The sequence below is a fragment of the Mesorhizobium sp. M1142 genome (assembly GCF_040318565.1).
In the GTDB taxonomy this organism is placed as follows: domain Bacteria; phylum Pseudomonadota; class Alphaproteobacteria; order Rhizobiales; family Rhizobiaceae; genus Mesorhizobium.
In genome coordinates, this window is sequence record NZ_JAMYMK010000014.1 from 55,885 (window position 1) to 113,555 (window position 57,671).

The following is a 57,671-nucleotide window of genomic DNA, read 5'->3' on the forward strand; positions in this document are numbered from 1 at the left end:
TCCTCGCCGTCGGCATGTCACTTGACCTGCATGTGGTCGTCGTCAACTGGCAGCTCATTGCCATCTATGTCGTCGCCTACATGATGATGAAGGCGATCGGCATCTATATCGTTGCCCGCGTCCTCAAAACCGGCCACCGGGAAGCGCTCGAGCGCGCGGTCTTCATGGCGCAAGGCGGCGAATTCGCCTTCGTCCTCTATTCCGCAGCAGCGGCAGTCGGGATCATCGATAGCCAGGCCAATGCGATGCTGACCGCTATCGTCATCATTTCCATGGTGCTGACGCCGTTGGCAATCGTAGCCCTGCGGTATCTGACGCCGCGCGACGAGCAGTCGCTTGAAGGCGTTGATGTCGCCAACGGCCTGACCGGCAGCGTGCTGATCATCGGCTTTGGCCGGTTCGGCCAGATCGCCAGCCAGCCGCTTTTGTTGCGCGGCATCGACGTATCGATCATCGACAATGAGGTCGAAATGATCCAGGCGGCAGCCGATTTCGGCTTCAAGGTCTATTATGGCGACGGCACGCGGCTGGACATCCTGCGTGCCGCGGGAGCCGGGCGGGCACGCGCAGTGCTGATCTGCGTCGACAAGCCCGATGCCGCCGTGCGCATCGCCGAACTGATCAAGGCGGAATTTCCCTTGCTGACGGTGCTGGCACGGGCTTTCGACCGCGGTACGGCGTTGCAGCTCATTCGTGCCGGCGTCGACTATCAGCTCCGCGAGACCTTCGAATCGGCGCTTGTCTTCGGCGGCTCGACACTGGAAGCCCTTGGCGTCGACCCGGAAGAGGTCGCCGAGGTCATCGAGGATGTCCGTCGCCGCGACGTTGCCCGTTTCGAACTTCAGCTGGCCGAAGGCATCCGCGCCGGGCGACGCTTTCTCAAAGGCAATATCGGCACCCCCATTCCGACGCCGCTCAGCACGCCACGACGCGCGGGCCAGGCGCTCAACGAAGAGACCGCCGGCGTGCTGCAGAAATCCGAACCGGCCGATTAAACCTTGGAATGACGCGAATGATGAACGAACTGGACGAGCGCGCTCTCTCCGTCACCAGATTCTGGCGCGACGCCGGGGAGGAGGCATGGTTCGAGAAGAACGACGCCTTTGATGCCGACTTCCGCACCCGGTTTTTCGATCTGCACTTCGCCGCCGCCGGCCGCGAATGCGACGGCTGGTCTGAACACGCCGAAGGGTCGCTGGCACTGATGATCCTCCTCGACCAGTTTCCGCGAAACTGCTTTCGCGGCACCGGCCACATGTACGCCACGGACCCGCTGGCGCGGCATTTCGCCGGGAAGGCGATCGCTGACGGCCATGACCTGGCGCTCGACGAAGAGCTCCGCGTTTTTCTCTATCTGCCCTATGAGCATTCGGAGGACCTCGCCGATCAGCTCAAATCGGTGGAGCTTACAGCCGCCAAGGCGCCATCCTACCTGAAATATGCGAGCGAGCATCGCGACATCATCCAGCGCTTCGGCCGTTTTCCGCACCGAAACAGGATGCTTGGCCGCGAGACGACACCGGACGAACAAATGTTCCTCGACGGAGGTGGGTTTTCCGGCTGATTTCGGGCTCCGATGGCGGCAGCGTCAGGCCTTCCACCAATCCCGGCCTGACGGCAGCCGTTCAATGCCCGATGTGTCGACTGCGGCCAGCCGCTCCGACACGCTCTTGCTGTCGACCACGAGCTCCGGCGCAATTTCTGCCAGCGGTGCCAGCACGAAGGCGCGCTCCAGCATGCGCGGATGCGGCACCTCCAGCCCGGTCTCGTGGATAACGCGGTCGCCGAACACCAGAATGTCGATATCGATCAGGCGCGGCCCCCAGCGCTCCTCGCGCACCCGCTTCAGTTTTCGCTCGGCATCAAGGCAGAGGTCCAGCAACTCTCGCGGTGCGAGCGCGGTCCAGATTTCGGCCGCCGCATTGAGGAAATCCGGCTGATCGAGCTTGCCCCAAGGCGGCGTGCGGTAGAGCGACGAAACGGCAACGACGCGCGTGCTCTCGTCGGCATCCAGAATGCCCAGTGCCGCAGCCATCGACCTCGCCGGATCACCGAGATTGCCGCCGAGACTGAGATAGACGGTATTATTCTGGCCAGACAACGGTCACCTCGACATGATCGAGCACACCCGGCACCGGGGCATTCGGCTTGCGCACGGTGATCTCGGCCTTTTTTATCTGCGGAAACCGCGCCGTCAGCGCCCTCGCCACTTCGAGCGCCAGCGCTTCGATCAGAAAGCGCCGCTCGCCTGTAATGATCTTCTCGATGACCGCAAAAGCGATGCCGTAATTGACGGTGTCCTCGATGGAATCCTCGACCAGCGCCCGCCCGGGATCCACCGTGAGTGCCGCATCGACATAAAAGCGCTGGCCGAGCGTCTCTTCTTCGTCCAGCACACCGTGCCGAGCGAAGAAAGCGCAGTTTTTCATGCGGATGACATACATGGCTCAGCTTTCCCCGATCTCACGCGCCAGCATAGCATCGGCAATGGCCAACGCATCCACGTTGATTGCGACATCGTGGACGCGAAAGAGATGCGCGCCTCTGAGCCTCAGGATGACGCTGGTGGCCGCGGTTCCGGCGCCCCTTGCGGCTGCATCGCGGCCGGTGACGGTGCCGATAAAGCGCTTTCGCGATGTGCCGGCCATCAGTGGAAAACCCAGCGCACGAAGCTCGGAAAACCGTGCCATCAGGTCAAGATTTTCAGCGGCCGTCTCCTTGGCGAAGCCGAAGCCCGGGTCGAGCACGATATGGTCGTCGGCAACACCGCTCCGTCGCGCAATTTCCAGCGACTTCCTGAGGAAGAAGAGCTGATCGGCAATCACGTCGGGTAGTTTCTGTCGATCCCGTCCCGTGTGCATGATGACAAGCCCGGCGCCGGTTTCGGCCGCGACGCGGGCAATGCCCGGTTCGCGCTGCAGGCCCCAGACATCATTGACGATATGTGCGCCGGCTTGAACGGCGAGCCGGGCCGTTTCCTCGCGATAGGTATCGACCGAGATCAGCGTTCCGCCAGACGTCGCGAGCGCCTCGATGACCGGCAATATGCGAGCCTGCTCTTCCTTTGCGGAGATCGCAGACGCCCCGGGACGTGTCGATTCTCCGCCGATGTCGATGACGGAGGCCCCCTCCCCGACCATGCGGCGCGCCTGGTCAACTGCTCTTTCAGGCGCATCGAACAGGCCGCCGTCGGAAAAACTGTCCGGCGTGATGTTGAGGATGCCGACGACCACGGCCTTGCCACCAATGTCGAGATGGCGTCCGTGGGCTAACTGCCATCGCCCTGTCATCATTGCCCATCAACCATGCCCGATCCCGCGGCGTGGCCGGGGATCAATTCCGTTGCGCCGGAGACGGCGGTAAAGCAAGGTGGGCAAAGAGGCAACACAATGAAACGATCCTTCCTTTGCGCCCTGATGCTCGCCCTGACCGCATTCCCGGCCAGCGCTGCAACTCTCGTCAAGACATATAGTTATTTCCCGATCGGCGGCAGGACGCTCGACGACATCGAGACCCAGCTGTCGAAACTCGGGCCTCGGGTGAAAAGCACCGGGTCGCGGCATCCAGGCGCTACCCAGATGGCGTTCACCACCCGCGTCAGCTATGCGCAAAAGCCGGGCTCGTGCTGGATTGCCGACGCTGTCGTCACCGTCAAGGTCAAGGTGATCCTTCCGCAGTGGCGCCGCCCGCGGAAAGCCGATGCAGGCGTCAGGCTGTTCTGGGATACGTTGTCCGCCGACATCAAGCGCCATGAGGAACGCCACGTCGAGATTGCCAAGAACCATGGCCGCGAACTCGAAGACGCCTTGAAGGCGAGCTACCCGGAAAAGACCTGCGAACTGGCCAAGGCCAAGGCCGCAAAAATAACGGCGGCCATGCTCGCCAAGCACGACCAGGAGCAGATGCGCTTCGATCGTGTGGAAAGCGTCAATTTCCAAAGCCGCATCCTGCGGCTCTTGAATTACCGCATCGAGCGCATTGAGAACGGCCGACTCGCTCCCGGCTGAACTTCGCGTCGTCGGAAAAGCCAATTTGGACCAAAGCCAATTTTGCCGAAACATGGTGCCAGCTTCGAAAAACTTTCGAGCCGCTGTCGAAATCGGCCTATAGCGAACGACATATATCGAGTTCGCAGGGCTCATCTCAAAGGCACGAGAACACGGCCAATCTGTACACTCGACGCACTCCAGCGCCTCGCGGACGTGCACCCAAGCGTAATGGGATGAATGGATATGGACCAGGCTATCGACAAGCAAGCGATGGTGGAAACCAGCACGCCGCTGACCGAAACCGAGAAAAACGCCATCATCGGCGGCGTGCTCTTGTCGATGCTGCTGGCAGCGCTCGACCAGACCATCGTCGCGCCGGCGATGCCGACGATGGCACGTCTGCTCGGGCATGCCGAGTATCTGCCGTGGATCGTGACCGGCTATCTTCTGACCGCGACCGCCGTGGCGCCGCTCTACGGCAAGATCTCCGACATTTATGGTCGCCGGCCGACCGTCTATGCTGCAATCCTGATCTTTCTCGCCGGCTCGCTGGTCAGCGCCACCGCCCCCAACATGCTGGTCCTGGTTGTCGGCCGGGCGATCCAGGGCGCAGGCGGCGGCGGGCTGTTCGCCCTGACGCAGACCGTGATCGGCGACCTCGTGCCGCCGCGTGAGCGGGCTCGCTACGCCGCCTGGATCTCGGGCACCTGGGCCGTCGCCAGCATCGCCGGGCCGCTGCTCGGCGGCACCTTCGCCGAACATCTGCATTGGTCGCTGATCTTCTGGATCAACATTCCGCTCGGCCTGCTGGCGATGGCGATCATCAACAACCCGCTCAAGAAGCTGCCGATCGCCGCAAAACATCACCGCATCGACGGCCTCGGCGCGCTGCTTCTGGTCGCGGCCACCTCGCTGCTGCTGCTTGCCTTGAACTGGGGCGGCAGCGAGTATCCCTGGCTGTCGCCTGAAATCCTTGGACTGCTCGCCGGCTCAGCGGTGTTCTGGAGCGCGTTCGCGCTGAGGCTGCTGCGTGCGGCCGAACCGCTGATCTCGCTCGAAGTGCTCGGCAATCCGATCGTTCTCGCCGGGACGCTGTCGATGTTCCTGCTGCAGGCCGCCAATGTCGGCTTGTCGGTCTATCTGCCGGTCTACCTGCAATCGGTCGTCGGCCTGTCGGTCAGCGAATCGGGCACCGCGTTGCTTGGGCTGATGCTCGGCACGGTGGCCGGTGCGACCTTCAGCGCGCGAATGATCCCGCGCTTTTTCCACTATAAACGCATTGCCATGATCGGAACGGTTTTCTCGATCCTGTGCCTCGGCGTGCTCAGCCTGGTCGCCGGGCATGCCTCACTGTTGCTCGTCGAGGTGTTGACGACCTGCGTAGGCCTGGGCACAGGCACGACCTTTCCGGTTGCCACTGTCTCGGTCCAGAACGCTGTCGATCGTATGCACCTTGGCGTGGCGACCGGCGTTCTCACCTTCCTCCGCTCGCTGGGCAGCGCGCTTGGCGTCGCCATGCTTGGTGCCGTCGCCCTTGGCTACGGCCTGCCGCTGGCCAGCGAAGGCACGCAGCCGGCCGGCCATGTTGCCTCGGCCATGCCGTTCGTGATGATCTTTCTTGCCGCGGCCGCAACCTTGCTGTTGTCGTTCATCACGCTCTGGCTGATGCCGGAAAAAACGCTTCGCGGCCATGCCGAGGCTGTGGCCCCAGCGTTGGCGGAGTAGACCGGCCCGACAAAAATACAGCGAGGGTCAGTCGACCACGCCGAGCTTCTTCTGCAAGCTGGTCGACGAGGTCGTATACTGGAACACAATGCGCTCGCCGGGGCTGACGATGCGCTTGGCTGCTTGCGCCATCAAAGCGACCTCATGGAAGCCTGACAGGATCAGCTTCAACTTGCCGGGATACCAGTTGATGTCGCCGACGGCGAAGATGCCGGGTACCGACGTCTGGAATTTTTCGGTGTCGACCGGGATCAGGTTCTCGTGGAGATTGAGGTCCCATTCGGCGATTGGGCCGAGCTTCATCGTCAGGCCGAAGAATGGCAGCATCCGCGTACACGGTACTTCGATATCGCCCTCCGGTCCCTTGATGATGGCGGAGGCGAGCTGGCCGTCGGCGCCGGTCAGGCCAGTCACTTGTCCGACCTGGAATTCCAGCTGCTTCATCTCCTGCATGGCATACATCTTGTTGACGCTGTCGGGCGCTGCACGGAATTCGGGCCGCCGGTGCACCAGTGTCACGCTCTTGGCCACTGGCTGCAGATTCAGCGTCCAGTCGAGCGCCGAATCGCCGCCGCCGACGATGACGAGGTCATGGCCGCGAAAGTCCTCCATCCGGCGCACCGAGTAGAACACGCTCTTGCCTTCATAGGGTTCGATGCCCGGGATCGGCGGCCGCTTCGGCTGGAAAGAGCCGCCGCCAGCGGCGATCACGACGATTTTGGCTTCGAACACCTCGTTTTCGTCGGTAGTGACGCGGAAGCTGCCGTCCTCCAGTCTTTCCAGGCCCGAAACCATGCGGTTATAGGTGAACTCGGGCTTGAACGGCGCGATCTGCTCAAGCAGCTTGTCGACCAGACCTTGCGCCGAGATCGAGGGCCAGCCCGGAATGTCGTAAATCGGCTTTTCCGGGTAGAGTTCGGCGCACTGCCCCCCGGGCCGGTCGAGTATGTCGATCAGATGGCACTTCATGTCGAAGAGGCCGAGCTCGAATACCGCAAACAGGCCGACAGGCCCTGCCCCGACAATGAGTACGTCTGTCTTGATGATAGCGGTCATGAAGCATGCGCCTTTATGGGAAAACGGCGCGACACTGCATGACCATTGGTCCGCTGCCAAGCGGCAGCGGCAAAAATCGGCTTCAGCCCTGGCGGGCCGGCACGCGCACGACCAGCCCGTCGAGGGCGTCGCGCACCTTGATCTGGCATGACAGCCGCGAATTCGGCTGGACGTCGTAGGCGAAGTCCAGCATGTCCTCTTCCATGGCTTCCGGCTCGCCGACCTCCGCCGTCCAGGCTTCGTCGACATAAACATGGCAGGTCGCGCAGGCGCAGGCGCCGCCGCATTCCGCTTCTATTCCCGGCACCGCATTGCGGATCGCATTTTCCATGACGGTCGAGCCGTTTTCGGCATCCACGTCAAAATGCGTGCCGTCATGGGCGATGAAGGTCAGCTTGGTCATTTGTCACCTGAAGGGAGTCTGAGCCGACATAATCACTCTGCCGGACAAGTCAACTGCGGCGCCAAAGCGCCGCTGTGTGGCGTTTCGGGAATAAGTGCTATCGGCTGATGGCGGCGACGAAGTCGCGCACTTCTTCGATCAGCGAGCCAAGCCGCTTCAGCGTGCCGGCGTCTTCGGGCCGGCATTCGATCGCACTGGCGCAATCGGCGATGGCGAAGGCGCCGACCCCGCGCGCCGAGCCTTTGAGCCCGTGTGCCAATAGCAGCCGCTGCCCGACATCCGCATCGACGATCTTGTCGCGCACCGACAGCGCCTGCTGCACGAACAGAGCCAGCACCTCCTGCTCGAGGCTCCGATCGCCCATCGTCTGGCGCGCAAGATGCGCCAGGTCGATCGGCCGCGCCCCGGCTGTCCCCGACACATCGCCGCCGGGCATCGAGAAGGCAATGCCGTTTTCGCCACGTATCACTTTGAGACTCCGTTCTTCGACCGCCGCAAAAACTAGGCGTATCCGGTGGACAACGGGTTAATGATTGGCCCGGAAAAATGTCGCGATAACGGCGCCGGAATCACGGCTGTGTTAACCTTATATTTAAAGTTTTACGTATCGGGCGGAATGCATGTTTTCTTTACCCGGCTGTGTCATTACGATACGACAGGGTCCATTTTCAGCCTCCTGCGCGGGACACGCTAGGCAGAATCAATAAGCAGAACCATAAGTCCCGCCGCAGCTTGTACAGGGTAGCGAAGGCATGGCGAAGAAACCAACGACGACAAGAACGCTCGACAGCGACGTAGCCAGAGAACTCGAAAAGGCACTCGATATCGACCTGAGCGGCGATGCCGGCGGCGACTTCGACATGGCGGCATCCATGGAAGATCTGGAAGCGCAAATATCGCAAGCCGCCGACGAGCTGGCGCGCGAAGGTCGCAGCCAGAACGAACCGCCTGCCCCGGACCAGACCCAGAGCGCGGCACAAGCCGCCAATCAACGCCAGAACGCAAATTCCGCGCCAAAGGCCAAGCCGGCTGAGTTGCGTCCTGTCGCAACGCGCAATGGCTCGCAGCCGGCAGCTTTCTCGCCGGCCAACGACGATCGTCAAAAAGACTATAAAACGCTCCTGCACACCCTCAATCGGCGCGCCTCGAACACGATCTATTGGGTCGTGGCTTTCGTTTCGCTGGCCTGGATCGCCGGCGCTGGCGGCCTTGCGAACCTGTTGTTCGGACCTGGCATCTGGAACATCCGCACCTTCGATCAGTTTTTCGCCCGTCCCGAGCTGATCGGCCTGGCGGTCGCGGCAATCGTGCCTGTCATCCTGTTCTGGGCATTCGCAGTGATGATTCGCCGCGCTCAGGAGATGCGCCTTGCCGCGCAGTCGATGACCGAGGTGGCCTTCCGTCTGGCCGAGCCGGAAAATCTTGCCCAGGATCGCGTCATGATGATCGGCCAAGCGGTTCGCCGCGAGGTGGCAGCCATGGGCGAAGGCATCGAACGCACGCTTGCGCGTGCCGTCGAGCTCGAAACGCTGGTTCACAGCGAGGTGAACCAGATCGAGCGCTCCTATTCAGAGAACGAGTCCCGCATCCGCTCGCTGGTCGATGGGCTGGGCAGCGAGCGCGAAGCAGTCGTCACCCATGCCGAGCGCGTGCGCGCTTCGATCACCGGCGCCCACGAGACACTGAAAGACGAGATCAACGCCGCCAGCGATATCATTCGCGACAGCATTCTCAATGCCTCGACCAAGCTGTCGATGACGATCAACGAATCCGGCGACACGCTGATCGACAGGATCAACGGAAGCTCGATGTCGATCTTCGATTCGGTGGAAGGCCGGCTCGAATCGATCACCGATCGGCTGTCGACGTCGGGCGAGGCCTTCGCCAGCCTGCTCGACACCCGCATCGCCAAGCTGACGGACACCACCGATGGCCTGACGCGGTCGCTGACCGACCTGCTCGACGACCGCACAAGCGGCATGGTGTCGCTGCTCGGCGGCGCCGCCCGCACACTCAATTCGGAATTCGAAGCCAGCCTCAACGGCATTGAGCGGACGCTTGCCGAACGTGGCCAGGCGCTGATCAGCGAGTTCCAGACCCGCGCCGAGGCGCTCGACACCGGCACGCAGAAGCTCAACGCCGCGCTGGAGGCTCGCGCACGCCAGATCAACGAGACGCTGGTCGAGCGCGCGCGCGAAATCGCCCACACCTTCCAGGATAGCAAGGAGACGCTGTCGGCAATGATCGATCAGGGCAAGACCCAGATCGGTGCCGACATGGCCGACATCATTTCATCGACCTCGACCATGCTTGAAGCCCGCGCCGGCGATTTCGCCGGGCGCATGGAAGCGGCACGCCATGTCGTATCGCGTTCGTTCGACACGGACATCCAGCGGCTTGCCGATGCTCGCGCCGGCATAGAGGAAGCCGTTGAAAACCATAGCCGCAAGCTTTCCGAAAGCCGCGACCGGATGGCGGCGGCAATGCAGGCCGATCTGGCGAAATTCGCCGAGGGTCGCGCCGAAATCGACGCAGCGGTGGCCAACCAGGTGCAGAAGCTTGCCGAAGGCCGCAGCCTTATCTCGCGCGCCCTTGAGGAGGATCTGCGCAAGGTCAACGAATCGCGCGCAGCGATCGACGCTTCACTGGGCAGCCATCTCGAAAGCCTTGAAGAGGGTCGCAACAGGCTGGCCCAGGCCCTGAACGAAGACTCCGGAAAACTCGTGCAAGCTCGTACGATAATTGATGAAATGGTTGCCGGGCACGTCGGCAAGCTCGCCGAAGGCCGCAGCATCCTTTCGCGCGCGCTCGAGGCCGACCTCGGCAAGTTGGCAGAGAATCGCGCCGCCATCGACGGCCTCGTCGCCGGTCAGGTCGAAAAGATCGCCGAGGGTCGCGCCATACTCGCCAGTGCGCTGGAAGCCGACATCGCCGGCATCAATGGCCTCATCGAGGCGCATTCGGCGAAATTGGCGCAAGACCGCAGCGGCCTTTCCCAGTCACTCGATAACGACCTCTCCGACATCAGGAGTCTGATCGCTGATCATTCTGGCAGGCTCGCCGATGACCGCAGCCTGCTTTCGAAGACGCTTGAGGACGATCTTGCCAAGCTGGCCGAAAGCCGGTCGAGCATCGATGGGCTGGTTGCCGGCCAGGTCGAGAAGCTGGCGGAAGGCCGCGACATCCTCAAGCGCGCGCTCGAATCGGACCTGAACGCGATCAAGGGCGTCATCGCCAGCCAGTCTGAAAAGCTGGCGGAAGACCGTGGCCAGTTGTCACGGGCGCTGGAGAGCGACCTGGAGGCTGTGCGGGGCGTTGTCTCCGATCACATGAACAAGCTTGCCGAAGACCGTTCGACCCTTTCGAAGGCGCTCGAAGACGATCTCGCCAAGTTGGCCGAAAGCCGCTCGAGCATCGATGTGATGGTTGCCGGCCAGGTCGAAAAGCTGGCAGAGGGCCGCGACATCCTCAAGCGTGCGCTCGAAGCCGATCTGAGCACTGTCAAGGGCGTCATCGCCAGCCAGTCCGAAAAGCTGGCGGAAGACCGTGGTCAGCTGTCGCGGGCACTGGAGACCGATCTCGAGACCGTGCGGGGCGTCGTCTCCGAACATATGAACAAGCTTACCGAAGAGCGTTCGGCCCTCTCGAAAGCGCTCGAGGACGATCTTGCCAGGCTGGCAGAGAGCCGTTCGAGCATCGACGGGTTGGTCGCCGGCCAGGTCGAGAAGCTGGCCGAGGGTCGCGACATCCTCAAGCGCGCCTTGGAAGACGATCTTGCCAAGCTGGCCGAAAGCCGCTCGAGCATCGACGGACTGGTTTCCGGCCAGGTCGAGAAACTGGCCGAAGGCCGCGATATCCTCAAGCGCGCCTTGGAGGCCGATCTCAACACGATCAGGGGCGCCATCGCCGATCAGTCGCAGCTATTGACCGATAATCGCGCGCAGTTTTCGCGTGCGTTGGAAGCCGATCTCGGCAACGTCAACAGCCTTGTCGCAACCCACGCAGAGAAGCTCGTCCAGGACCGCTCGACCCTGTCGAAGGCGCTCGAGGACGATCTCGCCAAGCTGGCCGAAAGCCGTTCGAGCATCGATGGGCTGGTTGCCGGCCAGGTGGAGAAACTGGCGGAAGGCCGCGACATCCTCAGGCGCGCGTTGGAAGCCGACCTGGAGAGGCTTGCAATGAGCCGCAGCGAGGTCGACGAGATCGTCGCCGGTCATGTCGGCAAGCTGAGCGAGGGCCGCGACATGCTGACCCGCGCATTGCAGGACGATCTCTCCAGGCTCGCCGAAACGCGCAAGGATGTCGACCGTTCGCTGTCCGGCCATATCGACCAGATCGCCGCCAGGAGCACCGACATCTCCGATGCAATCGCTGCCGACGTAGAAAAGATCGAGCAGGCGTTCAGCCGGCAGACAGGCATCATCGAGGAGCGCGCCAGCACCATGGAGCGGGCGCTGTCGACGGGTGTCGACAACGTTCGCAGTGTGCTCGAAAAAAGCGCGGTCTTCGTCGCCGGGGCGCTGCGCGAAAAGGTCCTGGAAGTCACCAGCGCGCTGCATGAGCAGGCGGGCGCGGCATTCAGCGATGCCGACCGCAAGATCGCCGAGCGTGCCGAGCAGACCTCGGCTGCCCTGCTCGCCAGGGCGGAGGACATCGCCCGCACCTTTGAAGAGGCGGACCGTCGTCTTGCCGCGCGCGCCGAGGATGCGTCGAGCGCCTTGATTGCCCGCGTCGACGACACGTCGAACACCTTGCTCGCGCGCGCGCAGGAAACGGCCGATCAGCTGGCAGCCAGAGCAAGCGAGATTGCCGGCACCTTCGACGCGGCGGACCACAGGCTGGTCTCTCGCGCCATCGAAACGGCCCAGTCGCTGGCGGCACGTGCCGGCGACATCCTGCGCAATTTCGAAACGGCCGACGAGCGGCTGGGCGTGCGCATCGGCGAATCCGCCGAAGCGCTCGCGGCACGCGCGTCGGATCTGGGTCGCATTTTCGATGCCGCCGACCAGCAACTTATTTCGCGCATTGCCGAAGGCTCCGAAGCACTTTCGGCCCGTGCGTCCGAGATCGGCCGCATCTTCGAGGAGGCGGATCATCGCCTGGTATCCCGTATCGCCGACAGCAGCACTGCCATCGGCGAACATGCCGACACCATTGTCGGCGCCTTCACCAGCACCGAGCAGCGGGTTGCCGAGCGCGCCAGACAGACTGGCCAGGAACTCGCCGTCCATGCCCGTGAAATCGAGCAGGTGCTCGCCGGTGCCGACGAACGCCTGGCATCGAGTGCGGCTGCCACAGCGGCCCGCGTCGAGGAGCAGGTCGCCGGCGTCGAGAACCGCCTCGCCTACTCCGCCGAGACAATGGGCCAAAAGCTCAACGAGCAGGTCGCGAACGCCGAGGCGCAGTTGGTCTCGCGTGCCAACACGATCGCCGAAACCTTCACCGCGGTCGGCCAGCATATCGGCCAGAGCACCAATGACGCTGCAAAGACCATCGGTGCCAATACTCGCGAGCTCAATACGATGCTTGCGGCACGTTCGGCTGAAATATCGAAAATCTTGGACGAGACGGCACGGCCTCTGGTCGAGCGCTTTGCCCAGGGCGGCTCCGAGCTGCAAAAGAGCATGGAAGAGGTCACAGAACGTGCGACCGAGAAGCTGCGCACTCAAAACGCCGCCCTCGTCGACGCCCTCGCCAGCCGCACGGCAGAAACCCTGTCGGCCGTCGAAGGCGCGCGCTCGACGCTTGCCGACAGCGTTGCCGACCTCATCGGCCGCATGACCACTTCCAGCTCGCAGCTCGGTCAATTGATCGAGCAGGCGGCAGGCAATCTCGGCCAGGTTGAAGAACGCCTGACCGGGAGCACGCAAAGCTTCGCAGCGACCACGGAAAAGACCGCGCAGACCTTCGCCAGTTCGGCGCGCCTGGTCGATTCGAACACGACGCGGCTCACCGAGCTGTCGTCCTCGACCTTGCGAGAGGTTGCTTCCATCGCCACCAAGTTCGACGAGCACAGCCGGTTGCTTTCCAGTGCCTCGGACCTGTTGAGCTCGGCCCAGAGCAATCTCGAGCACACGCTCGAAAGGCAATCGTCGCTGGAGGACCTCGCCGTCGGCCTTGTCAAGAAATCGGAAGATCTCGAAAGGGTCATGCGCTCGTTCGAGAATCTGGTCGGCCAAACGCTGCAGAACGCCGAAGGCAAGACGCTGGAATCCGCCGACAAGATCCGTATCGCGATTTCCGAAGTGGTCGATTCGGCCACCAAGCGCTTTGCCGATGCGACCGAGGAGATGCGGCGTACCGCCGGCTCGATCAAGAGCGAGCTCGACCTCACCCGCGCCGAGCTCAAGAAAGGCGTCATCGAGATGCCGGAAGAGGCAAAGGAATCGACCACGGCTATCCGCCGTGCCGTTTCAGAGCAGATCAACGCGCTGAAGGAACTTTCTGAAATCGTTGCGAAATCTGGCCGTAGCGCCGACAGTTCGGAACAGCGCAACCTGCGTCCGGCGCCGCAAGCGCCTGCCGCACGCGCCGCTGAGCCGCCACGTCGCCCGGCTCCGGCTCCAGAACAACGCCGTCCCCCGCAGGCGCCTTCGGGCGAGACGGCGCTGCGCGGCACGCTCGACCTCGAACGCTCCGCAGACCAAGCGCCGCGCCAGCGCGACCCCAACGGCCGCACGCCGCAAGGCGGCTGGGTGCGCGACCTCCTGACCGGTGCATCGCGCGAAGACGATGCCAAGCCGGCGGCACCCGCCGAAGCGCCGCGCCCGGCTCCCGCTGCGCGTTCGCCGCTTCATGTCGTGGAATCGCTGAACTCGCTCTCGGTCGATATCGCCCGCGCCATCGATCACGATGCCTCGATCGAGCTGTGGAACCGCTACCGGCGCGGCGAACGCGACGTCTTCACGCGCCGACTTTACACGCTGAAGGGCCAGCAGACGTTCGACGAGATCCGCCGCAAATATCAGTCGGAGGCGGAGTTCCGAGCTGCTGTCGATCGTTACTGCGACGATTTCGAAAAGCTGCTCAAGGACGTGTCGCGCAACGACCGCGACAACATCATGGCACAGACCTACCTGACCTCGGATACCGGCAAGGTCTACACGATGCTGGCACACGCCAGCGGCCGCCTTCACTAGAGCGGGCGATAGAGAATAAATGAAAAGGCGGGATTTCCCGCCTTTTTCATGCCGTACTGAATTCCATTGGCGCTGTAGAGTGCCGTGCCAGCAGTTCCGGCCGCGTCATATCACAGTGTCGGTCCAGCGGACGATTTGCCCGGCCGCATCGCCGAACGCGGCATCGAGCGCGCCGACATAGGCCTGGTTGCCATTGCCCGAAACGGGCGCGATGGCGCTAAACGTCTTCGAAGCGCGCACTTCACCGTTGCGGTCGTTCAACAGGCGCACGAACAGCTCGACCTCGGCATGTTCGCCGCCATCGACACGCACCTCGAACGAGCGGATCTCGACGATCACCTGATAGTCGATCGCCAGCCCCTCGCCCGGCTTGCCGACGCCGGTGAAGCTGCCCGAGCGCTGGAACGTCTCTGCCAGCCGCGCCTGTACGATCATCGGCAGCCGGTCGGCCCATTGCGCGCCCTTGAGATACTGGATCGATCGCGGCGATGGCTTGATGACGATGTTCTGGCTATCCAGCGCCTTGAGCGCCGAAGGCTGGGCGATGAGTATCTGCCGACGGCTGTGGGCACGCGCTTCCAGCGACGGCGCCGAAAGCTCGAACGTATCCAGCGGCGCCGGTCTGCCGCCCGGCAAGGCCGCGCAGCTTGCAAGCGAAAGCGCCAGCAACATCGCCCCGACCTTAGACCCACCCGATGTGATGCTGCCTGAACTGATCGACTTCAAACGCGATCCCCCCCGGATCGTGGAAACAATGCGCATCTGCCAGCTATGTTCTTGCGGTGGTCGGGGATCGAAGTCAACGGCGCACCCTGCCGTCGAACTGCCGGACCTCGCCCTCGCCGCCGGACAAGATCCTTTGTGGGTTGCGGCTGAGATCGGTTACCGCCTCTTCGATGCGATTGATCGAACGGCGGCTGTCCTGGACCAGCGCTTCGACGTTTTGCAGCCCTTGTCCCGAGAACCGCGCCAGATTGTCGGTAATGGTACCGAGACGGGCGTTCAGCGTGTCGGCGACCTGCTTGAACGATTTCAGCGTCGCTCTGGCGTCGGCCATGACGCCGTCGGCCTGGCCGGAGCCGAGCAGTTTGTCGACCTTGGCAAGGATACCGTCGACTCGCACCGAGGCATCGTTGAGGCGTCCTGCGAGCTGGTGCGCGTCTTTGATGGTTTCATCGATGTCATCGGCTCGGTTGGCGAACTTGTTGGTCACCTTGGCGATGTCGGCGGCAGCCTCGTTGGCGTTTTCGCTGGCCTTCTGGATATTGGCCAGCGCGGTGCGCACCTCAGCCGGATCGATGCCGTCGAGAACGCCGTCGACCTTGGCCAGCGTGCCTTGCGTCTTCTGGGCGAAGTCGTTGATCGAGCCGACCGCCGTGTCGACGTTCTTGATAACCGTGTCGAACTGCTTGCTGGTTTCCTTGAGATTGGCGGTGACCGTGTCGACGTTGGCGACGATGCTCTTGATCTGGTCCTTATCGACGGCATTGAGTAGCCCTTCCGCCGCCTTCAGCGTGCCGTCGAGCTTGCCCGAAACACCCTTCAGTTCATCCGCCAGCGAGCTGACGCTGGCCAGGAACTTGTCGACGCCGTCCGCATTCCTGGCCAGTGCATCGGAGAAGGTCTGGACATTGTTGACGGTCTGCGTCAGCGGCCCGCGCACATCCTTGGTGAAGCCTTCGAGCTCCGAAAGGACCTTGTCGGCCCGGGTGAAGATGTTCTGCGCCGTCTGCAACAGGTTGGTGACCGCCGACGGGTTGGCAACGATCTCGGCGACGCGGCCTTCCTTTTCCGCCTCGTCGAGGAGTTTTGGCTCCTTGGGGTCGGCGCCCTTGAGCTCGATGTTGGCCTGGCCGGTGAGGCCGGCAAGCCCGATATCGGCCTGCGTCGACTTGGTGATAGGCGTATTCCGGTCTATTTCGGTGTCGGCGATAGCAGCAGTCGGATTGTCGACGTCGATATAGACACGGCGCACGTCGCCGACTTTGACGCCATTGAACAGCACGAAACTGCCACGGCCGAGCCCCGAAGCGGAGCCTGGAATGCGCACGCGCAGCACCGCCGTCTCGCCCCTTTCGCCGATAGCCGCCGTCCAATAGACGAAAGCGAAAGCCGCGAGGATCGCGGCCAGCGTGAAAATGCCGACAATGACGTAGTTGGCCCTGGTTTCCATTGCTCACTTATGGCTATGCGCGCGCCGCAAGATCAAGTTGCCGGGCGCGTTTTCCGCGGAAATAGGATTTTACCCAGGGTTCCTCGCTCCTGAGCATGTCGTCGATCGTGCCCTCGACCAGCACTTTCTTGTTGCCAAGCACCGCCACGCGGTCGCACGCGGTAAACAGCGTGTCGAGATCATGCGTGACCATATACACGGTCAAATCCATCGTATCGCGCAGCTTGACGACCAATTCGTCGAATTCAGCCGCACTAATTGGATCGAGGCCGGACGTCGGCTCGTCGAGGAAAACGATGTCCGGATCGAGCGCCAGGGCGCGCGCCAAGGCGGCACGCTTGATCATGCCGCCGGAGAGCTCGGAGGGGAATTTCTGCGCCGCCTCCGGCGGCAGTCCGACCAACTCCACCTTAAGCATGGCAAGTTCGTCCATCAGCTTCTTCGGCAAATCGAGATATTCACGCATCGGCACCTGGACGTTTTCGAGGACCGTCAGCGCCGAAAAAAGAGCGCCATGCTGGAACAGCACGCCAAGCCGCATGTCGATGCGAAGGCGCTCCCTTTCGGTTGCCTTCTCGACGTCGACGCCGAACAGTTTGATTGTTCCCGATTGCTTGCGCGTCAAGCCAAGGATGGTGCGCAAGAGAACAGATTTGCCCGCACCGGAGGCACCAACAAAGCCGAGAATCTCCCCGCGCCAGATATCGAGCGACAATTTGTCGAGAACGACCTGGTCGGCGAACGATACGGTGATGTCGTGTGCTGACAGCACGATCTCGTCTTCTTTGGCCTTCGTCGCCACCTTGGTCGTGTTTGTGCCCGGCAGCTCCATCTCAGAACTCGATCGCTGCATAGAACATGGCGAAAAGCCCGTCGAGGATAATGACCACGAAGATCGACTTCACCACTGAGGCGGTGACATGCTGGCCGAGCGATTCGGCGCTGCCGCCAACCTTCATGCCCTCGACCGAGGCGATTATGCCGATGATCATGGCCATGAACGGCGCCTTGATCAGGCCCGCAAAGATGGTGCTGAGGTCGATTGCGACACGCAGCCGATCGATGAACGCTGCCGGTGCAATATCAGAGTAGAGCCATGCAGCCAAAATGCCGCCGCCCAGTGCTGCAAAGTTGGCGATGATCGTCAGGCAAGGCAGCGCGACGACCAGCGCGACCAACCGCGGAAACACCAGCACGCCGATTGGATTAAGACCGATCACCTTCAGCGCATCGACCTCCTCGCGCATCTTCATCGAGCCGATCTCGGCGGTAATCGCGCTACCGGAGCGGCCGGCGATCATGATCGCCGTCATCAAAACGCCGAGCTCGCGCAGGATCAGCACGCCGACCAGGTCGACGACGAAGATGTCGGCGCCGAAATAACTGAGCTGATAGGCGCCTTGCTGGGCAACGATCGCACCGACGATGGCCGACATCAGCACCACCACCGGTATGGCGCCGACGCCCATGCGATCGATCTGGTTGAAGATCGCCGCCATATTGACGGCATGGCCACGGCCAAGCTTCATCTGAGAGCCGCGTATCGTGGCGCCGAGGATGTTCATTGCGGCCAGGAAATCGTCGCGCATCTCATAGACGCGACGGCCTACCGCCTCGAGCCCCCGAATGATGAAGTTGGGCGGCTTTGCCGGACCGGATCCGGGCTCGCGTCGAACCGCATCGCCGACGGCGCCAAGCAGGATCGAGGCAATCTCGCTTTGCCCCTGCATCTTGATCTCGACGCCCTTCTTTTCGAAGCTGCTCACCAGGCGATCGATCAGCCACGCCCCGGCAGTGTCCATCTTCTCGATCTGCGACAGATCGAGCGCCAGCGTCTGGAAGCCGCTGCGCTTCTCGATCTTGCGCATCTCGGCATCGACCAGCGCCACGGTGCGTGTCGTCCAGCTTCCCGAGAAAGCGCAGCCGAGAACGCCGCCCTCCTCGCCGATCGCGATGCGCGGCTGGTGGTCGGGCTCCTTGGCAGGGCCGCTTGCGTCGCGTTTGCGGATGGTCAACATGGCGTCCTGTTTAGCCTGACGGGGCCGAGCTGTCGATTTGCCGACATCCTCCTTGTGCACAGCCGGAGCAGAAAAATATGGCGCGTGTCATTTCGGTCGAGGCCGAGCGCTTTCCGATAGCCGGGACCTTTACCATTTCGCGCGGCTCGAAGACCGAAGCGGAGGTGATTTCCTGCGCCATCACCGAAAACGGCCGTACAGGGCGCGGCGAATGCGTTCCTTACAAGCGCTATGGCGAGACCGTTGAGGGTGTGCGTGGCGCGATAGAGGCGATGCGCAGTGAGATCGCGCACGGCATCAGCCGCATCGCCCTGCTCGGTGCCATGCCTGCCGGCGCGGCACGCAACGCCATCGACTGCGCGCTCTGGGACCTGGAAGCGAAGATCAGCGGAACACCGGTGGCGCATACGATACGAAGCGTTCCGTTACGACCGCTTGAGACGGCGTACACATTGTCGCTCGCCGAGCCGGAAGCGATGGCGGCGCAGGCCCGCGCCAACGCCCAGCGCCCGCTGCTCAAGGTCAAGATCGGCGGCGACAACGACATCGCCCGCATCCGCGCAGTGACGGCGGCGGCACCCGACAGCCGAATCATTCTTGATGCCAACGAAGGCTGGACGAACGATAACATCGTAGAAAACCTCGCCTTTGCCGCTGCGCAAGGTATCGCCTTGATCGAACAGCCGCTGCCGGCGGGACATGACGGTATTCTTCGCCACATCGCGCATCCGGTGCCGATCTGCGCCGACGAAAGCGTGCACGAGGCGAAGGATATTGGAGCGCTTGTCGGCCTCTACGACGCCATCAACATCAAGCTCGACAAATCCGGCGGCCTGACCGCAGCGCTCGTGCTTCGCGACCGCGCCCGCGAACTGGGTCTTGGCGTTATGGTCGGCTGCATGGTCGGCACATCGCTTGCGATGGCGCCGGCCGTTCTGTTGGCGCAGGATGCCGATTTCGTCGATCTCGACGGTCCGTTGCTGCTAGCCCGCGACCGCGTTCCCGGTCTCGTCTATCGAGGGTCGCTGGTGTCACCGCCCGAGCCGGCGCTGTGGGGCTGAACGCGCCGCAAGCCCGATCAGCGCCAGGCCCGTCAGGGCGATCGGGATCATAGCAAAGAAGCCGCTCGCGCCGAAGCGGTCGTAAAGAGGACCGGAAATCAGCGTCGCCACCGCCATGAAGAAGCCGTTGGAAAAGTAGGCGATGCCTTGCGCCGCCCCGGTGCGTTCTTCCACGACGGTCTCACCGATCATCTTTTGCAGGCCAATTAGCACCAGCGCCACCGAAACCGCGTGCAGCGTCTGGATCGCGAAAAACCCGCCAACGCCAAGCCCAAGCGGCCAGATCAAAGGGAAGGCGATCCAGCGCACGATAGCGCCTGTCCCGGCAATCAGCATGATCGACACGACCGAGAAGGAGGCGAAAGCCCGGGTGAAGACGACGAACATGCATATCTCGGCGACGACGCCCCACCCCCACAGCAGCCCAACAACCGAATCGCTGATGCCGATCGACTTCCAGTAGATCGACACGAAGCCGTAGAGAAACGCGTGGCTGGCGGTGATGACGCCGACCCCGGTCGAAAAATAAAGAAAATACGGGTTGAGGAGTTTTGACGCCGATTGCTGAATGTCGGCAGCCGAAAGCGGCGAGGCGCGGCGCGGGCGGCCGAGGCGCGGCGCAATCAGCCCGGCGGCTAGCGCAGCGCATAACGACACGAAGATGATCACCGGGACAGCCTGAGCACCGCTCGCCGACAAGATGAAACCGCCGGCGAGATTAGCACAGAGATAGGAGATCGAGCCCCATTTGCGCATACCGGCGTAGTTCGAGCCGAAGCGGCGAACGCCTGAAAGGGCGAGCGAATCGGCAATCGGCGAATGCGGCGTCCAAACGACCGTCAGCGCCAGGGATACGGCAAGTACCATTGCGTAGGTCGGCGGCAGGAGGTAGCCGGCGGACAGGATCAGCGATGCGGCGACCAGCGCAACATAGACATTGGCGCGGTCGCTCGCTTTGTCTGCCAGCGCGGTAAGAAAAGGCGTCGTTGCCACACGCAGGAACATCGGCGCGGCGAGGATCACGGCTATCTGCTCGGCGTGGAACCCCTTGGCCTGCAGCCACAGGGGAAAATACGGCACATGCGTTCCGAGCGGCACGAAGAGCGTGAAGAAGATCAAGCTCATGCGCAGTTCGAAATGGCGTGGCTTGACGAGCTGTTCGGGCGAAAGCGGCGGCAGCGAGGACATTGACAGGCGATCCGTCGGCACGGCATTCAGCCGGGTCGGCCCACCACATCTGCCGCTGCATAACACGGCGAAAAAGTCGATGAAACCGCTGGACTAACCGATTGAAGCGAGGGCGGCCGGGTTTTGGTCAAGCCGCCTGGACTGCCCTGCCCTTGATGTCGATCGGCACGAGCACCTCGCCGCCGACCGGAGTCTCCGGCAGGACATGCGCCCAGTGCAGGATTTCCATCCGGCCGTCAAAATGCTCGACCACCGCCGTGCAGCTCTCCACCCAGTCGCCGGTGTTGATGTACTGCACGTCCTCGTAGCTTTCGATCGCGGCGTGGTGGATGTGCCCGCAGATGACGCCGTCGACGTGCGAGCGGCGCGCCTCCTCGGTCAGCACGGTCTGGAACGAGCCGATGAAATTCACCGCCTTCTTGACCTTGACCTTGGCCCAGGACGAGAACGACCAGTAAGGCAGGCCGAGCACCTGGCGCAGGCGCGTGATGACGCGGTTGACCAGCATCGCCGCGTCATAGGCGTAATCGCCGAGATAGGCGAGCCAGCGCGCATTGTGGACGACGGTGTCGAACTGGTCGCCATGAATGACAAGAAGGCGTTTGCCATCGGCGGTCTCGTGGATGGCGCGGTCGGCGACGACAATGCCGCCGAAATGCACGCCCTGGAACTGGCGCGCGAACTCGTCGTGATTGCCGGCGATGTAGGTGATGCTGGCGCCCTTGCGCGCCTTGCGCAGCAATTTCTGGACGACGTCATTGTGGCTCTGCGGCCAATGCCAGCTTCGTCTCAAGCGCCAGCCGTCGACGATGTCGCCGACGAGATAGATGATATCGGCATCGTGATGGCGCAGGAAATCGATCAGGAACTCGGCCTTCGCCGCTTTCGATCCGAGATGGACGTCGGAGATGAACATGCTGCGGAAAGTGCGGGGCTCTGCGCCGGACATCATTTGTCACCGTTGCTTTCGCGTGAGGCTATGCCCCGATTCATGCAACAACCGTATGACGGTTGCGATTGGTCCAGCCATCCGGATAGGTTGCCGCGGCAATCAGAGGAGAAAATCACCATGGATCTCGGCATTCGCGGCAAGAAGGCCATCGTCTGCGCTTCGAGCAAAGGCTTGGGACGCGGCTGCGCCATGGCACTGGCGGAGGCAGGCTGCGATCTGGTAGTCAATGGCCGCAGCGCCGACGTGCTGGCCAAAACCGCCGCTGAACTGCGGGAGAAATTCGGCGTCAAGGTGACCGAGATCGTCGGCGACATATCCAAGCCCGATGTCCAGAAGGCGCTGCTTGCCGCCTGCCCCGATCCCGACATCCTCGTCAACAACAATGGCGGTCCGCCGTTTCGCGATTTCCGCGCGCTCGACCGCGAAAAGATCCTCGAGGGCGTCACCCAGAACATGGTAACCCCTGTCGAACTGGTTCAGGCCGTGATCGACGGCATGGCGGCGCGCGGCTTCGGCCGCATCGTCAACATCACCTCGCTGTCCGTCTATGTGCCTATCCCCGGCCTCGACCTGTCGTCCGGCGCCCGCGCCGGCCTCACCTCGTTCCTCGCCGGCGTCGCGCGGACGGTGATCGACCGCAATGTGACGATCAACAACATGCTGCCGGGAAAACTCGACACCGACCGGCTGCGCGGCCCGCATGAACCCGGCAGTGTCGAGGATCCGGCGGCAGCTGCCGCGCGCAAGGCGCAAGCAGCAGCCAATGTTCCGGCCAAACGGCTCGGCACGCCGGAGGAATTCGGCCAGATCTGCGCCTTCCTGTGCTCGGTCCATGCCGGCTACCTGACCGGGCAGAACGTACCGGTCGACGGCGGCCTCTACGTCAGCGCGTTCTAGTGGTAGAATCCAAACGCTTGGTTACCCTCTGGACGGCGGAAGAACGACCCTTTGCGGTTGTTGGGTGCGAGCGCCGCATGATGCGATCTGACCTTCCTGACATTCGCAGAAGGGAGAATTCCTTTGCCAATGCATGCAAGCTAGCGAGCGAATCCGATACTCGCGATCCCAATTCCGCCCACCAGGATCAGGCTCAGGGCCCACACAGTGTCGAGATTGAACCAGCTTTGTGAGATGAACTTGGGTCCGAGCCATCGATAGACGGCAATGGCGATAACACCGCCGCTTACAATCATCGCGGCCGTATGGACCACGGAGACGGTGGTGGCGGTGATCAGATTACCGGCCATGAGCGTGGTAGCCGCCTGGTGTCCAACATCGAGATCGCCTGCCTGGCACAAGCCGAGATAAATCGGCACCAGCATCAGCCCGGCGCCATGCGCGGTGGCGGCCGCGAAAGACCACAAGGCCAATTGCGCCGGCGGGATACGGGCAAGAACACGCGGGTGGCGCCGGTTGATCAGGAGATAGATCCCGGCTGCGATCACAATCAACCCCGCCGCGATGCGAATCTGTCGTTCCCAGACGATGAGCGTCAGCATCGCGCCGAAGGGCAGCAGGATACCGATCATCGCCACAAAGTGGCCTATTGCCAAAAGGCCGAGCGCCCGAAACAATTCGCCGGCACGTCTGTCCAAAAGGCCGGCCGAAACGGCCAACGGCCAGCCCATGCCAGGATTGATGCCGTGATAAATGCCGCTGGCGACGACGGCCAGCCAGAGACCGGCCGTCGTCCACTCGCTCATCGCTTCATTGACCCGGGCAGTCGGTTACACCGACGGATAGCAGAACGAATCCGTCGAGCAATCGCCACCTTCCAGACGAATCTGGTGCGAGCGATACCCCTCGGGGAACTCGACATAAAAGTCCTTGTCCAGGGTGATTCCACCGTTCTCGCCGACATTGGCCTTGACCATGGCTGCCGGAATACCATCGCGATAGAACTGATCGTCCCAAGTCGAATACAGGGAGTTGGTCCAGTAAACGCGTTTGCCGTCGCGGCTGATCTCGACCATTTGCGGTCCGCCCCTGTAGTCGCCGCCGCCGGGATGCTTGGCCTTGCGCGTGATGCCGCCAATATGGATGGACCCTGCAAGCTTAGGCTTCATCGGATCGGTCACATCGTATTGGCGCATCTCGCCGGTGCCCCAGCAGGATACGTAGAGGAATCGGTCATCGAGCGACAGGTCGATGTCGGTTACTAGCGGCGGCACCGCCTCGAAGCCCTGAAGCAACGGCGGCAGGTCATCCTTGGCGGCTGCCTCGGGCGGGATGGTCGCCGTCTTTTCGCAATGGAATTTGCCGCCCTCGCGCCACCAGGTCCAGATCGATCCCTCGAGGTTTGTCGTGTCGACGACCACTCCAAGGAAACCGTATTCCTTGACCGGGTCATGGGCGGGGCGGACTTCCAGCGCCATCTGGTGGTTGGCGCCCAGATCGATGGTCTGCACGTTCCTGCGTTCGCGCAAATTCCAGAAATGCACCCGGTGTCCGTATTTGTTCGACAGGAGGTCTTCAGGCACGATGCCCTGCTCGAACTGGGGCGGAAGGGCCCACTCGCTCGAGACCATGTAGTCGCGTGGCAGGTTCCACCAGAAATCATACTGCTTGTCCTGCGGCCCGCGATCGATCTCGTAGCGCCCGATGACGTCGAACGTCTGGCAATCCATGACAAAGATGCCGGGAGGTCCGTCGGTGCCGTCAGGGCCACCGCCCCCAAGCGTCGAGACATAAATACCTTCCGGACCGCAGTGAATCGTATGAGGCCTGGAATAGCCCGTCTTGGCAAACACTTCTTCTGGCTCGATGACCTTGTGGATCTTGGCCTTGGTCGGTCCGCCCTTGGTGTCGATGACGTAAATGCGCGAAGATCGAATACCGGGAATGATCAGAAAGCGGCGCTCGAGAAACGGGTGACCATTCAGCGGCGAAAGGGCCGAAGAGCACGCGTTCCAGCCGAAATGGTGAAACTCGTCGCCCTTGTTCGGCATTATCACGCTATGGACGACCTTGCCGTAGTCCTTCGACTTCGGGTTTACGTCAACTATGGCTAGTCCATCTGGCTGAGAGAAGTCGGGACTCAACATCAAAGTGTAGGCAAAATTTTCGACTGGCGCCTGCATTGCGAGCTTGGCAGTCGCGTGGAAAGTCGGGTCTGGCCGTACAGTCATTGTCGTCCTCCCTTGGCAGGTTAAGCAGTCCGACCGACAATCAGGGGCACGATCTGTGATGCGTTTGGATGTCCGCCGAAAACGTCGGGGCGCTTTGTTGTTCGCACGCTATTTCGTGCGACTTTTCGAAGAATCTCACGGATTTTGGAGAACTGCAATGTCGACTTGTTTCGCCGCAAGGCCTCTGTGAGCGACGAGCGCCACCAGACATTCGAACTGGGCGGCGTACCTCGCCGCAGCACCCCGCCTATCGCCCCAACATCTCAATGGCAGACCGCACAGGAGGGCGGGGGTGCAAGCCGCAAGCTCGCGCTTGCGACATATCACCTCTCGAAAAGCCTCGGCTGCATGCTAAGAGACTCAAAACACCAAACGGACTGAACTGAGGAGGCGGCCGTCATGACAGGCGAAAGCAAGAAGGCGGCCCGATCCGACCTCGACGAAGCGGCGCTCTATTTCCATAAGCACCCCCGTCCCGGAAAGCTTGAAATCCAGGCGACGAAGCCGCTGGGCAATCAGCGCGACCTGGCGCTTGCCTATTCGCCGGGCGTCGCCGCCCCCTGCCTTGAAATCCGCGACGACCCGGCAACCGCCGCCGACTATACAGCCCGCGCCAATCTGGTCGGAGTTGTCACCAACGGTTCGGCGGTGCTGGGCCTCGGGAATATCGGTCCGCTCGCCTCCAAGCCGGTGATGGAAGGCAAGGCGGTGCTGTTCAAGAAGTTCGCCGGCATCGATGTCTTCGACATCGAGATCGACGCACCGGGCATCGAGCGCATGGTCGAAACGATCTCGGCGCTGGAACCAACCTTCGGCGGCATCAACCTGGAAGACATCAAGGCGCCCGAATGCTTCGAAGTCGAGGAGCAGTTGAAAGCCCGCATGGGCATACCAGTCTTCCATGACGACCAGCACGGCACCGCCATCATCGTCGCCGCCGCCGTGCTCAACGGGCTGGAATTCGCCGGCAAGTCCATCTCGGACATCAAGATCGTCACGTCGGGCGCTGGTGCTGCGGCGCTTGCCTGCCTCAACCTGCTGGTCTCGCTCGGCGCGCGGGTCGAAAACATCTGGGTCACGGACCGGTTCGGCGTCGCCCATAAGGGCCGCGTCGAGGAGATGGACCGCTGGAAAGACCCTTATGTGAAGGACACCGAGGCGCGTACGCTGGCCGACGTTCTGCCCGGCGCCGACGTGTTTCTCGGCCTGTCTGCTGCCGGCGTGCTGAAGCCGGAATTGCTCCACCACATGGCGCCAAAGCCGCTGATCCTGGCGCTGGCCAATCCCAATCCCGAAATCATGCCGGAAGCAGCACGGGCGGCGCGGCCCGACGCGATGATCTGCACCGGCCGCTCCGATTTCCCCAATCAAGTCAATAACGTACTCTGTTTTCCTTACATCTTCCGTGGCGCGTTGGATTGCGGCGCAAGCGCCATCAACGAAGAGATGAAGATGGCTGCTGTGCGAGCGATTGCAGCGCTCGCCCGCGAAGAGCCGTCCGACGTTGCCGCGCGTGCCTATTCCGGCGAGACGCCGATCTTTGGTCCGGAGTTCCTGATCCCCTCGCCTTTCGATCCGCGGCTGATCCTGCGCATTGCCCCTGCTGTCGCCAAGGCAGCTTGCGAGACCGGCGTCGCGACCCGGCCGATCACCGATTTCGCCGCTTATATCGACAAGCTGAACCGCTTCGTCTTCCGCTCCGGCCTGGTCATGAAGCCGGTGTTCTCGATGGCCAAGACGTCGAGCGCCAAACGCGTCATCTATGCCGACGGCGAGGACGAGCGCGTGCTTCGCGCCGCCCAGGTCGTGCTCGAGGAAGGCATTGCCGAACCGATCCTGATCGGCCGCCCGCATGTCATCGAGGTGCGGCTGAAGCGCTACGGGCTGCGCATCAAGCCGGGCGTCGATTTCGGCTTGATCAACCCGGAAGACGATCCGCGTTACCGCCACTATGTCGACCTTTTGATCGAGCTTGCCGGCCGGCGTGGGGTGACGACGGAAGCCGCGCGCACCATGGTGCGCACCGACAATACGGTGATCGCGGCCCTTGCCCTGAAGCGCGGCGACGCCGACGCCATGGTCTGCGGGCTCGAAGGCCGTTTCGAGCGCCATTTGCGCAACGTAACGCTGATCATCGGGCCGCGCCCCGGCATTAGGGATCGCGACCTGTCGACGCTGTCCATGCTGATCTCGCAGCGCGGCATCATTTTCCTCACCGACACCCATGTCTCCGTCGATCCGACCGCCGAAGAAATTGCGGAAATGACCGTTTTGGCGGCCGAGGAAATTCAGCGTTTCGGCATTGAGCCCAAGGCAGCGCTGCTGTCGCATTCTGATTTCGGCTCCCGCGATTCGCCAAGCGCCATGAAGATGCGGCAGGCGGCGGCGATCCTGGCGCGCATCGCGCCCGACCTGCAATGCGACGGCGAGATGCATGCCGACTCGGCACTATCGGAGCAGCTGCGCCAACGCGTCTATCCGCATTCGCGGCTGAAGGGCGAAGCCAATCTGCTGGTGTTTCCCAATCTCGATTCGGCGAACATCACGCTGACCGCGCTGCGCACGATGATGGACGCGCTGCATGTCGGCCCGATCCTGCTCGGCACCGACAGCCCGGCGCACATATTGACACCGTCGGTCACCTCGCGCGGCGTCGTCAACATGACGGCACTGGCAGTGGTCGAAGCCGCGCATAAGGCGCAAGCCATCATCGATCTGGGCTAGCGATGGGCCTTCTCAGACTGGCTTGAACCGGAAATGCCCTGTCTGCCTGAAGGCAAACAAAGTGTCCTCTTCTCTAGCGCCGTCGCCGATGTTGTGAATAACCAGCCTTCTTGTCGGCACCACAGTGGGGTGATTGGACGACACGATGGCAATATGCGACAGATTGCCGGGCAGCATCTGAGCGACGAGATCCCCAGGCCGATAATCGGCGGGGTCTTGGGTGACGGGCAAGGCAGCACCGCGCCGCTCGAAATAGACCGCAAGATTGGGCACACGGCGGTGGTCGATGTTGCGGTCAGGCGCCTTCAAGCCCCAAGCCTTCGGATAGGCGGCAAAATTGGCCCGCATATCCTCATGCACCAATTCTTGCAGGTCGAGATCGAAGGCGCGGCGATAGGCACGGATCACGACATCCGTGCACACACCCCGCTCTGGCTCAACGTCCCCGCCAGGATAGGCCAGGCGTGTATAGGTCGGATCGTAGAGCGTGGTGACGCCGATCTGCTCACGAGCGGCTTCGACCAATCTGGTGCCCCAATCCGGCGTGACAAGCTTTTCCTGCGACATGGCGACCGGCATCGCCAGGCATAAAAGACCAAATTGCACCGCGGCTCGACGGGTAATCGAGGTCATCCCAAGCCTCCGGGCATTACTGAATCCAGGCATTCTTCTCGGCGAATACGCCTTTTTCGTGCAACGCCAGGATGTCGCGGTACTGGCTCTGTCCGAAAAGGCCGTGGGGGTGGTCGGCATGACAGCCCTCGTCGTGATCGCGCACAGGCGCAAGCCATCGCCGATTTGAGCCGAAGCCGGAATCGGCGGTATGCTAAACGAACGGTTAACCGCGAGCGCGGTAGTTCTGAATGACAGGCAGGTGGAGGTCCGGAGGGATGACGGGCGCACATTGCAAGCTGACGCGGGCAGCCGCGCTGCTCGGCGTCCTGCTACTGTGCGGCATTGCCGTCACTCAGTCGCAGGCCGCTTCGCGCCTCTGCCGCCAGCTTGAAGCCGATCTTGGCGCCGCTTCTCGTGGTGGCGGCGGCAAGCCGGGCCTGCTCAGGAAATACGACGACGCGATCGTCCGGCAGCGCCAGCAGATTTCAAAAGCCGTCAGCCAGTCCAGCAGCGCCGGCTGCGGCTTCTCGCTGTCTCGCCGCAACGCCAACGCATGCGCGGCACTCGACGCCACCATCGATCGCATGGCTGCCAATCTCGACGCCTTGCAGGCCAAGCGCAGTGAGCTTGCCGACGGTGGTTCGCGACGCGATCGCGCGCGCATATTGGCCTCGCTTGACGCCAATGGCTGCCGCGATGATGCGGCGTCGACGCCCACACCTGACCGCGAAGCCAGCCGTGAAAACGGCAACCGAAGCCTGCTCGACCAGCTTCTGGGCAGTGAACCTGGTGCGCCCGACCAGCCCGAAGAGCTCGACCAGGCTGAAGAGCTAAGTCAGCCGCGCAACATCCGCAGCATCCTCAACAACGCCGACGAGTTGGGCCAGCCGCGACGCGAATTCCGCACCATGTGCGTGCGGACCTGCGACGGCTATTTCTTCCCGATGTCGAATGCTGCCTCGCTGGGCGATTTCGAGCGCGACCAGAAGAACTGCGAATCGAGCTGCCCCGGCACCGAGATGCAGGTTTTCTACACGCGCGGCATGAACGACGATTCGGCGTCGATGACGTCTTCAGTGACCGGCAGGCCTTATATCGAACTGTCGACGGCCTACCTTTACAAGCAATCCGACACGCCCCGGCCGCCGACCTGTGGCTGCAATGCCGTGCAGAATTTCCAGATCATCGCCGGCAACCCGCCAACCCCGGCACAATCCAAGGCGAGCGTGGAGACCACCCCGTTCATTCCGCTGCCGGTTGCCAAGCCTGATCCGGGCGCCGACCCGGAGACCTTGGCCAATTCGCAAGGCGGCCTCAACCGTGAGGCGATCAGACGGCTTGCCGCCAAACCTGTGCCCTCGCCGACGTCGCTGCCGCCGCCGGAGCAGCGCAAGGTCAGGGTCGTCGGGCCAACGTTCCTTCCCGACCCAGCAGCGGCAACAGATCTGCAAGCTCCGGACCGGAAGACTGTCCCGTAAGCGCCAGCCTGAGCGGCATGAACAGGGCCTTGCCCTTGCGGCCGCTCGCCGCTCGGATCTTGCCCGTCCAGTCCTTCCAGACAGTGCCGTTCCAAGGCTCTTCCGGCAGCAGCTCGAATGCCTGGCGAAGAAAGTCGCGGTCCTCGTCGGAAAACTCCGCCGGCTCCTCTGGACCGTCTCGAAGCGTACGCCACCAGATCGCCGCATCGGCCAGCCTGTCGAGATTGCCGCGCACCGCCAGCCAGAAAGGCTCGGCCTGTTCGCCGGAGATGCCGAGCACGATCAGCCGGTCGCGCGCCTCTGAAAACGGCATGTGGTGCAGCAGCGTGCGGTTAAGCACGAAGAGCTCGTCCGGGTCGAATTTGGCGGCGGATTTCGATGTTGCAGCCGGATCGAAGCGCTCGGCTAGCTCGGCCATCGCTGGCACCGCTACGACGTTTTCCGAGGTACCGACGAGCACCGCCAGCGAAGCCACCGCCATCGGCTCGATGCCGCTCTCACGCAGGCTCTGGATGGACAGCGCGCCGGTGCGCTTCGAAAGTCCCTCGCCTGATGCCGTTGTCAGGAGATTGTGGTGGCCGAACGCCGGCGGCTCCGCGCCAAGTGCTTGGAACAGGGCTATCTGGACGCCGGTATTGGTGACGTGGTCGTCGCCGCGAATGACATGGCTGACGCCCATGTCGATGTCGTCGACGACCGAAGGTAATGTATAGAGGTAGGTGCCGTCCTCACGCCGCAGAACCGGGTCTGAAAGCGAGGCGAGGTCGACGGTTTCTTCGCCGCGCACCAGGTCGTTCCAGTGGATTTCGGTGCGCTCCGGCTGCAGCGGATCACCGGTGAAGTTGGGCAGCAGAAAGCGCCAGTGCGGCCGCCGCCCATCGGCCTCATATTCCGCCACCTGCTCAGCTGTCAGCGTCAACGCCTCGCGGCCATAGACTGGCGGCAGGCCACGCGTGCGGCGCACCTTGCGCCTCAGGTCGAGCTCTTCGGGCGTCTCATAGCAAGCATAGACGAGGCGCGCCTCCTTCAGCCTCTCCAGTGCGGAATCGTAGATTTCCACGCGCCGCGACTGGTACTCCGTGGCGTCGGGGAAGATGCCCAGCCAATGCAGGTCATACAGGATAGCGTCGGAAAACTCCTGCGTCGAACGGGCAACGTCGGTGTCGTCGAAGCGCTGGATGAAGCGGCCTTTGTTCTTGATGGCGAACAGCCAATTGAACAAAGCGGTGCGCGCATTGCCGATATGGATGCGGCCGGTCGGTGACGGGGCGAAACGGACGGTAACTGTCATGAGGGGGGCGTACCGGATGGTTTTGCTGTTGACAAGACGCGCCCCCGCGCTCGGCGGCAGACATAGAACATGACAAAGGCTAAGAAAAGACTGCAGCGCCGCACGTCTATCAAGACGTGCGGCGCCGCAACCGTCAGATCACCAGGCCTTTGGTCAGTTCAAGCGCCTGGCGTTCGAACAGCCGGCGGTAGATGCCGCCTTGCAGCCGGATCAGCTGGTCATGCGAGCCCTCTTCGACGATGCGGCCGCGATCGAACACCAAAAGCCTGTCCAGCGCCCGCACCGTCGACAGCCGGTGGGCAATCACCAGCGTCGTGCGGCCGACCATCAAGCGCTCCATCGCCTGCTGGATCAGCACCTCCGATTCCGAATCGAGGCTCGACGTTGCCTCATCCAGGATGAGAATGCGCGCATCGGCAAGGAAGGCGCGTGCGATTGCAACACGCTGACGCTCGCCGCCCGACAGCTTTACGCCGCGCTCGCCGACCAGCGTGCCATAGCCTTTCGGCAAATTGGCGATGAAGTCATGCGCGCTGGCCAACCGCGCCGCGTGCTCGATCTCGGCCTGCGTGGCGGCCGGCCGGGCATAGGCGATGTTTTCGGCCAGCGACCGGTGAAACAGGATCGGCTCCTGCTGGACGATTGCGATCTGTGCGCGCAGCGACGCCTGCGCCACCTTGGCAATATCCTGGCCGTCGATCAGGATATTGCCCGCAGTCACGTCGTAGAGGCGCTGGATCAGCTTGACGAATGTCGTCTTGCCGGAGCCCGAATGGCCAACCAACCCAACCCGTTCGCCCGGCGCGATATCCACTGAAAAGTCGCGATAGAGCGGCAGGCGGTGGCTGCCATAATGGAACGTTACCTTGTCGAAGGTGATACGGCCATCGGTGATCCGGATCGGTTTGGCTCCGGGCCGATCCTCGATGCCGAGTGGTTCGGACTGGAAGTCGACCAGTTCCTCCATGTCGTTGATCGAGCGCTGCAGATTGCGGATATGCGTGCCGATGTCGCGCAGATAGCCTTGCAGCACGAAGAATGAGGTCAGCACGAAGGCGACATCGCCGGCGCTCGCCTGCCCCCACGACCACAAAAGCAGGGAGAAGCCGATGACCGCTGCCCTCAAAAGCAGCAGCATCGTCCCTTGCGTGGTGCCGTTGACGGTGCCGCGCATCCAGGTGCGGCGCGTGCGACCGCGCCATTTGGCGACGACCTCGGCAAGCCGCGTCTCCTCGCGTTCCTCGGCGCCAAAACCCTTGACCACGGCGTTGCAGCTCACCGCATCGGCCAGCGAGCCGCCAAGCCGTGTATCCCACGCATTTGCAAGCCTTGCCGCGGGCGCGACATAGCCAAGCGACAGCATCGTCGTCACCGCGATGAACAGAACCGAACCGATGGCGACGACAGCACCCATCAGCGGCCAGAACCAGCCAAGCAGCAGCGTCGAGCCGACGAGCATGACGACCGACGGCAGCAGCGCGATCAGGATCGTGTCGTTGAGCAGGTCGAGCGCCCACATGCCGCGCGTTATCTTGCGCACCGTCGATCCGGCGAAGCTGTTGGCGTGCCAGTCGGTGGAGAAGCGCTGTACGCGGTGGAAGGCGTCAGCGGCGATATCCGCCATCATCTTCAACGTCAGCTCGACAATGGCCATGAAGGCGAGATTGCGTAGCACGACACCGGTGAGCGCCAGGGCAACCAGCATCGAAAAGGCCGCCATCGCCGCGTTCCACGCAACATCGTCGGCCGCAGCACTGCTAGCGACGGCATCCACCAGCCGGCCGGAATAGAGCGGCGTCAGCACGTCGGCCAAGGTCGACAGCAGGAACGTGCCCATAATGCCGGCAAGCCGCCACGGCTGACGCCGCCAATGGCTGAGCGTGAAGCCAAGAACGCTGCGAAAGGCGCCCGCGCGCAAATCTATTCGAAAACGAGCCATGATGTCATTCGGGCGCAAACGAGCCCGATCCCGGAAAAGGTCGAAAATTGAAAAAACCGCGTCGGGCGAATTAACACCCAAGGAATTGGCGGCTCGCCCGAATACGGGCGGCGACCGGCATCGACGAACGCCTGTTCTCAGCTCGGCTTCGCCGCAAAGGTAAGAACCTTCTGGCTTGCCGATTGAGACCTAGGCTTCGCGGCCTCGCATAACGATGTCAAATCCTGGCATTTCGGTCCTCCCCAAGGGGATCGCGGAAAGGCGTTTATAGAGACGCCTCAACGCCGCGCCAAGTCAGTAGATAGTCCAAAGCGCATCTGGTCCAAGCAGTGAGACGATTTTGCAACAATCGCGGGTTGTGCGCTGCCCCTGTTTCAGGTTGCCGTGATACGGTCGAGGCGCATATAGCGGCCGTCGGTGGAAGGTCTGAAGCCGAGCTTCTCGTAAACCGCATGGGCGTCGTTGGTCGACAGGCTCCAATGCGTGACAGTCTTGCAATCCGGATGATCGATAAGCGCCTGGACAAGCCGGGTTCCGATGCCTTGCCCGCGATACCCGGGCCAGACAATGATGTCGGCGAGATAGGCAAATACCGTACCGTCGGTGATCGCCCGACCAAAGCCGACCTGATTGCCGCCGACATAGGCGCCGACGCACAGTGAATTGGCAAAGGCGCGGCGGTGCAGTTCATCGCTGCGGCCGCTGCCCCAATAGCTCTGCTTCAAAATGTCGGACGTCGCCCGGAAGTCGATCTGCGACAGGTCAAAGCTGATCTCAAAGTTGGCCATGGCTAAACCGTTATGCAAGCCAATCGCCTACCCGCCATCCCTGAACCGGTTGGTAATGGGATAGCGGCGGTCGCGGCCAAAATTTTTCCTGGTGATCTTCACGCCGGGCGCCGCCTGCCGGCGCTTGTATTCGGCGACGTAAAGCAGGTGCTCGACGCGCGTCACGGTCGCCCGGTCATGGCCGCGCGCAACGATCTCGTCGACGCCCATCTCGTTCTCGACCAGGCACTCCAATATGTCATCGAGCACCGGATAGGGCGGCAGCGAATCCTGGTCGGTCTGGTTCTCTCGCAGTTCCGCCGAGGGCGCCTTGTCGATGATATTATTCGGGATCACCTCGCCGGACGGACCGAGCGCACCCGGCGGCACATGCGCGTTGCGCCAGCGCGCCAGCGCATAGACCTGTATCTTGTAGAGATCCTTGATCGGATTGAAGCCGCCATTCATGTCGCCATAAAGCGTGGCATAGCCTACCGACATCTCGCTCTTGTTGCCGGTAGTGACCACCATCGAGCCGAACTTGTTGGAAATCGCCATCAGGATGGTGCCGCGGGCACGGCTCTGCAGGTTTTCCTCGGTGATGCCTTCCTTGGTGCCCTCGAAAAGCTGCGTCAGTGTGTGCAGGAAGCCCTCGACCGGCTCGAAGATCGGCACGATATCGTAGCGGCAGCCGAGCGCGCGGGCGCAGTCCTCGGCGTCCTTGAGCGAGTCCTTCGAAGTGTAGCGGTAAGGCATCATCACGGCGCGCAGCCGCTCCTCGCCCAGCGCATCGACGGCAAGTGCCGCGCAGATCGCCGAATCGATGCCGCCGGAAAGGCCAAGCACGACATTCTTGAAGCCGTTCTTGTTGACGTAGTCGCGCAAGCCCAACATGCAGGCGCGATAGTCGGCCTCCTCCTTTTCAGGGATTTTCGACATCGGTCCGTCAGAGCAGACCCAGATGTCATTCTTTCGCTTCCAGGTGGTGACGTTGACCGTCTCCTCGAACTGGCTCATCTGGAAGGCCAGCGTCTTGTCAGAACCGATGGCAAACGATGCGCCGTCGAAGACCAGTTCGTCCTGGCCGCCAAGCTGGTTGGCATAGATGATCGGCAGTCCGCATTCGATGACCTGGCGGATGACGATCTGGTGGCGGACATCGACCTTGCCGCGATAGTAGGGCGAGCCGTTCGGCACCAGCAGGATTTCGGCGCCGCTTTCGGCCAGCGTCTCGCAGACGGCAACTTCGCCCCAGATGTCTTCGCAGATAGGCACTCCCACGCGCACGCCGCGGAAATTGACCGGCCCCTGGATCTCGGGGCCGGCCTGGAAGACGCGCTTCTCGTCGAACTCACCATAATTCGGCAGATCGAGCTTGTAGCGTTCGGCGAGGATTTTGCCGCCATCAGCAAAGATGATCGAATTGTGCGTGCCGGTCTTGCGCTTCAACGGCGTGCCGATGATGAAGCCCGGGCCGCCGTCGGCGGTATCGCCGGCGAAATCCTCCGCCGCCCGCTCGCACGCCGTCAGGAATGCCGGCTTCAGCACCAGATCCTCAGGCGGATAGCCGGCAAGGAAAAGCTCGGTGAACAGCACGAGGTCGGCGCCTTGGCGGGCGGCATCCGCCCTCGCCTCGCGCGCCTTGGCGAGATTGCCGGCGACGTCGCCGACCGTCGGATTGAGCTGGGCGACGGCGATGCGCAATATGTCTGGAGCGGTCCTGTCTGTCGTCATGCCCGTGGGTTTAGCGCGGCAAAATTCGTCGGGCAATGGCGTTCGTTTGGACCAAACAATCGATCCTATTCGCCCATATATTCGCGCAAGGCTTCCGGCGGATGGTTCTCGCCGATCGACATTGCCAGAATACGGGAAATGTGTCGGCGCGGCAGCCCGGTTTCCGCCGCCCAGGCGTTGATCTGCGCTTGGATCCTGCCCAAATCCCTCTTCGACGTCGGGCTCTCCGCGATGTCGAGTCCGGCATCGCGCAGTGCGGCCGCCATATCGGCCGAGACAACAAAAGCGTCCCACTCAAGCCAGCGCAGAAAATACTGGCCGGTATTGCCGCCGAGCCGGCTGCCGTGCTTGCCCAGATAGGTCATCAACCCGACCTGGTCATCCGCCGGCCAATCGGCCAGGAACTTGCCGAAGCCGCCGTGCTCCTTCGACACACGCTCGACGAAGGCCGCGTTGTCGCGTACGGATTTGATCTTCTGCGGATTGCGCACGATGCGCTTGTCGGCCGTGAGATCGTGCCAGAAATCGTCAGGCTGGAATAGCAGCCGCTTCGGTTCGAAGCCAAGAAATGCTTCCTCGAAACCCGGCCATTTCTGCTCGATGACGCGCCAGACGAAGCCGGCGGCAAAGACCCGCTCAGCCATGGTCGACAGGATCCGGTCATCCGCAATCTTTGCCACCGCGGCATTGTCAGGCATTGGACCCAGCAGCGAGGTAAGGGCTGCCTCACCGCCTTTGCGTTTTGCTGCACGGGCGCGAATTTTCTGAAAATCCACCATTGTTTCCTGATCCCATCGCGTCAATCTACCACTTCCCGTATGAACCGGCAGCTTCTACCTCATCGCTGACGACGGAGGCGACGATGAACAAAACGATCGAGGACCTGGCAAGCCGCTGGCTGAAGCGAAAGCCGGACGGCCTCAGCGCGCTCGAAAGCCGGGTACTGCAATCTACGCTCGAGCGCACCACGATCTCCAAGGACACCAACAAGGCCGTCGCCTTTCACCAGACGTTTGGAGATCCCCTGGCCGACACCATCGCCCGGATCGGCGGCTCGTGGTCCTTCATCCTGGCATTCATTGGCTTCCTGATCCTGTGGACGGCAGGCAATGTCTGGCTCTTGTCGAGCGCCGCCTTCGATCCCTATCCATTCATCTTCCTCAATCTCGTGCTTTCCATGGTTGCCGCCCTGCAGGCGCCAGTGATCATGATGGCGCAGAACCGCCAGACCGAGCGCGATCGAATCGACGCCGCCCACGACTATGAGGTTAACCTCAAGGCCGAGATCGAGATCATGGCGTTACACGAAAAGCTCGACGAACTGCGCCACAGCCAGATCATCGGCATGCGAGACGAGATCGCCCGGCTGGCCGAGCAGGTGAAGCGCATCGACGGCATTCTGTCGAAGCAGCGAACGTCTTCATGACGGAAGCCATCCATCGTCTCATTGAGCAATATGGGTTGGTCGCGGTTTTCCTGGGCTGCGTGGCCGAGGGCGAAAGCGCCGCCATCCTTGGCGGTTTCTTCGCGTATCAGCATGTTTTCGTCCTGTGGCAGGCTTTCCTCGCGGCAGCGCTCGGCGCTTTCGGTGGCGACACGTTCTTCTTCATCTTGGGGCGGAGCTTCGCTGACCATAAATTCGTGATCAGGCTCCGTGCCCGGCCGGGCTTCAGCCACGCCTATCGTCTCGTCACCTCTCATCCCAACATCTTCGTGCTGTCGAACCGCTACATCTATGGCCTGCGCCTGGTCGGTGGTATCGCGGCGGGGCTGTCCGGCATTGCCGCGTCGCGTTTCGCCATCCTCAACGCCATCTCATCGGTGGTCTGGGCGGCGCTGTTCTGCACGGTCGGTTATGTGTTCGGGCTGGGTGCCGAGCGCATCGTCGGCCAGGCACTGGCCCGTCACGAGCGGCTGCTGATCGCTCTGGCAATCGGCCTGGTTGTGGCTATCCTCGGCTGGGTGGCGTCGCACTTCTTCGCCAAGAAGGAGCTTCGCAAGGGAAGCTGATCGTCAATCTATGCCGAGCGCACGGTCACCCTTTTCCAGGATCAGCGGGATGATCAGGTCTTCCTCGTCGGCAAGATGCCTGGTCAGCATGGCGATCAGCCGGCTGTTCTCGTCGGCATAGGCATCGGCGGCGAAGCGCTGCTTGACCTCGCTCTCCTGAAGCGTGCGGATGAAGGCATTTGCCGCCTCGGCATTGCGCTCCAGTCCCTCATGGATTGTGTGGTGATCGGCATCGAGAATCTCGAAGCCGCGCTTCAGACGGGTCTCGGCCCTGGCGAAGACCGGGAAATAATGATGGTCCTCGACATTGTGATGGCCGTCGAGATTGCCGAGGAAATGGTTGAGGCGCGGCGCGAACCAGCGCGCGAATTCCGGCGCGTTCAGCCTACCTTCTCGATAATCGCCGATACCACTGGTGAGCATGTCGCCAAGCTCGCGGAACATATCGTGCCGCTGCAGCCACATATTGGCCACGCCGTGAATGTTGGCATGCGCCTGCCAGATCTTGCGCGGATATTTTTCGGCCAGCCAGCGCAGATCGTCCGGCAGGCCCTCACGTTCAAGCAGCAGAAATCCGGCGGTATTGGTCATGTCGGTTCCCTCAGACCATGATCCCGAAAAGTGGTACCGGTTTTTCGGAAAAGATCATGGTCAAAACGAGAAATGCAGTGACGGCATGTAGTGTCTGAAACGTCAGATCGGCACCCCGAGGATCCGCTCGACGATGGCGACGCCCCAGACGCCTGCAGCGATTACCACCGAAATAAGCACCGCCAGCGAACCGCAATCCTTGGCCAGTTGGATATCGACGTTGAATTCACGGCTGAACGCGTCGCAGGCCGCCTCGATGCCGGTGTTCAGCACCTCGATCATGATCATGAGCAGCACCGCGCCGATCAGCAGCGCATAGCCGCGCCACGATTCCGAAAGGAACCAGCCGAGCGGCAAGGCAAGCACAAGCAGCGTCAGCTCCAGCTGGAAGGCCTCCTCGCTGGCGGCCAGTTTGCGAAACGCCCGCACCGAGTTGTAAAAAGCGTCGATCAGCCGCTGCATGCCAAAACCCTTCGGAATCACCGGCAGGGGATTAGCGCAATGGCTGGACCAAGGGAATAAGGCGACCTCTTCAAAAATCAGTCGCCTGCCACCTTGATCGACGGCGTTGACTTCTCGAACTGCGGCAGCCCGTCGTCGACCGCGTAATAGTCGCCCTTGTCGCCGACGAAGATGTGACATTCCCCTTGAAGTCCGGTTGGCGCGTCGAACAGCCCGGCCAGGACTGAAACATAGCCATCATCCGTCGGCTTCCAGAACAGCAGCGAGCCGCATGTCTTGCAGAAACCCCGTCTGGCAAACGAAGATGCCTCGTACCAGGTGATGCTGTCCGCGCCCGTGATCGTGATGTCGCGGTCGGCAACATTGGTCGCCGCATAAAAATGCCCGCTCTGCTTCCGGCACTGCGAGCAATGGCAGTAGATAACACCGCGCAGCGGTCCTCGTGTCTGGAACCGCACTGCCCCGCACAAGCATGATCCGGTGTGACTGTCAGCCATATCGGCCTCCCGATGCAATTGCCGTCGCTTCGCAGGATTCCAGTTTTGCGTGCGTTAGGCACGAGCAAATGCGACACCCGCCGGACGCGTTTCGCTGACCACCTCGATGATCGAATACGTTCTAATCAGCCGTTGACGGCCTGCTTGTGCTGGACCGGATGGCTCTTCTTGAGCAGATCGGACACCAGGAACGCCAATTCGATCGCCTGGTCGGCGTTGAGCCGCGGATCGCAATGGGTGTGGTAGCGATCCTGCAATTCTTCGGCGGTGATGGCGCGGGCACCACCGGTGCATTCGGTGACGTTCTTGCCTGTCATCTCGATGTGTATGCCGCCGGGATGCGTGCCTTCGGCGCGGTGCACCTCGAAGAACGTCTGCACCTCCTTCAGGATGCGGTCAAACGGCCGTGTCTTGTAGCCGGCGGCCTCGATCGTATTGCCATGCATCGGATCGGAAGACCACACCACACTGCGGCCTTCCTTCTGTACCGCTCGCACCAGCCTCGGCAGATGGTCGGCAACCTTATCGGAGCCGAAACGAGCGATCAGCGTCAGCCGGCCGGGCTCGTTCTCCGGATTGAGCAGATCGATGAGTTGCAACAGGCCGTCCGGCGTCAGCGACGGCCCGCATTTCAGCCCCAGCGGGTTCTTGATGCCGCGGCAATATTCGACATGCGCATGGTCGGGTTGGCGCGTGCGATCGCCGATCCAGATCATGTGGCCAGAGGTGGCGTACCAGTCGCCCGAGGTCGAATCGACGCGGGTCAGCGCCTCTTCATAACCGAGCAGCAGCGCCTCATGGCTGGTATAGAAATCGGTCTCGCGCAGCGCATAATTGGTCTCCGAGGTGATGCCGACGGCCTTCATGAAGTCCATCGTCTCGGTGATGCGGTTGGCGAGCGACTCGTATTTCTCGCCCTGCGGGCTGTCGGAGACGAACCCGAGCATCCATTGATGCACGTTCTCCAGGCTGGCGTAGCCGCCCTGGGCGAAGGCGCGCAAAAGGTTGAGCGTCGCCGCCGACTGGCGGTACGCCATCTCCTGTCTTGCAGGATCGGGAATGCGCGACTTGGCATCGAACTCGATGCCGTTGATGATGTCGCCGCGATAGCTGGGCAGCGTCACACCGCCCTTGGTCTCATTGTCGGACGAGCGCGGCTTGGCGAACTGGCCGGCGACACGGCCGACCTTCACCACCGGTTGAGCGCCAGCGAAGGTCAGCACCACCGACATCTGCAGGAAGACGCGGAAGAAGTCGCGGATATTGTCCGCGCCATGTTCGGCGAAGCTCTCGGCGCAATCGCCACCTTGCAGAAGGAATGCGTCACCGGCAGCGACGGCTGCAAGCTGCTTCTTCAGCTTGCGTGCCTCACCTGCAAAAACCAGCGGCGGAAAGGTGGCGAGCTGGGCTTCCGTGTTCCTCAGCGCGGCAAGGTCCGGATAGGCAGGAACCTGCTGGATCGGCTTAGCTCTCCACGAATTCGGCGACCATTTCGTCATCGAAGCACCTAACGCTCTTTTCACGCGGACGCCATCGCCCGCCAATCCGCCCCATATGGGGTCGCGGCTGCATACACGAAGCCGATTTCCTATTCTAGACCGGAATCTCAGCGCTGGCGAATGGCACGGCAGGGCGAAAGTACCAGCGCCGTCATGGTCCAGAGCACCAGCGATACCCTGCTACGCCGCCGCCTTCTCCACCAGCCGTGCCAGCTGCGTCATGACAACCGCTGAGCCTGCCAGCCGCTTTTCGGGCGTCGGCCAGTCGCGGCTGAAGACGACGCTCTGGTCCGGCCGGATCTTGGCCAGCGAACCCTGTTCGCCGATGAGCTTGACCAGCCCGACCGGATTGGGGAATTCGCGCTTGCGGAAATGGATGACGACGCCTTTCGGTCCGGCATCGAGTTTTTCGACATTGGCCTTGCGGCAAAGTGCCTTGATGAAGACGATCTTCAATAAATGCTTCACCTCTTCCGGCAGCGGCCCGAAACGGTCGATAAGCTCGGCGCCAAAAGCGTCGATCTTTTCAGTGTTTTCGAGATCGCCAAGGCGGCGATAGAGCGCCAACCTGAGCTGCAGATCCGGGACATAGCTTTCCGGGATCATCACCGCTGTGCCGACGGCGATCTGCGGCGACCAGCCGCCGTCCTGCACCTCGCCGGAATCCTTCACTTCGGCCACTGCCTCCTCCAGCATCTGCTGGTAGAGCTCGAAGCCGACCTCCTTGATGTGGCCCGACTGCTCTTCGCCAAGCAGATTGCCGGCGCCGCGAATGTCGAGGTCGTGGCTGGCCAGCTGGAAACCGGCGCCTAGCGTATCGAGCGACTGCAGCACTTTCAGCCGGCGCTCGGCTGTATCGGTGAGCTTGCGGTTGGCGGGCAGCGTGAACAGCGCGTAGGCGCGCACCTTAGAGCGGCCGACGCGCCCGCGCAGCTGATAGAGCTGAGACAGGCCGAACATATCGGCGCGGTGTACGATCAGCGTATTGGCAGTCGGAATATCGAGGCCGGATTCGACGATTGTGGTCGACAAAAGCACATCGTACTGGCCGTCATAGAAGGCGTTCATGATGTCGTCGAGTTCGCCGGGCGGCATCTGACCATGGGCCACGGCCACTTTCAGCTCAGGCACGGATTCGCGCAGGAAATCATGGATTTCCGCGAGATCGCTGATGCGCGGTACGACATAGAAAGAATGGCCGCCACGGTAGCGCTCGCGCAGCAGCGTCTCGCGGATGACCAGCGGATCGAAAGGGGAGATGAAGGTGCGCACGGCCATGCGATCGACCGGCGGCGTGGCGATCAGCGACAACTCACGCACCCCGGTCAAGGCAAGCTGCAGCGTTCGCGGGATCGGCGTCGCCGATAGCGTCAGAACGTGGACGTCGGTCTTGAGATCCTTCAGCCGCTCCTTGTGCTTGACGCCGAAATGCTGCTCCTCGTCGATGATCAGCAGGCCGAGATTCTTGAACGAGATCGAGGAGCCGAGCAGTGCGTGCGTGCCGATGACAATGTCGACTTGGCCTTCGGCGACGCCCTTCTTGGTCTCGGCCAGTTCCTTGGCGCCGACCAGCCGCGAGGCCTGGGCGACGCGGATCGGCAGGCCGGAGAAGCGCTGCGAGAAGGTCTTGAAATGCTGGCGCGACAACAATGTCGTCGGCACCACCACCGCGACCTGAAAGCCTTCCATCGCCGCGATGAAGGCAGCACGAAGCGCGACTTCGGTCTTGCCGAAGCCGACATCGCCGCAGATCAGCCGGTCCATCGGCTTTCCAGCGCCCAGATCATCCCTGACCGAATCGATCGCCGTTTGCTGGTCGTCGGTTTCCTCATAGGGGAAACGCGCTGCAAACTCGCCATAGAGGCCTTCCGCCGGCAGCAGCGCCGGTGCGGCCCGCATTTGTCGCTCGGCGGCGATGCGGATCAACTGCCCGGCCATGTCGAGCAGGCGTTTCTTCAGCCGTGCCTTGCGCGACTGCCAGGCGCCGCCGCCAAGCTTGTCGAGTGTCGCCTCGGCCGAATCCGAGCCATAGCGCGACAGCAACTCGATGTTTTCCACCGGCAAGAACAGCCGATCGTCGCCGGCATAGTGGATTTCGAGGCAATCGTGCGGCGCACCGAGCGCCTCGATGGTGCGCAGCCCGATGAAGCGGCCAATGCCATGGTCGGCATGGACGACGATATCGCCTGAGGACAATGCCGAAGCCTCGGCGATGAAGTCGGACGCGCGCTTCTTGCGCTTCGAACGCCGGATCAGTCGGTCGCCGAGAATGTCCTGCTCGGCGATGACGACCAGTTTCTCCGTCTCGAAGCCGGATTCGAGCGGCAGCACGGCCAGTCCCGCTTGCCCAGGCTCAAGCTTTTCGGCTTCGGCAAGCGTCGCCACCGGTTTCAGATTGCCAAGATGATGCTCGGCCAGGATTTGGCCGAGCCGGTCGAGCGAACCTTCAGTCCAGCCGGCGACGAGGACACGGCGGCCTACAGCGCGCTCGTCGGAAATGTGTTTTACGACGACGTCGAAGACGTTGGCGTTAGGGTCGGCGCGCTCCTCGACGAAGCTGCGACCATGGCGCGAGCCAGCATGGAAAACCTTTTTCGCACCGGCATCGGGCGCATCGAAGGACGTGAAGTCTATCGCTTCGCGTGGGCCAAGCGAGGCAATCAGGTTTTCGGGCGACAGATAAAGCAAATCCGGCGACACCGGCTTGTAGGGCACGGCATCCTTCAAGGCGCCGTCGGCCTGTTTTTTGCGCGCCTCATAATGATCGAGGATCAGCGCATGGCGCTCGGCCAGTGCCTCATGCGCCAGATGATCAAACACCACCGGCGCATCCGGCAAATAATCGAACACGGTTTCCAACCGCTCATAGAAGAACGGCAGCCAGTGCTCCATGCCGGCAAACCGCCTGCCCTCGCTGACCGCCGCATAGAGTCCATCTTCGCGCGAGGGCGCGCCAAAGGCTTCGATGTAGGCGCGGCGGAAGCGGCTGATCGTCTCTGGCGTCAGCGCCACCTCGCTCATCGCCTGTAGCGCCATCGACTTGCGCTGGCCGGTGGTGCGCTGTGTTGCGGTATCGAAGACGCGGATCGATTCCAGCGTATCGCCGAAGAAATCGAGGCGCAGCGCCTCAGTCCAGCCGGGCGCGAGGAGATCGAGAATGCCGCCGCGCACCGCGAATTCGCCGATACCGCGCACCGTCGGCACTCGCTCGAAGCCGGAATTCTCCAGCCGCGACACCAGCACGTTCATGTCTATCTGGTTGCCCGGTTTGGCGTGGAAGATCTGCGCCTCGACGAGTTCAGCCGGCGGAATGCGTTGCAACAGCGCATTCGCGGTGGTGAGGACGACGGCGCGGTGGGGCTTCTTCGCCAGCGCAATCATTGCAGCCAGTGCATCGAGCCGCCTTGCGGCGGCATCGGCGCCGGGCGAGACACGGTCATAAGGCAGGCAATCCCAGGCCGGCAGTTCCAGCACCGGGAGGCCCGGCGCGGCAAAGGCAAGCGCCTCGACGATCGCCGGCAGGCGCTGGCCGTCGCGGGCCACGAACAGCACCGGCTTGTCGGGGGCGATCTCGTGCGCAGCCTGCACCAGGGCAAAGGCTTCGTAGCCGTCGGCGACGCCATCGACAATGAACTGGCCGGCGCGGCCTTTCGGCAGACCGATCGTAGGGATAAGGCTCATGGCTACACGTTGTTCAGAAGGTCATCTCCCGGCGCGAAGCCAGGATTTTTTGCAGGACGGCACAGTCGACATCCGCCGGAACCGGGCGTTCGCCAGTGACGAGAGGCAGGAATTCGGTGTCGGGAATATCGAGGAGCCTCTCATATTGGTCGATTTCGTCGCCGGTCAAGGCGCCGATCTCGGCGTCGGCGAAGCTGCCGAGTATAAGGTCCATCTCGCGCATGCCGCGGTGCCACGAACGAAACAAAAGCTTGCGGCGGCGGGCATCGAGGCCCTCGCTTGATCGTTTCGTTCCGGTCATCTTGCAACATCCTTGCCTAGGCGGCGCATATAGCGTGGATAGAAGGCGGTGTCAGCCTTGCGCTACAGTCGCCGCAACATAAGCTGACATCATGCGTCCTTCCCTCCTCGATCCGCTGTTTGTCCCGATCACCTCGCTTGCCGGCGTCGGGCCGAAAGTTGGCGCCCTGATCGAAAAAGTCGTAGCAGCCGACCTCGGCGACCGGGCCGCGCGCGCCGGCGACCTCTTGTTCGTGCTGCCGCATACTGTCATCGACCGCCGCAACCGCCCGGGCATCGCCGGTTCGGCCGAGGGCGCCATTGTCACACTCGACGTACGCATCGACCGCCACCAGCCGCCGCCACGCGGCAACAGGTCGGTCCCGTACCGGGTCTACGCCCATGACGACACCGGCGAGATCGCGCTGACCTTCTTCCATGCCCATGCTGCCTATCTCGAAAAAGCAATGCCCGTAGGCGAGCATGTCGTCGTCTCAGGCCGCATGGAATGGTTCAACGGCCGCCCGACCATGGTTCACCCCGACCATATCGCACTTGCCGGCGACGCGGAAAACCTGCCGCTGGTCGAGCCGGTCTATCCGCTGACCGCCGGGCTCTCGGGCAAGGTGCTGCGCCGGGCCATCGGCCAGGCGCTGGCCCGCCTGCCGGTGCTGCCCGAATGGCAGGACGGCGAGTTCCGGCGCCGCCATGCCTTTCCTGCTTTCACCGATGCGCTCAACCGCATCCACAATCCTGCCGACCCGATCGACGTCTCGGTCGACGGCGCAGCATGGCGGCGCCTTGCCTATGACGAGTTCTTGGCCGGCCAGGTATCGCTGGCGCTGGTGCGGGCCAAGGTCCGCCGATTATCGGGCCGGCCACTCGTCGGCGACGGCCGCATAGTCGAGCAACTTCGCGTGGCACTACCCTATTCGCTGACCATGTCGCAGGAAATGGCGCTTGCCGAAATCAACGCCGATCTCGGCGACCCCGAACGCATGCTGCGCCTTTTGCAGGGCGATGTCGGCTCCGGCAAGACGGTGATCGCGCTGCTTGCCATGGCGCGTGCCGTCGAGGCCGGCGGCCAGGCGGCATTGATGGCACCGACCGAAATCCTGGCGCGCCAGCATCTTGCAACGATTGCGCCGTTGGCGGAACGGGCCGGGCTGCGTGTCGCCGTCCTCACCGGTCGCGAAAAGGGCCGCGAGCGTGCCGACACGCTGACCGGGCTGGCCAATGGTGACATCGACATCGTCGTCGGCACTCATGCGCTGTTCCAGGAAACGGTTACGTTCCATGACCTCGTGTTCGCCGTCGTCGACGAGCAGCACCGTTTCGGCGTCCACCAGCGCCTTGCGATCACCGCCAAGGGCGACGCGCCCGACATGCTGGTGATGACGGCAACGCCGATACCGCGAACGCTGGTGCTGACTGCATTCGGCGACATGGATGTGTCGAAGCTGACGGAAAAGCCGGCCGGCCGCCAGCCAATCCGCACCGTCACCTTGCCGCTTGAACGGCTCGACGAACTGATCGGACGCATGCTCGACGCCGTCGCCGATGACCAGAAAATCTACTGGATCTGTCCGCTGGTCGAGGAATCCGAGGAAATCAAACTGATGTCGGCCGAGGACCGTTTTGCCTCGCTGAAGCCACTGTTCGGCGACCGCATTGGCCTGGTGCACGGCCGCATGAAAGGCACCGACAAAGACGAGGCGATGCGCGCCTTTAAACAGGGCGACACCCGTATCCTGATCGCCACCACCGTCATCGAGGTCGGCGTCGATGTGCCTGATGCGACGATCATGGTCATCGAGCATGCCGAGCGCTTTGGCCTCGCCCAGTTGCACCAATTGCGCGGCCGGGTCGGGCGTGGGGACAAGCCTTCATCCTGCGTGCTGCTCTACAAGGACCCGCTTGGCGAGACGGCAAAACGCCGTTTGTCGGTGATGCGGGAGACCGAGGACGGTTTCCGTATCGCCGAAGAGGATCTGAAGCTACGCGGCGAAGGCGAGTTGCTCGGCACCCGCCAGTCCGGCACGCCGGGCTTCCAGGTGGCGCGCATCGAGGTGCATGCCGACCTGCTCGAGGCCGCTCGCGACGATGCGCGGCTGATCCTGTCGCGCGATCCGGAACTGCAGTCCGAACGCGGCACGGCGCTACGCCTGTTGCTCTATCTGTTCGGCCGCGACGAGGCCGTGCGGCTCCTGCGTGCCGGCTGAGGCATCGTGTCGAGCGGAGGATTGGCAAGCGCGCCGTGGATCTGCTCGCCGTTCACCGTCATCATTTTGACAGCTGGCGCCACCAGGCCGGCCGACACGATCAGCTTGGCTCCGTCCTCGATCGTCATGTCGAGCGATACGATGTCGGATTTCGGCACATACATCAGAAAGCCTGTCGTCGGGTTGGGCGTACACGGCATGAACACGGCAATCAGCGGATCGCCTTCCCGGTCGAGCTTCTGGTTGATCTCGGTTTCCTTCTCGCTGGCGACGAAGACAAGCGACCAGACCCCTTTGCGCGGATATTCTACCAACCCGACCTGGCGGAACATGTCGCCCTTGTTCGACAGCACCGTCTCGAAAATCTGCTTCAGCGAACGGTAGATGCCGCGCACCAGCGGCATGCGACCAAGCAGGCGCTCGCCGAAGTTGACGATGGCGCGGCCAACGATATTGGCGGTCATAAAGCCGATGAAAGTGATGAGGATCAGGGCAACGATCAGCCCAAAACCCGGCACTGGAAACGGCAGGTAGGTGTCCGGATTGTAGCGTACCGGAATGTAGGGTTTGACCCAGGAATCGACCCAGCCGATAAGCGACCAGGCAATGTAGGCGGTAATCGCGAGCGGCGCGCAAACGACGAAGCCGGTCAGGAAATAGTTTCTCAGCCGGGTCATGCCTGAGGTCTTGAGAGCGTCCGACATGGTTCACCGCAGCGTGTGTTTGCAGCGCGACACTACTGAACCGGAAGGCGCTTTGGAATGGCGAAGTTTTTAAACGAGACCTATTCCACCGTTACCGATTTCGCCAGGTTGCGAGGCTGGTCGACGTCCGTACCCATGAACACGGCGGTGAAGTAGGCGAGCATCTGGATCGGCAGCGCGTAGATGATCGGCGAGATGATTTCCGGCACGTCCGGCAAAACGATCGTCTCCATCGTCTTCACCGTAGCGTGCGCCGCGCCCTTGCCGTCAGTGATCAGGATGATCTTGCCGCCGCGCGCGGCCACCTCCTGCATGTTCGACACGGTCTTTTCGAAGATGCGGTCATGCGGGGCGATGACGATGACGGGCATGTTCTCGTCGATCAGCGCGATCGGGCCGTGTTTCAGCTCGCCGGCAGCATAGCCTTCGGCATGGATATAGGAGATCTCCTTGAGCTTCAGCGCACCTTCCATGGCCAGCGGAAAATTGGTGTCCCGGCCGAGATAAAGCACATTCTTGTAGTGCGAGAGGTCGCGCGCGATCTTTTCGATCTGCCCGTCGAGCTTTAGCACCTGGTTCGCATAACGCGGCGCTTCCGACAGCTCGCGTATCAGCGTTTTCTCGTGCTCATGCGAAATCGTTCCGCGCGCCACGCCGGCCCGCACCGCCAGCGAGGCCAGCACGGAAAGTTGGCAGGTGAACGCCTTGGTCGAGGCAACGCCGATCTCCGGGCCGGCCAATGTCGGCAGGATGACGTCGGATTCGCGCGCCATGGTCGATTCGCGCACATTGACGACCGCGCCGATCTTCATGCCAGCCTTGCGGCAGTAGCGCAGCGATGCCAGCGTGTCGGCGGTCTCACCCGATTGCGAGATGAAGAAAGCGGCATCGTTCTTCGACAGCGGCATCTCGCGGTAGCGGAACTCCGAAGCGACATCGATGTCGACCGGCAGCCGCGCATAGCGCTCGAACCAGTATTTGCTGATCAGCCCGGCGAGATAGGCGGTGCCGCAGGCCGAAATCGCCAGCCGGTCGATCTTGGCGAAATCGAACGGCAGAGCGAGCGGCTTCGAGGCGCCACCGACGAAATCGACATAATGCGCCAGCGTGTGCGAGATCACTTCCGGCTGCTCATGGATTTCCTTTTCCATGAAATGGCGGCGGTTGCCTTTGTCGACCATGAAGCTCGTGCTCAGCGACTGTTGGCGTTTGCGGTCGACCTTGTTGCCGCCCATGTCGAAAATATCGACCTCGTTGCGGCGCACTACCGCCCAGTCGCCGTCTTCCAGATAGGTGATCGAATTGGTGAACGGGGCAAGCGCGATGGCGTCGGAGCCAAGGAACATCTGGCCGTCGCCGTGACCGACGGCGAGCGGCGGGCCATTGCGCGCGCCGACGATCAAATCCTCGTCGCCCTTGAACATGATGGCGAGCGCAAAGGCGCCTTCTAGCCGCTTCAGCGCCTTATGCGCCGCCTCGACCGGCTTCAGCCCCCTGGCCAGTTCGCGCGCCACCAGATGCGCGACGACTTCGGTATCGGTCTGTGAGGCGAAGCTGTAGCCGTCGCGCATCAGCTCGTCGCGCAATTCGGCGAAATTCTCGATTATGCCGTTATGGACGATTGCGACGCCGTCGGAAAAATGCGGATGCGCATTGCTCTCGTTCGGAACGCCATGCGTGGCCCAGCGCGTGTGGCCGATGCCGATCATGCCGTCGAGCGGTTCGTCCTTCAGCCGGCGCTCGAGATTGACCAGCTTGCCCTCGGCGCGGCGGCGGTCAAGCCTGCCGTGCTCGATCGTGGCGACGCCGGCCGAGTCATAGCCGCGATATTCGAGCCTTTTCAACGCATCGACGATAAGCGGCGCGACCGGCGAGTTACCGACAATTCCAACGATACCGCACATCGCGCCTGCCCCCGATTCCGACCTCAAACCCGGCGCCATTTAGAGACTGCCGGGCTGTCGCGAAAAATCACATTCCATTTCGTCCGGTATCAGCCGGACTATCCTGCACAGATGCACCATGACAGGGCGCACTTGCAATCCGGTTACTGCAATTGCTCAGTTTCTCCGCTTCTGTATCCTATCTCGGCCCAACGGCTCCAGAAATCAGTCAAAGACATGATCCCGCTCGTCGCGCCTACCCTTTTTTGCGGGCCGCCGCGGCCGAAGCAAACCGTTCGCGCAACTCCTTGCCCTTGCCGGGTAGAGTCCGCTGACGGGCGCGACCGAAGGCCAGCGCATCGTCGGGTACGCTTTCGGTGATGACGCTGCCTGAGGCGATGTAGCCGTCCTTGCCGATCGACACCGGTGCCACCAGCGAGGAGTTCGAGCCGATGAAGGCACCCTCGCCGATATCGGTGAAGAATTTCGAATAACCGTCATAATTGCACGTGATGGTGCCGGCGCCAATATTGGCGCCTGCGCCGATGCGGGCATCGCCGATATAGGTCAGATGGTTGACCTTGGCGCCCTCCTCGACGATCGCCTGCTTCACCTCGCAGAAATTGCCGACCTTGGCTTTGTTTCTCAGATCGGCCCCGGGCCGCAGCCGCGCGAACGGCCCGACATCGCAATTCGACGCGATAGTGGCGCCTTCGATATGGCTGAAGGCATGGATCTTGGCGCCCGTCGCGATTTTCACGCCTGGGCCGAACCAAACATTGGGCTCGACAATCGTGTCGGCGCCGATCTCGGTGTCGTGCGAGAAGAACACGGTTTCGGGCGCAACCAGTGTCACCCCGGAAAGCATCGCTTCCTGCCGTCGACGCGCCTGCCAGATACCTTCCGCCTGGGCAAGCTCGGCACGGTTGTTGATGCCGAGCGCATTCTCGAAACTGGCTTCGGTGGCTACGACATCAAGTCCCTGCGCAGCGGCGATCTCGACGATGTCGGTGAGATAATACTCACCCTTGGCGTTCTTGCTGCCGACTTGATCGAGCAGCTTCAGCGCGTGCCTGCCGGCGACCGCCATCAGCCCGCCATTGCAGAAGGTGATTTTCTTCTCCTCGTCCGAGCAGTCCTTCTCCTCGCGGATGGCCACGAGCTTGCCGGCCTTTTCGATAAGCCGGCCGTAGCCCGAAGGATTTTCCGTACGGAAGCCGACCACGACGACGGCCGTACCTTCGGCCAGCTTCAGCCGCGCCGCCGCGAGCGCTTCTGGATCGATCAACGGCGTGTCGCCAAACATCACCAGGATGTCGTCATACCCCTTTGATATTGCTGCGCGCGCGGCAAGCACGGCGTGCGCGGTGCCAAGACGTTTCTCCTGGACGAAAGCTTCGGCCTTGGGCGCAAACTTGAGTGCGGCCTTGCGCATGTCATCGGCGCCATGGCCGATCACCAGCGCCACATCGCCGCTGCCGGCGGCTTCGGCCGCCTTGACGACATGGGCAACCATTGGCAGGCCGGCGATTGTGTGCAGCACTTTCGGCACGGCACTCTTCATGCGCGTGCCTTCGCCGGCAGCGAGGATGATGGACAGGCAGGATCTCTGGCTCATGGGGACAGCAACCGTTGAAAGGGATCTGGAATCGGAGCGTTAGTAGCACCGGCGCCATGCTGCACCAATGCGGTTAAATTCCGGTGAGACGGTGGAACCTCCAACCCGCGGCACGCTCAGGCCGATCGGCTCAGGCGGCTTCCGCCTCGTTGCGTGATGCGAAGCTGGGGGCTCGGCCACGGCCGTATTGCCGTGGCGAACAGTTCATGACCCGCTTGAAAGCAGTGCTGAAGGCGCTTTCGGATTCGTAGCCGAGCGACAGCGCGATGACGGCGACGGGATCGCTGGAATTCGTCAGCCGATCCCCGGCCAGCAGCATTCGCCAGCGCGTCAAATAGTCCATCGGCGACGCGCCGACCGTCTCCTTGAATCTGAGCGCAAAGGTCGATCGCGACATGCCGGCCCGTTCCGCCAGTTCCTGTAACGTCCAGCCATGCGCCGGATTCTCATGCATGGCGCTGATCGCCGCGCCCATCTGTTTGTCCGAGAGGGCAAAGAGCCAGCCGACGCCACCTTTCAATCCTTCTGAAAGATGCAGCCGCAACGCCTGAACCAGCATCATGTGAGCAAGGTGCTGGATCACCAGAAAGCCGCCCGGTTGTGGCTCGCGCAGCTCCTGCATCATCCGCTCCACCGACCAGCGCAGGGCCGACTTGTCCGACTCTTTGCGGATATGCACAATGGCTGGCAGCATCCGCAACAGGATGCCGGCATGATTGCCGCCAAGCGCGAAGCGGCTGCTGACCAGAAAGAAATCACCGCCGCCATTGTGGGTCACAACACCGCCGGCTCGCGCAGGCGGAAAAATCTTGACGGCTTCAACAGGCGACAAACTCATGTCGCTTGCAAGGCGGAAAGGCCGCCCACTCGGCAACAGGAAGCAGTCCCCCGTCTCAAGGCGCACTGCGTCGGCAACGCCCTCTACTGACAGCCAGCACCGGCCGGAGACCACCGCTCCGGTCTTAATGCTTTGCTGCTGGTCGGGGAACTGGATCGACCATTCACCACCTGCATCGAAGCCGGCCGACATATAGTTTCGCGGCTTCAGCAGCGAGAGCACATCTGAAAGAGGATCCACGTGTCATTCCGGACGATTGCGAAGATAATTCGGACTTTACCGCATAGATCGTATTTTCTCAAGCGCCTATCACGACGTCACCGGGCCGCGAAAATGGTCGTGGTCAGAAACGAACAAGGACAAGTCGTGATGCGTGTTTTCGTTACCGGAGCGACCGGATTCGTCGGTTCTGCCGTCGTTCAAGAACTCATCGGCGCCGGCCATCAGGTGCTCGGCCTCGCCCGCTCGGAGGCATCGGCCAAGTCGCTCGCCGCCACTGGAGCCGAGGTGCATCGAGGCGACCTCGAAGACGTGGAGAGCCTGCGCAGGGGCGCGGCAGCCGCCGATGCGGTTATCCACACCGGGTTCAACCATGACTTCTCGAAGTTCGCGCAAAACTGCGAGATGGACCGGCGTGCCATCGAGGTGATGGGCGGAGCGCTCGAAGGCTCCGAGCGCCTCCTGCTCGTCACCTCGGGGACCGCGCTCCAGGCGCGGGCCCGTATCGCGACGGAGCAAGATGCGCCTGTCCCCTCGTCCGCTTCCTATCCCCGCGCCTCCGAAGCGACAGCCGCCGCGCTGGCGGCACGCGGGGTGCGCGCATCGGTTGTCCGCCTTCCTCCGTCGGTCCATGGCCAGGGCGACCACGCCTTTGTTCCTATTCTCATCGACCTCGCTCGTAGGAAGGGCGTGTCGGCCTATATCGGCGAAGGGCTCAATCGCTGGCCTGCCGTGCATCGGTTCGATGCCGCCCGCGTCTACCGGCTTGCGCTCGAGCATGGAGCCGGTGGCGGGCGATATCACGCGATCGCCGAAGAAGGCGTGCCGTTCAAGGACATCGCCGGCGTGATCGGCCGGCGCCTGAACGTGCCGGTCCTCGCCAAGTCTGCGGAAGAAGCCGCCGATCATTTTGGCTGGTTCGCGATGTTCGCGGCGATGGATGTCCCGACCTCGAGCGAACGGACTCGCGCGCTGCTGGGGTGGCAGCCGAGCGGACCTGGGCTGATCGCTGATATCGACCAGCCGGGCTATTTCGAAAGCTGAACAGACCACGTCGGGCTACAAACCTAGCCCAATTGCCCCAGCACCGGAAAATTCTCGAGCAGCCAATATGACATCGTCTGCACGCCGCCGGTCAGGAAAAACACGCCGGCGACCACCAGCAGCGCGCCGATGGCTTTTTCGACGCGGCCGAGATGGAGGCGGAATTTCGAGAGAAAGCGCATGAAGGCGCCGGAAAACAGCGCAGCGATCAGGAACGGAATACCGAGGCCGAGCGAGTAGGCGGCAAGCAGCAACGCGCCCTCGCCCACCGTCTCGCGGCCGCCGGCAAGCGTCAGGATCGGCCCCAGCACCGGGCCGATACAGGGTGTCCAGCCAAAGGCGAAGGCCAAGCCCATGACGTAAGCGGCGATCAAGCTGGCCGGCTTGCCTTGCGACTGGAAGCGCGCCTCGCGTGAAAGCAAAGGGATACGCAGTACGCCGAGGAAATTCAGCCCCATCAGGATGATCAGCACACCGGCCACCATTGCCAGCGGCTCCTGCCAGACCCGTAACAAATGGCCGATGGTCGAGGCGCCAGCGCCAAGCGCGACGAAGACGGTCGAGAAGCCGAGCACGAAGGCGATGGAGGAATTAACCAGCGCGCCTCGCACACCGGCCTTTGCCGTAATGCCGGCTTCGCCGCGGAAATCGTCGACGGACACGCCGGCCATATAGCACAGGTAAGGCGGCACCAGTGGCAGCACGCAGGGGGACAGGAACGAAATTGCTCCCGCCCCGATCGCACTGACATAGCCGACGTCCAACGCCATTTCCATCTCCAGATGACTGCGCAGCCATATAGCCGCGACAACGTCCGTCCGCCAATCACCATCGCGTGGCCCCCATCAGATTGGGTAGCAAGTCGACGCCGTCGCCTGGATCAATGGAGAACAGCGCGGGAAGAAAGGGCAGCCGGGCAGCGTTGATCAGAAGAAGTCGCGGTTCCGCGCGCTTTTCGAACATTCAGGGAGAAGTCCATGAAAACGATCGCAATTGGCATGGCGGCGCTTTTGCTCGGCACTGCCGGATCCTTAGCCGCCGAGGCGTGGAAGGAAGCGGAGGTCGGCGGCACCAAGATCTACACCGACGCCAGCGGCATGACGCTCTACACCTACGACAAGGACGAGGCCGGCAAGTCGAACTGTTACGACAAATGCGCCGCCAATTGGCCGCCGCTGAAGGCTGACGCCAACGCCAAGGCCGAGGGCGAATGGACGATCGTCGACCGCACCGACGGCACCAGGATGTGGGCCTACGAAGGCAAGCCGCTCTACACGTTCATCAAGGACAAGAAGGCCGGCGACGTCACCGGCGAGGGCGTCGGCGGCGTCTGGCATATCGCCAAGGCCGACTAAGCCTTGAGCTTCTGATCCGCTGTAACAGGCGGTAACACGGCTGGTCGCTGGGAGCTTGACCCAACCGCCCCGGCGGCCGACTTTTCAGCACGCCAATTCCTTGCAACTATCCGGGCAAATGCCGGGCTACCGATTGCGCGCTTCACAGCATCTGTTCAAGCGGGGCTGGCGCGTGCTCGATGTTTCTCTTATATCCGCGGGAGAGTTTGTCCCGTTCTCCAGGATCAATTGCCGGGTGTTGTCCAGCGATAGGCTGCTCATTTCCCTTGTCCAGGATTGCGGAAATCGCATGGCGCGCCGCTGGGTTGCGCATTCGGTGCAGGGCCGCATTTTGACTGCTTGGCCTTGACCGGATGCAAAAGCGCGGCCATGTGAGCGACACATTGAACGAGATTTCGTCGCGCGCAGCGGAATTCTTCTGCCGCATCACAACTGATATGAGACCGTATGGACGTCGTCGTCGTCGAATCGCCGGCCAAGGCGAAGACAATCAACAAGTACCTCGGCAAGAACTACAAGGTTCTGGCTTCGTTCGGCCATGTCCGCGATCTGCCGGCCAAGGATGGCTCGGTGCGTCCGGATGAGGACTTTGCCATGTCCTGGGCCGTCGACACCGCGTCTGGAAAGCGTCTCGCCGATATCGCCAAGGCGGTCAAGGACGCCGACGGGCTGATCCTCGCCACCGATCCGGACCGCGAGGGCGAAGCGATCTCCTGGCATGTCCTGGAAGTGCTGAAGCAAAAGCGCGCGTTGAAGGACAAGCCGGTCAGCCGCGTCGTCTTCAACGCCATTACCAAGGCGTCGGTGCTGGAGGCGATGGCCAATCCGCGCCAGATCGATGCGCCGCTGGTCGATGCCTATCTCGCCCGCCGTGCGCTCGACTATCTGGTCGGCTTCACGCTGTCGCCCGTGCTGTGGCGCAAACTGCCCGGCGCCCGGTCCGCCGGCCGTGTCCAGTCGGTGGCGCTGCGTCTGGTCTGCGACCGCGAATCCGAGATCGAACGCTTCGTCCGCGAGGAATACTGGCAGGTCGCCGCCATTCTCGGCACGCCGCGCAAGGAAAATTTCGAGGCGCGGCTGACCACCTTCGAGCGCAAGAAGCTGCAAAAGCTCGACATTTCCAACAAGGCGCAGGCCGACGACATCAAGGCGATGCTCGAAGGCGCCAGCTTCAAGGCGGCGTCGGTCGAAGCCAAGCCGACCAAGCGCAATCCCGGGCCGCCCTTCACCACCTCGACGCTGCAGCAGGCAGCCTCGTCGGGTCTCGGCTTTTCGGCCAACCGCACCATGCAGGTGGCGCAGCGGCTCTATGAGGGCATGGAGATCGGCGGTGAGACCACCGGCCTGATCACCTATATGCGGACCGACGGCGTGCAGATGGCACCCGAGGCGATCTCTGCCGCACGCGATGCGATCGCCAAGGAATTCGGTGCCAAATACCTGCCTGAAAAGCCGCGCTATTATTCCGCCAAGGCCAAGAATGCCCAGGAGGCGCACGAAGCGATCCGTCCGACCGATTTCATGCGCACGCCGGCTTCCGTCAGGCAGTATCTCGACGCCGACCAGGCGCGGCTTTACGAGATGATCTGGAAACGCGCCATCGCCAGCCAGATGCAGCCGGCCGAGATAGAGCGCACCACGGTCGAGATCGAGGCCATCAACGGTTCGCGTACCGCCGAGCTTCGTGCTGTCGGTTCCGTTGTTCGCTTCGACGGCTTCCTTGCTGCCTACATCGAGCAAAAGGAAGAAGATTCGGAAGACGAGGAAAGCCGCCGCCTGCCCGAGATCCGTGCCGGCGAGCAGCTCACACGCGAGGCGATCAACGCCACCCAGCACACCACCGAGCCGCCGCCGCGTTATTCGGAAGCTTCGCTGATCAAGAAGCTGGAAGAGTTGGGCATCGGCCGGCCGTCGACCTATACGGCGATCCTGAAGACGCTCGAGGATCGCGATTACGTCACCATCGACAAGCGCAAGCTGGTGCCACAGCCCAAGGGCCGGCTATTGTCAGCCTTCCTCGAAAGCTTCTTCGAGCGTTATGTCGAGTACGACTTCACCGCTTCGCTCGAGGAGAAACTCGATGAAATCTCCGACGGCAAGCTCGCCTGGAAGGACGTGCTGCGCGATTTCTGGAAGGATTTTTCCGGCGCCGTCGCCGACATCAAGGAGCTGAGGGTCACCGACGTCCTCGATGCGTTGAACGAGGAACTGGCGCCGCTGGTGTTTCCCGCGCGCGAAGACGGTTCGAACCCGCGCATCTGTCCGAAATGCGGCACCGGCAACCTGTCGCTGAAGCTCGGCAAGTTCGGCGCCTTCGTCGGCTGTTCGAACTATCCCGAATGCTCCTTCACCCGCCAGCTTGGCGACGCCGCCAATCCCAATGGCGAGAACGGCGGTGGCGAAGACGGCACCAAATTGCTCGGCAAGGACCCCTATACCGCCGAGGAGATCACGCTGCGCAATGGCCGGTTCGGCCCCTATATCCAGCGCGGCGACGGCAAGGATGCCAAGCGCTCCAGCCTGCCCAAGGGCTGGACTGCCGATTCGATCGATCATGAAAAGGCGCTGGCCTTGTTGTCGCTGCCGCGCGACGTCGGCAAGCATCCGGAATCCGGCAAGATGATTTCGGCCGGGCTGGGGCGCTACGGGCCGTTCGTGCTGCATGACGGCACCTACGCCAATCTCGACAGCATCGAAGACGTGTTCTCGATCGGCCTCAATCGCGCCGTCTCGGTGATCGCCGAGAAGCAATTGAAGGGCAAAGGCGGCCGCAATGGCGGCACAGCCGCTGCGCTCAAGGAACTTGGCGAGCATCCTTCCGGCGGCGGCAAGATCGTCGTGCGCGACGGCAAATACGGCCCTTATGTGAATTTCGGCAAGGTCAATGCGACGCTGCCGAAGGGCAAGGACCCGCAATCGGTGACGATCGACGATGCCGTGGCGCTCATTGCGGAAAAGGAAGCCAAGGGCGGCAATGGCGCCAGGAAGCCCTTCCGCAAAGCGGCCGCGCCTGCCAAGAAACCAGCTGCAGCCAAAAAACCGGCGGCCAGGAAAAAGGGATAGGACGGGTTGGCGCGCAAAGTCTCCGGAAGAAGCCACGGCGATCTGCGCACCGCCGATACTCGCGCCAAGGTCAGGGACAATTACCGGCCGTCACGCGACGAGATACTGCGTTACATCGCCGAAAATCCGGACCGCGCGGGAAAACGCGACATCGCAAAGGCGTTTGCGCTACGCGGCGAAGACCGTATCTGGCTGAAGGACGTCTTGCGCGACCTGCAGGACGAAGGCCTGCTGACCAAGGAGCGCAAGCGGCTCGCCCGTGTCGGCGCCCTGCCCCACGTCGCGGTGCTCGACATCTTCGGCCGTGACGCCGACGGTGTGCTGCT

General features: G+C 62.4%; 48 protein-coding genes (2 of these 48 only partly in view). 16 read left to right on the top strand and 32 right to left on the bottom strand.

From position 1 onward, the window contains the following. Positions 1-995, top strand: partial view of a monovalent cation:proton antiporter-2 (CPA2) family protein gene (locus NKH42_RS21840; protein WP_352705532.1) — the 3' portion only. 841 nt of this gene lie to the left of the window's left edge; only the last 995 of its 1,836 coding nucleotides appear in the window; the start codon falls outside the window, past its left edge; the stop codon is at positions 993-995. Positions 996-1,012: 17 nt separating this feature from the next. Continuing rightward, positions 1,013-1,564: a DUF924 family protein gene (locus NKH42_RS21845; protein ID WP_502896223.1), complete on the top strand. Its 552-nt coding sequence runs from the start codon at positions 1,013-1,015 to the stop codon at positions 1,562-1,564. A 24-nt stretch (positions 1,565-1,588) separates the two neighbouring features. On the opposite strand, the gene folK is transcribed toward NKH42_RS21845, so the two are convergent. Genes folK through folP form a run of 3 tightly spaced genes read right to left on the bottom strand, consistent with a single transcriptional unit; the run spans position 1,589 to position 3,293 of the window. Continuing rightward, entirely contained in the window at positions 1,589-2,101 is a 513-nt protein-coding gene (folK, locus tag NKH42_RS21850) for a 2-amino-4-hydroxy-6-hydroxymethyldihydropteridine diphosphokinase (RefSeq protein ID WP_352507859.1), read from the bottom strand. Next, positions 2,085-2,444 carry a dihydroneopterin aldolase gene (gene folB, locus NKH42_RS21855; protein ID WP_023674838.1) on the bottom strand — a complete coding sequence of 120 codons (360 nt, stop codon included), beginning with the start codon at positions 2,442-2,444 and terminating at the stop codon, positions 2,085-2,087. The genes folK and folB overlap by 17 nt, the downstream gene beginning before the upstream one ends. 3 nt (positions 2,445-2,447) lie before the next feature. Then, positions 2,448-3,293, bottom strand: coding sequence for a dihydropteroate synthase (folP, locus tag NKH42_RS21860; RefSeq protein ID WP_352752755.1), 846 nt, complete (start codon positions 3,291-3,293; stop codon positions 2,448-2,450). Positions 3,294-3,389: 96 nt separating this feature from the next. Here folP and NKH42_RS21865 point away from each other — a divergent pair, with 96 nt between their 5' ends. Both NKH42_RS21865 and NKH42_RS21870 read left to right on the top strand, forming a co-directional pair. Further along, positions 3,390-4,007, top strand: a complete 618-nt coding sequence (locus tag NKH42_RS21865) for a DUF922 domain-containing Zn-dependent protease (protein WP_254817394.1) — start codon at positions 3,390-3,392, stop codon at positions 4,005-4,007. A 225-nt stretch (positions 4,008-4,232) separates the two neighbouring features. Beyond that, positions 4,233-5,714 carry an MDR family MFS transporter gene (locus NKH42_RS21870; protein WP_254817395.1) on the top strand — a complete coding sequence of 494 codons (1,482 nt, stop codon included), beginning with the start codon at positions 4,233-4,235 and terminating at the stop codon, positions 5,712-5,714. 27 nt (positions 5,715-5,741) lie between these two features. Here NKH42_RS21870 and NKH42_RS21875 read toward each other — a convergent pair whose 3' ends face one another. The 3 genes from NKH42_RS21875 to NKH42_RS21885 form a co-directional block, all read right to left on the bottom strand. Next, positions 5,742-6,770, bottom strand: a complete 1,029-nt coding sequence (locus NKH42_RS21875) for an NAD(P)/FAD-dependent oxidoreductase (protein ID WP_352756213.1) — start codon at positions 6,768-6,770, stop codon at positions 5,742-5,744. Between the two features lie 82 nt (positions 6,771-6,852). Then, positions 6,853-7,173: a 2Fe-2S iron-sulfur cluster-binding protein gene (locus tag NKH42_RS21880; RefSeq protein WP_006334837.1), complete on the bottom strand. Its 321-nt coding sequence runs from the start codon at positions 7,171-7,173 to the stop codon at positions 6,853-6,855. 97 nt (positions 7,174-7,270) lie between these two features. Next, a complete protein-coding gene (locus tag NKH42_RS21885) occupies positions 7,271-7,639 on the bottom strand; it encodes an Hpt domain-containing protein (protein WP_352507889.1) in 369 nt (122 codons plus the stop codon). A gap of 286 nt (positions 7,640-7,925) precedes the next feature. On the opposite strand from NKH42_RS21885, the gene NKH42_RS21890 reads away from it, so the two are divergent. Next, positions 7,926-14,312, top strand: coding sequence for an apolipoprotein A-IV repeat region-like domain-containing protein (locus tag NKH42_RS21890; RefSeq protein WP_352507855.1), 6,387 nt, complete (start codon positions 7,926-7,928; stop codon positions 14,310-14,312). 105 nt (positions 14,313-14,417) lie between these two features. Here NKH42_RS21890 and NKH42_RS21895 read toward each other — a convergent pair whose 3' ends face one another. The 4 genes from NKH42_RS21895 to NKH42_RS21910 all read right to left on the bottom strand — a co-directional run bounded on the left by NKH42_RS21895 (position 14,418) and on the right by NKH42_RS21910 (position 18,503). Continuing rightward, on the bottom strand, positions 14,418-14,984 hold the full coding sequence (locus NKH42_RS21895) for an ABC-type transport auxiliary lipoprotein family protein (protein ID WP_352688261.1): 567 nt from the start codon (positions 14,982-14,984) through the stop codon (positions 14,418-14,420). 127 nt (positions 14,985-15,111) lie between these two features. Continuing rightward, positions 15,112-16,485 carry an MlaD family protein gene (locus NKH42_RS21900; RefSeq protein ID WP_254820180.1) on the bottom strand — a complete coding sequence of 458 codons (1,374 nt, stop codon included), beginning with the start codon at positions 16,483-16,485 and terminating at the stop codon, positions 15,112-15,114. A 13-nt stretch (positions 16,486-16,498) separates the two neighbouring features. Further along, positions 16,499-17,317, bottom strand: coding sequence for an ABC transporter ATP-binding protein (locus NKH42_RS21905; protein ID WP_352507853.1), 819 nt, complete (start codon positions 17,315-17,317; stop codon positions 16,499-16,501). Position 17,318: 1 nt separating this feature from the next. Beyond that, positions 17,319-18,503 (bottom strand): ABC transporter permease, encoded by a 1,185-nt coding sequence (locus NKH42_RS21910; protein ID WP_352645537.1) that lies wholly within the window; start codon positions 18,501-18,503, stop codon positions 17,319-17,321. Positions 18,504-18,580: 77 nt separating this feature from the next. Between NKH42_RS21910 and dgcA the strand changes: the two genes are divergently transcribed. Next, positions 18,581-19,564 carry an N-acetyl-D-Glu racemase DgcA gene (gene dgcA / locus NKH42_RS21915; RefSeq protein ID WP_352688259.1) on the top strand — a complete coding sequence of 328 codons (984 nt, stop codon included), beginning with the start codon at positions 18,581-18,583 and terminating at the stop codon, positions 19,562-19,564. On the opposite strand, the gene NKH42_RS21920 is transcribed toward dgcA, so the two are convergent. Continuing rightward, the gene (locus NKH42_RS21920) at positions 19,535-20,752 is read right to left on the bottom strand and encodes an MFS transporter (protein ID WP_352478998.1); all 1,218 of its coding nucleotides are present in this window, start codon (positions 20,750-20,752) and stop codon (positions 19,535-19,537) included. The two genes, dgcA and NKH42_RS21920, sit on opposite strands and share 30 nt — an antisense overlap. A gap of 127 nt (positions 20,753-20,879) precedes the next feature. Further along, positions 20,880-21,701 (bottom strand): UDP-2,3-diacylglucosamine diphosphatase, encoded by an 822-nt coding sequence (locus NKH42_RS21925; protein ID WP_352645534.1) that lies wholly within the window; start codon positions 21,699-21,701, stop codon positions 20,880-20,882. Between the two features lie 120 nt (positions 21,702-21,821). On the opposite strand from NKH42_RS21925, the gene NKH42_RS21930 reads away from it, so the two are divergent. Further along, positions 21,822-22,601, top strand: a complete 780-nt coding sequence (locus NKH42_RS21930; RefSeq protein ID WP_352688257.1) for an SDR family oxidoreductase — start codon at positions 21,822-21,824, stop codon at positions 22,599-22,601. A 140-nt stretch (positions 22,602-22,741) separates the two neighbouring features. Here the strand turns inward: NKH42_RS21930 and NKH42_RS21935 are convergent, their stop codons facing one another. Both NKH42_RS21935 and NKH42_RS21940 read right to left on the bottom strand, forming a co-directional pair. Further along, entirely contained in the window at positions 22,742-23,407 is a 666-nt protein-coding gene (locus NKH42_RS21935) for a hypothetical protein (protein ID WP_254820173.1), read from the bottom strand. 24 nt (positions 23,408-23,431) lie between these two features. Continuing rightward, positions 23,432-24,832, bottom strand: coding sequence for a selenium-binding protein SBP56-related protein (locus NKH42_RS21940; RefSeq protein WP_352688254.1), 1,401 nt, complete (start codon positions 24,830-24,832; stop codon positions 23,432-23,434). 399 nt (positions 24,833-25,231) lie between these two features. On the opposite strand from NKH42_RS21940, the gene NKH42_RS21945 reads away from it, so the two are divergent. Next, positions 25,232-27,556: an NADP-dependent malic enzyme gene (locus tag NKH42_RS21945; RefSeq protein ID WP_352688252.1), complete on the top strand. Its 2,325-nt coding sequence runs from the start codon at positions 25,232-25,234 to the stop codon at positions 27,554-27,556. 12 nt (positions 27,557-27,568) lie between these two features. On the opposite strand, the gene NKH42_RS21950 is transcribed toward NKH42_RS21945, so the two are convergent. Continuing rightward, positions 27,569-28,189, bottom strand: coding sequence for a DUF1287 domain-containing protein (locus tag NKH42_RS21950; RefSeq protein ID WP_352688250.1), 621 nt, complete (start codon positions 28,187-28,189; stop codon positions 27,569-27,571). A 257-nt stretch (positions 28,190-28,446) separates the two neighbouring features. Here NKH42_RS21950 and NKH42_RS21955 point away from each other — a divergent pair, with 257 nt between their 5' ends. Continuing rightward, positions 28,447-29,649, top strand: coding sequence for a DUF2865 domain-containing protein (locus tag NKH42_RS21955; RefSeq protein WP_352688248.1), 1,203 nt, complete (start codon positions 28,447-28,449; stop codon positions 29,647-29,649). On the opposite strand, the gene gltX is transcribed toward NKH42_RS21955, so the two are convergent. From gltX to NKH42_RS21980, 5 genes are all read right to left on the bottom strand, one after another. Beyond that, positions 29,567-30,940 carry a glutamate--tRNA ligase gene (gene gltX, locus NKH42_RS21960; protein WP_352688246.1) on the bottom strand — a complete coding sequence of 458 codons (1,374 nt, stop codon included), beginning with the start codon at positions 30,938-30,940 and terminating at the stop codon, positions 29,567-29,569. The two genes, NKH42_RS21955 and gltX, sit on opposite strands and share 83 nt — an antisense overlap. A gap of 133 nt (positions 30,941-31,073) precedes the next feature. Beyond that, positions 31,074-32,879 carry an ABC transporter ATP-binding protein gene (locus NKH42_RS21965; RefSeq protein WP_352691109.1) on the bottom strand — a complete coding sequence of 602 codons (1,806 nt, stop codon included), beginning with the start codon at positions 32,877-32,879 and terminating at the stop codon, positions 31,074-31,076. Between the two features lie 374 nt (positions 32,880-33,253). Beyond that, positions 33,254-33,667 carry a GNAT family N-acetyltransferase gene (locus NKH42_RS21970; protein WP_352974419.1) on the bottom strand — a complete coding sequence of 138 codons (414 nt, stop codon included), beginning with the start codon at positions 33,665-33,667 and terminating at the stop codon, positions 33,254-33,256. A gap of 27 nt (positions 33,668-33,694) precedes the next feature. Then, entirely contained in the window at positions 33,695-35,380 is a 1,686-nt protein-coding gene (locus NKH42_RS21975; RefSeq protein ID WP_352753152.1) for an NAD+ synthase, read from the bottom strand. 65 nt (positions 35,381-35,445) lie between these two features. Beyond that, positions 35,446-36,159 (bottom strand): DNA-3-methyladenine glycosylase I, encoded by a 714-nt coding sequence (locus tag NKH42_RS21980; protein WP_352507839.1) that lies wholly within the window; start codon positions 36,157-36,159, stop codon positions 35,446-35,448. Between the two features lie 83 nt (positions 36,160-36,242). Between NKH42_RS21980 and NKH42_RS21985 the strand changes: the two genes are divergently transcribed. Both NKH42_RS21985 and NKH42_RS21990 read left to right on the top strand, forming a co-directional pair. Then, a complete protein-coding gene (locus tag NKH42_RS21985; RefSeq protein ID WP_352753150.1) occupies positions 36,243-36,806 on the top strand; it encodes a DUF1003 domain-containing protein in 564 nt (187 codons plus the stop codon). After that, complete coding sequence (locus NKH42_RS21990; protein WP_352691104.1) at positions 36,803-37,390, top strand: DedA family protein; 588 nt, start codon at positions 36,803-36,805, stop codon at positions 37,388-37,390. The genes NKH42_RS21985 and NKH42_RS21990 overlap by 4 nt, the downstream gene beginning before the upstream one ends. A gap of 3 nt (positions 37,391-37,393) precedes the next feature. Here the strand turns inward: NKH42_RS21990 and NKH42_RS21995 are convergent, their stop codons facing one another. The 6 genes from NKH42_RS21995 to NKH42_RS22020 all read right to left on the bottom strand — a co-directional run bounded on the left by NKH42_RS21995 (position 37,394) and on the right by NKH42_RS22020 (position 44,421). Further along, complete coding sequence (locus tag NKH42_RS21995) at positions 37,394-37,981, bottom strand: hemerythrin domain-containing protein (protein ID WP_352508811.1); 588 nt, start codon at positions 37,979-37,981, stop codon at positions 37,394-37,396. A gap of 102 nt (positions 37,982-38,083) precedes the next feature. Next, a complete protein-coding gene (locus NKH42_RS22000) occupies positions 38,084-38,443 on the bottom strand; it encodes a diacylglycerol kinase (protein ID WP_352508812.1) in 360 nt (119 codons plus the stop codon). A gap of 77 nt (positions 38,444-38,520) precedes the next feature. Further along, complete coding sequence (locus tag NKH42_RS22005; RefSeq protein ID WP_352508813.1) at positions 38,521-38,940, bottom strand: GFA family protein; 420 nt, start codon at positions 38,938-38,940, stop codon at positions 38,521-38,523. A gap of 125 nt (positions 38,941-39,065) precedes the next feature. After that, entirely contained in the window at positions 39,066-40,439 is a 1,374-nt protein-coding gene (locus NKH42_RS22010) for a class II 3-deoxy-7-phosphoheptulonate synthase (protein ID WP_352508814.1), read from the bottom strand. A 180-nt stretch (positions 40,440-40,619) separates the two neighbouring features. After that, on the bottom strand, positions 40,620-44,120 hold the full coding sequence (gene mfd / locus NKH42_RS22015; RefSeq protein ID WP_352974421.1) for a transcription-repair coupling factor: 3,501 nt from the start codon (positions 44,118-44,120) through the stop codon (positions 40,620-40,622). 13 nt (positions 44,121-44,133) lie between these two features. Beyond that, on the bottom strand, positions 44,134-44,421 hold the full coding sequence (locus tag NKH42_RS22020; protein ID WP_352491635.1) for an FAD assembly factor SdhE: 288 nt from the start codon (positions 44,419-44,421) through the stop codon (positions 44,134-44,136). 91 nt (positions 44,422-44,512) lie between these two features. On the opposite strand from NKH42_RS22020, the gene recG reads away from it, so the two are divergent. Beyond that, positions 44,513-46,621, top strand: a complete 2,109-nt coding sequence (gene recG / locus NKH42_RS22025; protein ID WP_352691101.1) for an ATP-dependent DNA helicase RecG — start codon at positions 44,513-44,515, stop codon at positions 46,619-46,621. Here recG and NKH42_RS22030 read toward each other — a convergent pair. The 4 genes from NKH42_RS22030 to NKH42_RS22045 form a co-directional block, all read right to left on the bottom strand. Next, the gene (locus tag NKH42_RS22030; protein WP_352479017.1) at positions 46,573-47,325 is read right to left on the bottom strand and encodes a DUF502 domain-containing protein; all 753 of its coding nucleotides are present in this window, start codon (positions 47,323-47,325) and stop codon (positions 46,573-46,575) included. The two genes, recG and NKH42_RS22030, sit on opposite strands and share 49 nt — an antisense overlap. 80 nt (positions 47,326-47,405) lie before the next feature. After that, complete coding sequence (glmS, locus tag NKH42_RS22035; protein WP_254820154.1) at positions 47,406-49,229, bottom strand: glutamine--fructose-6-phosphate transaminase (isomerizing); 1,824 nt, start codon at positions 49,227-49,229, stop codon at positions 47,406-47,408. A 235-nt stretch (positions 49,230-49,464) separates the two neighbouring features. Further along, positions 49,465-50,826: a bifunctional UDP-N-acetylglucosamine diphosphorylase/glucosamine-1-phosphate N-acetyltransferase GlmU gene (gene glmU, locus NKH42_RS22040; protein ID WP_352691099.1), complete on the bottom strand. Its 1,362-nt coding sequence runs from the start codon at positions 50,824-50,826 to the stop codon at positions 49,465-49,467. 130 nt (positions 50,827-50,956) lie between these two features. Then, positions 50,957-51,904 carry an AraC family transcriptional regulator gene (locus NKH42_RS22045; protein ID WP_352508818.1) on the bottom strand — a complete coding sequence of 316 codons (948 nt, stop codon included), beginning with the start codon at positions 51,902-51,904 and terminating at the stop codon, positions 50,957-50,959. A gap of 129 nt (positions 51,905-52,033) precedes the next feature. Between NKH42_RS22045 and NKH42_RS22050 the strand changes: the two genes are divergently transcribed. After that, a complete protein-coding gene (locus NKH42_RS22050) occupies positions 52,034-52,927 on the top strand; it encodes an SDR family oxidoreductase (protein WP_352508819.1) in 894 nt (297 codons plus the stop codon). A gap of 23 nt (positions 52,928-52,950) precedes the next feature. Here the strand turns inward: NKH42_RS22050 and NKH42_RS22055 are convergent, their stop codons facing one another. Both NKH42_RS22055 and NKH42_RS22060 read right to left on the bottom strand, forming a co-directional pair. Continuing rightward, a complete protein-coding gene (locus tag NKH42_RS22055) occupies positions 52,951-53,697 on the bottom strand; it encodes a cytochrome c biogenesis CcdA family protein (RefSeq protein WP_352508820.1) in 747 nt (248 codons plus the stop codon). Between the two features lie 55 nt (positions 53,698-53,752). Then, positions 53,753-53,890, bottom strand: a complete 138-nt coding sequence (locus NKH42_RS22060; RefSeq protein ID WP_352508821.1) for a hypothetical protein — start codon at positions 53,888-53,890, stop codon at positions 53,753-53,755. 14 nt (positions 53,891-53,904) lie between these two features. Between NKH42_RS22060 and NKH42_RS22065 the strand changes: the two genes are divergently transcribed. The 3 genes from NKH42_RS22065 to rnr all read left to right on the top strand — a co-directional run. Continuing rightward, positions 53,905-54,282 carry a COG4315 family predicted lipoprotein gene (locus NKH42_RS22065; RefSeq protein ID WP_352508822.1) on the top strand — a complete coding sequence of 126 codons (378 nt, stop codon included), beginning with the start codon at positions 53,905-53,907 and terminating at the stop codon, positions 54,280-54,282. Positions 54,283-54,729: 447 nt separating this feature from the next. After that, positions 54,730-57,345, top strand: a complete 2,616-nt coding sequence (gene topA / locus NKH42_RS22070; protein ID WP_352508823.1) for a type I DNA topoisomerase — start codon at positions 54,730-54,732, stop codon at positions 57,343-57,345. A gap of 6 nt (positions 57,346-57,351) precedes the next feature. Continuing rightward, on the top strand, positions 57,352-57,671 hold the start of the coding sequence (gene rnr, locus NKH42_RS22075; protein ID WP_502906428.1) for a ribonuclease R. 1,987 nt of this gene lie beyond the right edge of the window; only the first 320 of its 2,307 coding nucleotides appear in the window; it begins with the start codon at positions 57,352-57,354; its stop codon lies beyond the right edge, outside the window.

Bases quoted from the DNA above. Each gene is read 5' to 3' on its own strand.
- NKH42_RS22010 (WP_352508814.1), bottom strand. From the start codon at position 40,439: ATGACGAAATGGTCGCCGAATTCGTGGAGAGCTAAGCCGATCCAGCAG.
- NKH42_RS22020 (WP_352491635.1), bottom strand. From the start codon at position 44,421: ATGACCGGAACGAAACGATCAAGCGAGGGCCTCGATGCCCGCCGCCGC.
- NKH42_RS21985 (WP_352753150.1), top strand. From the start codon at position 36,243: ATGAACAAAACGATCGAGGACCTGGCAAGCCGCTGGCTGAAGCGAAAG.
- folB (WP_023674838.1), bottom strand. From the start codon at position 2,444: ATGTATGTCATCCGCATGAAAAACTGCGCTTTCTTCGCTCGGCACGGT.
- NKH42_RS21905 (WP_352507853.1), bottom strand. From the start codon at position 17,317: ATGGAGCTGCCGGGCACAAACACGACCAAGGTGGCGACGAAGGCCAAA.
- NKH42_RS21995 (WP_352508811.1), bottom strand. From the start codon at position 37,981: ATGACCAATACCGCCGGATTTCTGCTGCTTGAACGTGAGGGCCTGCCG.
- NKH42_RS21965 (WP_352691109.1), bottom strand. From the start codon at position 32,879: ATGGCTCGTTTTCGAATAGATTTGCGCGCGGGCGCCTTTCGCAGCGTT.
- NKH42_RS21940 (WP_352688254.1), bottom strand. From the start codon at position 24,832: ATGACTGTACGGCCAGACCCGACTTTCCACGCGACTGCCAAGCTCGCA.
- NKH42_RS21955 (WP_352688248.1), top strand. From the start codon at position 28,447: ATGACGGGCGCACATTGCAAGCTGACGCGGGCAGCCGCGCTGCTCGGC.
- glmU (WP_352691099.1), bottom strand. From the start codon at position 50,826: ATGAGCCAGAGATCCTGCCTGTCCATCATCCTCGCTGCCGGCGAAGGC.
- NKH42_RS21975 (WP_352753152.1), bottom strand. From the start codon at position 35,380: ATGACGACAGACAGGACCGCTCCAGACATATTGCGCATCGCCGTCGCC.
- dgcA (WP_352688259.1), top strand. From the start codon at position 18,581: ATGGCGCGTGTCATTTCGGTCGAGGCCGAGCGCTTTCCGATAGCCGGG.
- NKH42_RS21920 (WP_352478998.1), bottom strand. From the start codon at position 20,752: ATGTCCTCGCTGCCGCCGCTTTCGCCCGAACAGCTCGTCAAGCCACGC.
- NKH42_RS21880 (WP_006334837.1), bottom strand. From the start codon at position 7,173: ATGACCAAGCTGACCTTCATCGCCCATGACGGCACGCATTTTGACGTG.
- NKH42_RS22000 (WP_352508812.1), bottom strand. From the start codon at position 38,443: ATGCAGCGGCTGATCGACGCTTTTTACAACTCGGTGCGGGCGTTTCGC.
- NKH42_RS22065 (WP_352508822.1), top strand. From the start codon at position 53,905: ATGAAAACGATCGCAATTGGCATGGCGGCGCTTTTGCTCGGCACTGCC.
- NKH42_RS21865 (WP_254817394.1), top strand. From the start codon at position 3,390: ATGAAACGATCCTTCCTTTGCGCCCTGATGCTCGCCCTGACCGCATTC.
- NKH42_RS21980 (WP_352507839.1), bottom strand. From the start codon at position 36,159: ATGGTGGATTTTCAGAAAATTCGCGCCCGTGCAGCAAAACGCAAAGGC.
- NKH42_RS22005 (WP_352508813.1), bottom strand. From the start codon at position 38,940: ATGGCTGACAGTCACACCGGATCATGCTTGTGCGGGGCAGTGCGGTTC.
- NKH42_RS21935 (WP_254820173.1), bottom strand. From the start codon at position 23,407: ATGAGCGAGTGGACGACGGCCGGTCTCTGGCTGGCCGTCGTCGCCAGC.
- NKH42_RS21900 (WP_254820180.1), bottom strand. From the start codon at position 16,485: ATGGAAACCAGGGCCAACTACGTCATTGTCGGCATTTTCACGCTGGCC.
- NKH42_RS21910 (WP_352645537.1), bottom strand. From the start codon at position 18,503: ATGTTGACCATCCGCAAACGCGACGCAAGCGGCCCTGCCAAGGAGCCC.
- NKH42_RS21875 (WP_352756213.1), bottom strand. From the start codon at position 6,770: ATGACCGCTATCATCAAGACAGACGTACTCATTGTCGGGGCAGGGCCT.
- NKH42_RS21930 (WP_352688257.1), top strand. From the start codon at position 21,822: ATGGATCTCGGCATTCGCGGCAAGAAGGCCATCGTCTGCGCTTCGAGC.
- NKH42_RS21890 (WP_352507855.1), top strand. From the start codon at position 7,926: ATGGCGAAGAAACCAACGACGACAAGAACGCTCGACAGCGACGTAGCC.
- recG (WP_352691101.1), top strand. From the start codon at position 44,513: ATGCGTCCTTCCCTCCTCGATCCGCTGTTTGTCCCGATCACCTCGCTT.
- NKH42_RS21990 (WP_352691104.1), top strand. From the start codon at position 36,803: ATGACGGAAGCCATCCATCGTCTCATTGAGCAATATGGGTTGGTCGCG.
- NKH42_RS22030 (WP_352479017.1), bottom strand. From the start codon at position 47,325: ATGTCGGACGCTCTCAAGACCTCAGGCATGACCCGGCTGAGAAACTAT.
- topA (WP_352508823.1), top strand. From the start codon at position 54,730: ATGGACGTCGTCGTCGTCGAATCGCCGGCCAAGGCGAAGACAATCAAC.
- NKH42_RS22055 (WP_352508820.1), bottom strand. From the start codon at position 53,697: ATGGCGTTGGACGTCGGCTATGTCAGTGCGATCGGGGCGGGAGCAATT.
- NKH42_RS21895 (WP_352688261.1), bottom strand. From the start codon at position 14,984: ATGTTGCTGGCGCTTTCGCTTGCAAGCTGCGCGGCCTTGCCGGGCGGC.
- NKH42_RS21870 (WP_254817395.1), top strand. From the start codon at position 4,233: ATGGACCAGGCTATCGACAAGCAAGCGATGGTGGAAACCAGCACGCCG.
- glmS (WP_254820154.1), bottom strand. From the start codon at position 49,229: ATGTGCGGTATCGTTGGAATTGTCGGTAACTCGCCGGTCGCGCCGCTT.
- NKH42_RS22060 (WP_352508821.1), bottom strand. From the start codon at position 53,890: ATGTTCGAAAAGCGCGCGGAACCGCGACTTCTTCTGATCAACGCTGCC.
- NKH42_RS21845 (WP_502896223.1), top strand. From the start codon at position 1,013: ATGATGAACGAACTGGACGAGCGCGCTCTCTCCGTCACCAGATTCTGG.
- mfd (WP_352974421.1), bottom strand. From the start codon at position 44,120: ATGAGCCTTATCCCTACGATCGGTCTGCCGAAAGGCCGCGCCGGCCAG.
- NKH42_RS21945 (WP_352688252.1), top strand. From the start codon at position 25,232: ATGACAGGCGAAAGCAAGAAGGCGGCCCGATCCGACCTCGACGAAGCG.
- folP (WP_352752755.1), bottom strand. From the start codon at position 3,293: ATGATGACAGGGCGATGGCAGTTAGCCCACGGACGCCATCTCGACATT.
- NKH42_RS21925 (WP_352645534.1), bottom strand. From the start codon at position 21,701: ATGTCCGGCGCAGAGCCCCGCACTTTCCGCAGCATGTTCATCTCCGAC.
- gltX (WP_352688246.1), bottom strand. From the start codon at position 30,940: ATGACAGTTACCGTCCGTTTCGCCCCGTCACCGACCGGCCGCATCCAT.
- NKH42_RS21950 (WP_352688250.1), bottom strand. From the start codon at position 28,189: ATGACCTCGATTACCCGTCGAGCCGCGGTGCAATTTGGTCTTTTATGC.
- NKH42_RS22050 (WP_352508819.1), top strand. From the start codon at position 52,034: ATGCGTGTTTTCGTTACCGGAGCGACCGGATTCGTCGGTTCTGCCGTC.
- NKH42_RS21970 (WP_352974419.1), bottom strand. From the start codon at position 33,667: ATGGCCAACTTTGAGATCAGCTTTGACCTGTCGCAGATCGACTTCCGG.